This window comes from Thauera sp. WH-2, from assembly GCF_048321015.1.
In the GTDB taxonomy this organism is placed as follows: domain Bacteria; phylum Pseudomonadota; class Gammaproteobacteria; order Burkholderiales; family Rhodocyclaceae; genus Thauera.
In genome coordinates this window covers 166,190-221,535 of sequence record NZ_JBLWFG010000005.1, presented here as the reverse complement: position 1 = coordinate 221,535, position 55,346 = coordinate 166,190, and the positions used below count along the sequence as shown (strand labels likewise).

General features: G+C 66.8%; 54 protein-coding genes, 1 pseudogene and 1 riboswitch (2 of these 56 running past the window's edge). Of the genes and pseudogenes, 33 read left to right on the top strand and 22 right to left on the bottom strand.

Annotation, left to right across the window (positions count from 1 at the left end; all coding sequences use genetic code 11):
• Positions 1–1,519 carry the 5' portion of a cobyric acid synthase gene (locus ACNKW1_RS10725; RefSeq protein ID WP_418364569.1) on the bottom strand. 14 nt of this gene lie to the left of the window's left edge, so 1,519 of the gene's 1,533 nt are visible here — the first part of the coding sequence; it begins with the start codon at positions 1,517–1,519; its stop codon lies off the left edge, out of view.
• Positions 1,520–1,600: 81 nt separating this feature from the next.
• On the opposite strand from ACNKW1_RS10725, the gene cbiB reads away from it, so the two are divergent.
• The 4 genes from cbiB (at position 1,601) to ACNKW1_RS10705 (ending at position 5,720) form a co-directional block, all read left to right on the top strand.
• The gene (gene cbiB / locus ACNKW1_RS10720) at positions 1,601–2,575 is read left to right on the top strand and encodes an adenosylcobinamide-phosphate synthase CbiB (RefSeq protein ID WP_418364568.1); all 975 of its coding nucleotides are present in this window, start codon (positions 1,601–1,603) and stop codon (positions 2,573–2,575) included.
• Entirely contained in the window at positions 2,568–3,557 is a 990-nt protein-coding gene (gene cobD / locus ACNKW1_RS10715; protein ID WP_418364567.1) for a threonine-phosphate decarboxylase CobD, read from the top strand. The genes cbiB and cobD overlap by 8 nt, the downstream gene beginning before the upstream one ends.
• A 2-nt stretch (positions 3,558–3,559) precedes the next feature.
• On the top strand, positions 3,560–4,489 hold the full coding sequence (locus ACNKW1_RS10710; RefSeq protein WP_418364566.1) for a cobalamin-binding protein: 930 nt from the start codon (positions 3,560–3,562) through the stop codon (positions 4,487–4,489).
• Positions 4,490–4,673: 184 nt separating this feature from the next.
• Positions 4,674–5,720 (top strand): MBL fold metallo-hydrolase, encoded by a 1,047-nt coding sequence (locus tag ACNKW1_RS10705; protein WP_418364565.1) that lies wholly within the window; start codon positions 4,674–4,676, stop codon positions 5,718–5,720.
• Between the two features lie 24 nt (positions 5,721–5,744).
• Here the strand turns inward: ACNKW1_RS10705 and ACNKW1_RS10700 are convergent, their stop codons facing one another.
• Positions 5,745–6,893 carry a M48 family metallopeptidase gene (locus ACNKW1_RS10700; RefSeq protein ID WP_418364564.1) on the bottom strand — a complete coding sequence of 383 codons (1,149 nt, stop codon included), beginning with the start codon at positions 6,891–6,893 and terminating at the stop codon, positions 5,745–5,747.
• Between the two features lie 272 nt (positions 6,894–7,165).
• Here ACNKW1_RS10700 and ACNKW1_RS10695 point away from each other — a divergent pair, with 272 nt between their 5' ends.
• Positions 7,166–8,617, top strand: a complete 1,452-nt coding sequence (locus tag ACNKW1_RS10695) for a DEAD/DEAH box helicase (protein WP_418364563.1) — start codon at positions 7,166–7,168, stop codon at positions 8,615–8,617.
• 184 nt (positions 8,618–8,801) lie between these two features.
• Positions 8,802–10,100: an acetyl-CoA hydrolase/transferase family protein gene (locus ACNKW1_RS10690; RefSeq protein ID WP_418364562.1), complete on the top strand. Its 1,299-nt coding sequence runs from the start codon at positions 8,802–8,804 to the stop codon at positions 10,098–10,100.
• Between the two features lie 58 nt (positions 10,101–10,158).
• Here ACNKW1_RS10690 and ACNKW1_RS10685 read toward each other — a convergent pair whose 3' ends face one another.
• The 3 genes from ACNKW1_RS10685 to ACNKW1_RS10675 all read right to left on the bottom strand — a co-directional run bounded on the left by ACNKW1_RS10685 (position 10,159) and on the right by ACNKW1_RS10675 (position 12,410).
• The gene (locus ACNKW1_RS10685) at positions 10,159–10,593 is read right to left on the bottom strand and encodes a cyclic nucleotide-binding/CBS domain-containing protein (RefSeq protein ID WP_418364561.1); all 435 of its coding nucleotides are present in this window, start codon (positions 10,591–10,593) and stop codon (positions 10,159–10,161) included.
• 185 nt (positions 10,594–10,778) lie between these two features.
• A complete protein-coding gene (asd, locus tag ACNKW1_RS10680; RefSeq protein WP_418364560.1) occupies positions 10,779–11,669 on the bottom strand; it encodes an archaetidylserine decarboxylase in 891 nt (296 codons plus the stop codon).
• 135 nt (positions 11,670–11,804) lie between these two features.
• Positions 11,805–12,410, bottom strand: coding sequence for a LysE/ArgO family amino acid transporter (locus ACNKW1_RS10675; RefSeq protein WP_418364559.1), 606 nt, complete (start codon positions 12,408–12,410; stop codon positions 11,805–11,807).
• A gap of 155 nt (positions 12,411–12,565) precedes the next feature.
• On the opposite strand from ACNKW1_RS10675, the gene ACNKW1_RS10670 reads away from it, so the two are divergent.
• Positions 12,566–13,465: a LysR family transcriptional regulator ArgP gene (locus ACNKW1_RS10670; protein ID WP_418364558.1), complete on the top strand. Its 900-nt coding sequence runs from the start codon at positions 12,566–12,568 to the stop codon at positions 13,463–13,465.
• Positions 13,466–13,498: 33 nt separating this feature from the next.
• Here the strand turns inward: ACNKW1_RS10670 and ACNKW1_RS10665 are convergent, their stop codons facing one another.
• The 6 genes from ACNKW1_RS10665 to ACNKW1_RS10640 all read right to left on the bottom strand — a co-directional run bounded on the left by ACNKW1_RS10665 (position 13,499) and on the right by ACNKW1_RS10640 (position 20,097).
• A complete protein-coding gene (locus tag ACNKW1_RS10665) occupies positions 13,499–14,794 on the bottom strand; it encodes a cobyrinate a,c-diamide synthase (protein ID WP_418364557.1) in 1,296 nt (431 codons plus the stop codon).
• Positions 14,795–14,799: 5 nt separating this feature from the next.
• Complete coding sequence (gene cobA, locus ACNKW1_RS10660; RefSeq protein WP_418364556.1) at positions 14,800–15,648, bottom strand: uroporphyrinogen-III C-methyltransferase; 849 nt, start codon at positions 15,646–15,648, stop codon at positions 14,800–14,802.
• 2 nt (positions 15,649–15,650) lie between these two features.
• Positions 15,651–16,259 carry a cob(I)yrinic acid a,c-diamide adenosyltransferase gene (gene cobO / locus ACNKW1_RS10655; protein WP_418364628.1) on the bottom strand — a complete coding sequence of 203 codons (609 nt, stop codon included), beginning with the start codon at positions 16,257–16,259 and terminating at the stop codon, positions 15,651–15,653.
• A 155-nt stretch (positions 16,260–16,414) separates the two neighbouring features.
• Positions 16,415–17,224 carry an ABC transporter ATP-binding protein gene (locus ACNKW1_RS10650; RefSeq protein ID WP_418364555.1) on the bottom strand — a complete coding sequence of 270 codons (810 nt, stop codon included), beginning with the start codon at positions 17,222–17,224 and terminating at the stop codon, positions 16,415–16,417.
• On the bottom strand, positions 17,221–18,207 hold the full coding sequence (locus tag ACNKW1_RS10645; RefSeq protein ID WP_418364554.1) for a FecCD family ABC transporter permease: 987 nt from the start codon (positions 18,205–18,207) through the stop codon (positions 17,221–17,223). Before ACNKW1_RS10645 ends, ACNKW1_RS10650 begins: the two co-directional genes overlap by 4 nt.
• A 51-nt stretch (positions 18,208–18,258) precedes the next feature.
• A complete protein-coding gene (locus ACNKW1_RS10640) occupies positions 18,259–20,097 on the bottom strand; it encodes a TonB-dependent receptor domain-containing protein (protein ID WP_418364553.1) in 1,839 nt (612 codons plus the stop codon).
• A gap of 130 nt (positions 20,098–20,227) precedes the next feature.
• Positions 20,228–20,465, bottom strand: a riboswitch (cobalamin riboswitch).
• A gap of 91 nt (positions 20,466–20,556) precedes the next feature.
• Here ACNKW1_RS10640 and cobU point away from each other — a divergent pair.
• From cobU to ACNKW1_RS10590, 10 genes are all read left to right on the top strand, one after another.
• Complete coding sequence (cobU, locus tag ACNKW1_RS10635; protein WP_418364552.1) at positions 20,557–21,105, top strand: bifunctional adenosylcobinamide kinase/adenosylcobinamide-phosphate guanylyltransferase; 549 nt, start codon at positions 20,557–20,559, stop codon at positions 21,103–21,105.
• A gap of 107 nt (positions 21,106–21,212) precedes the next feature.
• The gene (gene cobT / locus ACNKW1_RS10630) at positions 21,213–22,271 is read left to right on the top strand and encodes a nicotinate-nucleotide--dimethylbenzimidazole phosphoribosyltransferase (protein WP_418364551.1); all 1,059 of its coding nucleotides are present in this window, start codon (positions 21,213–21,215) and stop codon (positions 22,269–22,271) included.
• 36 nt (positions 22,272–22,307) lie between these two features.
• A complete protein-coding gene (locus tag ACNKW1_RS10625; protein WP_418364550.1) occupies positions 22,308–23,087 on the top strand; it encodes an adenosylcobinamide-GDP ribazoletransferase in 780 nt (259 codons plus the stop codon).
• Positions 23,088–23,095: 8 nt separating this feature from the next.
• Positions 23,096–23,713: an alpha-ribazole phosphatase family protein gene (gene cobC, locus ACNKW1_RS10620; protein WP_418364549.1), complete on the top strand. Its 618-nt coding sequence runs from the start codon at positions 23,096–23,098 to the stop codon at positions 23,711–23,713.
• Positions 23,714–23,726: 13 nt separating this feature from the next.
• Positions 23,727–24,629 (top strand): mitochondrial fission ELM1 family protein, encoded by a 903-nt coding sequence (locus ACNKW1_RS10615; RefSeq protein ID WP_418364548.1) that lies wholly within the window; start codon positions 23,727–23,729, stop codon positions 24,627–24,629.
• A gap of 88 nt (positions 24,630–24,717) precedes the next feature.
• A complete protein-coding gene (locus tag ACNKW1_RS10610) occupies positions 24,718–25,869 on the top strand; it encodes a glycosyltransferase family 4 protein (protein ID WP_418364547.1) in 1,152 nt (383 codons plus the stop codon).
• A complete protein-coding gene (locus tag ACNKW1_RS10605; protein WP_418364546.1) occupies positions 25,869–27,083 on the top strand; it encodes an O-antigen ligase family protein in 1,215 nt (404 codons plus the stop codon). The genes ACNKW1_RS10610 and ACNKW1_RS10605 overlap by 1 nt, the downstream gene beginning before the upstream one ends.
• The gene (locus ACNKW1_RS10600) at positions 27,080–27,844 is read left to right on the top strand and encodes a hypothetical protein (protein ID WP_418364545.1); all 765 of its coding nucleotides are present in this window, start codon (positions 27,080–27,082) and stop codon (positions 27,842–27,844) included. Before ACNKW1_RS10605 ends, ACNKW1_RS10600 begins: the two co-directional genes overlap by 4 nt.
• Positions 27,845–27,846: 2 nt before the next feature.
• Positions 27,847–28,671, top strand: a complete 825-nt coding sequence (locus tag ACNKW1_RS10595) for a glycosyltransferase family 25 protein (protein WP_418364544.1) — start codon at positions 27,847–27,849, stop codon at positions 28,669–28,671.
• Between the two features lie 15 nt (positions 28,672–28,686).
• Positions 28,687–29,748 carry a glycosyltransferase family 10 domain-containing protein gene (locus tag ACNKW1_RS10590; RefSeq protein WP_418364543.1) on the top strand — a complete coding sequence of 354 codons (1,062 nt, stop codon included), beginning with the start codon at positions 28,687–28,689 and terminating at the stop codon, positions 29,746–29,748.
• A gap of 14 nt (positions 29,749–29,762) precedes the next feature.
• Here ACNKW1_RS10590 and ACNKW1_RS10585 read toward each other — a convergent pair whose 3' ends face one another.
• On the bottom strand, positions 29,763–30,716 hold the full coding sequence (locus ACNKW1_RS10585) for a glycosyltransferase family 10 domain-containing protein (protein ID WP_418364542.1): 954 nt from the start codon (positions 30,714–30,716) through the stop codon (positions 29,763–29,765).
• A gap of 192 nt (positions 30,717–30,908) precedes the next feature.
• On the opposite strand from ACNKW1_RS10585, the gene gmd reads away from it, so the two are divergent.
• Both gmd and fcl read left to right on the top strand, forming a co-directional pair.
• Complete coding sequence (gmd, locus tag ACNKW1_RS10580; protein WP_418364541.1) at positions 30,909–32,030, top strand: GDP-mannose 4,6-dehydratase; 1,122 nt, start codon at positions 30,909–30,911, stop codon at positions 32,028–32,030.
• A gap of 5 nt (positions 32,031–32,035) precedes the next feature.
• The gene (gene fcl / locus ACNKW1_RS10575) at positions 32,036–33,004 is read left to right on the top strand and encodes a GDP-L-fucose synthase (RefSeq protein WP_418364540.1); all 969 of its coding nucleotides are present in this window, start codon (positions 32,036–32,038) and stop codon (positions 33,002–33,004) included.
• A 66-nt stretch (positions 33,005–33,070) separates the two neighbouring features.
• On the opposite strand, the gene msbA is transcribed toward fcl, so the two are convergent.
• Genes msbA through polA form a run of 3 tightly spaced genes read right to left on the bottom strand, consistent with a single transcriptional unit; the run spans position 33,071 to position 38,572 of the window.
• The gene (gene msbA / locus ACNKW1_RS10570) at positions 33,071–34,966 is read right to left on the bottom strand and encodes a lipid A export permease/ATP-binding protein MsbA (protein WP_418364539.1); all 1,896 of its coding nucleotides are present in this window, start codon (positions 34,964–34,966) and stop codon (positions 33,071–33,073) included.
• Positions 34,967–35,006: 40 nt separating this feature from the next.
• Positions 35,007–35,807, bottom strand: a complete 801-nt coding sequence (locus ACNKW1_RS10565; protein ID WP_418364538.1) for a hypothetical protein — start codon at positions 35,805–35,807, stop codon at positions 35,007–35,009.
• The gene (gene polA, locus ACNKW1_RS10560) at positions 35,807–38,572 is read right to left on the bottom strand and encodes a DNA polymerase I (protein ID WP_418364537.1); all 2,766 of its coding nucleotides are present in this window, start codon (positions 38,570–38,572) and stop codon (positions 35,807–35,809) included. The genes ACNKW1_RS10565 and polA overlap by 1 nt, the downstream gene beginning before the upstream one ends.
• A 23-nt stretch (positions 38,573–38,595) precedes the next feature.
• Between polA and ACNKW1_RS10555 the strand changes: the two genes are divergently transcribed.
• The 11 genes and pseudogenes from ACNKW1_RS10555 to rng all read left to right on the top strand — a co-directional run bounded on the left by ACNKW1_RS10555 (position 38,596) and on the right by rng (position 46,679).
• Complete coding sequence (locus tag ACNKW1_RS10555) at positions 38,596–39,321, top strand: TIGR00730 family Rossman fold protein (protein WP_418364536.1); 726 nt, start codon at positions 38,596–38,598, stop codon at positions 39,319–39,321.
• Between the two features lie 93 nt (positions 39,322–39,414).
• On the top strand, positions 39,415–39,738 hold the full coding sequence (locus ACNKW1_RS10550; RefSeq protein ID WP_418364535.1) for a DUF2782 domain-containing protein: 324 nt from the start codon (positions 39,415–39,417) through the stop codon (positions 39,736–39,738).
• Positions 39,739–39,833: 95 nt separating this feature from the next.
• A pseudogene (locus tag ACNKW1_RS10545) lies at positions 39,834–40,385 on the top strand (DNA-deoxyinosine glycosylase); the annotation flags it as partial.
• Positions 40,386–40,420: 35 nt separating this feature from the next.
• Complete coding sequence (locus ACNKW1_RS10540) at positions 40,421–41,377, top strand: homoserine kinase (protein ID WP_418364534.1); 957 nt, start codon at positions 40,421–40,423, stop codon at positions 41,375–41,377.
• Between the two features lie 27 nt (positions 41,378–41,404).
• Complete coding sequence (locus ACNKW1_RS10535) at positions 41,405–42,217, top strand: BPSS1780 family membrane protein (RefSeq protein ID WP_418364533.1); 813 nt, start codon at positions 41,405–41,407, stop codon at positions 42,215–42,217.
• An 18-nt stretch (positions 42,218–42,235) separates the two neighbouring features.
• The gene (locus ACNKW1_RS10530; protein ID WP_418364532.1) at positions 42,236–43,036 is read left to right on the top strand and encodes a BPSS1780 family membrane protein; all 801 of its coding nucleotides are present in this window, start codon (positions 42,236–42,238) and stop codon (positions 43,034–43,036) included.
• Positions 43,026–43,730: a nicotinate-nucleotide adenylyltransferase gene (gene nadD, locus ACNKW1_RS10525; RefSeq protein ID WP_418364531.1), complete on the top strand. Its 705-nt coding sequence runs from the start codon at positions 43,026–43,028 to the stop codon at positions 43,728–43,730. Before ACNKW1_RS10530 ends, nadD begins: the two co-directional genes overlap by 11 nt.
• Positions 43,731–43,760: 30 nt before the next feature.
• On the top strand, positions 43,761–44,111 hold the full coding sequence (rsfS, locus tag ACNKW1_RS10520; protein WP_418364530.1) for a ribosome silencing factor: 351 nt from the start codon (positions 43,761–43,763) through the stop codon (positions 44,109–44,111).
• A 1-nt stretch (position 44,112) separates the two neighbouring features.
• Entirely contained in the window at positions 44,113–44,583 is a 471-nt protein-coding gene (rlmH, locus tag ACNKW1_RS10515) for a 23S rRNA (pseudouridine(1915)-N(3))-methyltransferase RlmH (RefSeq protein WP_418364529.1), read from the top strand.
• A 10-nt stretch (positions 44,584–44,593) separates the two neighbouring features.
• Entirely contained in the window at positions 44,594–45,211 is a 618-nt protein-coding gene (locus ACNKW1_RS10510; protein WP_418364528.1) for a Maf family protein, read from the top strand.
• 13 nt (positions 45,212–45,224) lie between these two features.
• Complete coding sequence (rng, locus tag ACNKW1_RS10505; protein ID WP_418364527.1) at positions 45,225–46,679, top strand: ribonuclease G; 1,455 nt, start codon at positions 45,225–45,227, stop codon at positions 46,677–46,679.
• A 73-nt stretch (positions 46,680–46,752) separates the two neighbouring features.
• Here rng and ACNKW1_RS10500 read toward each other — a convergent pair whose 3' ends face one another.
• From ACNKW1_RS10500 to ACNKW1_RS10480, 5 genes are all read right to left on the bottom strand, one after another.
• Positions 46,753–47,466 carry an ABC transporter ATP-binding protein gene (locus tag ACNKW1_RS10500; protein ID WP_418364526.1) on the bottom strand — a complete coding sequence of 238 codons (714 nt, stop codon included), beginning with the start codon at positions 47,464–47,466 and terminating at the stop codon, positions 46,753–46,755.
• Between the two features lie 76 nt (positions 47,467–47,542).
• Positions 47,543–48,298 (bottom strand): ABC transporter ATP-binding protein, encoded by a 756-nt coding sequence (locus ACNKW1_RS10495; RefSeq protein WP_418364525.1) that lies wholly within the window; start codon positions 48,296–48,298, stop codon positions 47,543–47,545.
• Positions 48,295–49,248: a branched-chain amino acid ABC transporter permease gene (locus ACNKW1_RS10490; RefSeq protein ID WP_418364524.1), complete on the bottom strand. Its 954-nt coding sequence runs from the start codon at positions 49,246–49,248 to the stop codon at positions 48,295–48,297. The genes ACNKW1_RS10495 and ACNKW1_RS10490 overlap by 4 nt, the downstream gene beginning before the upstream one ends.
• Positions 49,249–49,256: 8 nt before the next feature.
• On the bottom strand, positions 49,257–50,177 hold the full coding sequence (locus ACNKW1_RS10485; RefSeq protein ID WP_418364523.1) for a branched-chain amino acid ABC transporter permease: 921 nt from the start codon (positions 50,175–50,177) through the stop codon (positions 49,257–49,259).
• 21 nt (positions 50,178–50,198) lie between these two features.
• Entirely contained in the window at positions 50,199–51,365 is a 1,167-nt protein-coding gene (locus ACNKW1_RS10480) for an ABC transporter substrate-binding protein (protein ID WP_418364522.1), read from the bottom strand.
• Between the two features lie 307 nt (positions 51,366–51,672).
• Between ACNKW1_RS10480 and ruvA the strand changes: the two genes are divergently transcribed.
• From ruvA to ACNKW1_RS10465, 3 genes are all read left to right on the top strand, one after another.
• On the top strand, positions 51,673–52,272 hold the full coding sequence (gene ruvA, locus ACNKW1_RS10475) for a Holliday junction branch migration protein RuvA (protein ID WP_418364521.1): 600 nt from the start codon (positions 51,673–51,675) through the stop codon (positions 52,270–52,272).
• 64 nt (positions 52,273–52,336) lie between these two features.
• Positions 52,337–53,398, top strand: coding sequence for a Holliday junction branch migration DNA helicase RuvB (gene ruvB, locus ACNKW1_RS10470; protein ID WP_418364520.1), 1,062 nt, complete (start codon positions 52,337–52,339; stop codon positions 53,396–53,398).
• Positions 53,399–53,407: 9 nt separating this feature from the next.
• The gene (locus ACNKW1_RS10465) at positions 53,408–53,758 is read left to right on the top strand and encodes a hypothetical protein (protein WP_418364519.1); all 351 of its coding nucleotides are present in this window, start codon (positions 53,408–53,410) and stop codon (positions 53,756–53,758) included.
• An 82-nt stretch (positions 53,759–53,840) separates the two neighbouring features.
• On the opposite strand, the gene ACNKW1_RS10460 is transcribed toward ACNKW1_RS10465, so the two are convergent.
• Both ACNKW1_RS10460 and ACNKW1_RS10455 read right to left on the bottom strand, forming a co-directional pair.
• Positions 53,841–54,383, bottom strand: coding sequence for a helix-turn-helix domain-containing protein (locus tag ACNKW1_RS10460; protein ID WP_418364518.1), 543 nt, complete (start codon positions 54,381–54,383; stop codon positions 53,841–53,843).
• A gap of 167 nt (positions 54,384–54,550) precedes the next feature.
• On the bottom strand, positions 54,551–55,346 hold the 3' portion of the coding sequence (locus ACNKW1_RS10455) for a tyrosine recombinase XerC (protein ID WP_418364517.1). Its footprint extends 125 nt past the window's final position; only the last 796 of its 921 coding nucleotides appear in the window; the start codon falls outside the window, past its right edge — the gene reads right to left on this strand; its stop codon occupies positions 54,551–54,553.

The window sequence follows — 55,346 nt, the reverse complement described above, 5'->3', positions numbered from 1 at the left end:
ATACTCGGGATAAAGATCCGTCGAACAGGGCATGGAGATCGACGCTCTGCTCGACCGCGTCGGCGAGCCGATCGAGATCGGCCTCGCGGCGCGCGCCGAGGTCGACGAACTGCACCTTCTCCAGGCCCGCCCATTGCAGCAGGGCCGACAGCGCAGCCGGCGCCTCGAACAGCCCGTGCACATAGGTGCCGAGCACCTGTCCGTCGGGCGAGAGCGCACCGTCCGGGCGTTGTCCGCCCGCGTCCTGCAGCACCAGCGCCGGTCGCTCGAGCGCCGGCCCTGCGCTGACGCCCATATGGATCTCGTAGCCCGCGACCGGAGCGGCGCCTCGCGCGACATCCGGCCCGAGGGCCGCCACACCCTCAAGCGCAGCCAGCTGTCCTGAGACATTGCGCAGCTGCTTCTCCGGTGCGAGCTCGGTGCGCATGTCGAGCAGACCCAGCCCGTCCACGCTGCCGGCACTGCCTTCGATCCCGAGCGGGTCGGCGAGTTCGCCGCCGAGCATCTGGAAGCCGCCACAGATGCCGATCAGCCGCCCGCCATACCGCAGATGCCGGCGGATCGCGGCCTCCCAGCCCTGCGCACGCAGCCAGGCGAGGTCGGCCTGCACGCTCTTGGAGCCCGGAAGCACAATCAGGTCCGCAGGCGGGATCGCCTGCCCCGGCCCCACCCAGCGGAAGTCCACCTGCGGATGCAGCCGCAGAGGGTCGAGGTCGGTGTGGTTGGAGATGCGCGGATACGCAGGCGCAATCACGCGCAGCGCATCCTCGCCTGCACGCACGTCGGTCGCGGCGTCGGCGAGTGCGTCCTCCGCATCGAGGAACAGCCCATGCAGATAGGGCATCACGCCGAACACCTTGCGCCCGGTACGGGCCTCAAGCCAGTCGAGTCCGGACTGCAGCAGGCCGATGTCACCGCGGAAACGGTTGATGACGAAGCCCTTCACCCGCGCCTGCTCCGAGGGGGAAAGAAGTTCCAGCGTGCCCACCAGATGCGCGAACACACCGCCGCGATCGATGTCGGCGACCAGCACCACCGGCACGTCCGCGGCTTCGGCGAAGCCCATGTTGGCGATATCACGATCGCGAAGGTTGATTTCGGCCGGACTGCCGGCGCCCTCGACCAGTACCGCATCGTAGGCAGCGCACAGGCGCCCCCAACTCTGCATCACCGCGGCCATCGCGGTCGGCTTGTAGGCGTGATAGTCGCGTGCCGACAGGTTGGCGACGGCGCGGCCATGGAGGATGACCTGGGCGCCGATGTCGGTCGAAGGCTTGAGCAGGACCGGGTTGAAGTCGGTATGCGGCGCCACGCCGGCCGCCAGGGCCTGCAGCGCCTGGGCACGGCCGATCTCGCCACCGTCGACGGTGACGGCAGAGTTGAGCGCCATGTTCTGCGGCTTGAACGGCGCCACCCGCAGCCCGCGCCGGCGCAGGCAACGGGCCAGCCCGGCGACCAGCGTGCTCTTGCCGGCGTCCGAGGTGGTGCCCTGGACCATCAGCGTGATCGGGGAAGACATCGCGTAGAATCCGCTTCCTTGCAAAAGGGCCGGATTATCGCCGATTCGCGTCCTTTCTCGTACCTGCCGGATCGCTACCCGATGGAACTCTCCCTCCCCCTCGTCCTCGCCCTCAAGATGGCTGCCGGCCTGCTTGCCGATCGCGCCTTCGGCGAGGTGCGGCGCCTGCACCCGCTGATCGGCTTCGGGCACTGGGCAAGCCGGGCCGAGCGAGCGTGCCGCAGGCTTGCCTACGGTGCCAACGAGACGGGCACCCGCCTTGCGGGGCTGCTCGCCTGGTCGCTCGCGGTGCTACCCTGGCTGGCGCTCGCGCTGTGGCTGCGCAGCCTGCACCCGCAGGCGCACTGGGCCGTGGATGTAGCCCTGCTCTACTTTGCGCTCGGCGGGCGCAGCCTGGCCGAACATGCACGCGCAGTCGCCACCCCGCTCGCAAACGGTGACCTGCAGGCAGCACGGACGCGCGTGGGCTGGATCGTGAGCCGCGACACGCAGGCGCTGGACGCGCAGGGCGTCGCCAAGGCCGCCACCGAGTCCGTGCTCGAAAACGGCAACGACGCGGTCTTCGGCGCGCTGTTCTGGTTTGTGCTTGCGGGCGGCGCGGGCGCGCTGCTGTTCCGCCTGGCGAACACGCTGGACGCAATGTGGGGCTACCGCACGCCGCGCTTCCTGCACTTCGGCTGGGCTGCGGCCAGGATGGACGACGCGCTCAACCTCCTGCCGGCCCGGCTGACCGCCCTCACCTACGCCGTGCTCGGCCACACGCGCGAGGCGCTGGCCTGCTGGCGCACGCAGGCGCCGCAATGGGACAGCCCCAACGCCGGCCCGGTGATGGCGGCCGGCGCGGGCGCACTGGGCGTGCGCCTGGGCGGTACGGCGACCTACCACGGACATGAGGAGCACCGCCCGGTGCTCGGCACCGGGCGCGAGGCCGGCCCGGCCAGCATCCTCGGCGCGGTGTCGCTGGTCCGGCGCGGGGCCTGGCTGTGGCTCGCCGTGCTGTGCATCGCCGGCCTGTCGCTGGGCCTGCTATCGGCCGCGGGCGCCGGCCATGCTTGAGCACGGCGGACGCCTGCGCCACGCCGCAGCCCGGTATGGCATCCCGCTCGCCGGCTGGCTCGACCTGTCCACCGGCATCCACCCGGTCGGCTACCCGGTGCCGGCGATTCCCGCCTCGGCCTGGCAGCGCCTGCCCGAAGACGACGACGGCCTGGAGGCGGCGGCGGCGGCCTACTACGGCAGCACTGCGCTGCTTCCAGTGGCAGGCTCTCAGCCGGCAATCCAGGCACTGCCCACCGTGCTGGGCGGCGAGCGCGTGAGTCTGCTCGCCCCTGGCTACGCCGAACATGCCCATGCCTGGCGCACGCGAACACCACGCGCGGTGGACGCCACCGCGCTCGACGCCGCCGTTGAACGCAGCGACATCGTCGTGCTGGTGCAGCCCAACAACCCCACCGGCGAGCATTTCCCGCGCGAGCGCCTGCTCGACTGGCATGCACACCTCGCCCGGCGCGGCGGCTGGCTGGTGGTGGACGAGGCCTTCATCGACACCACGCCGGAGCGCAGCCTGGCACCCCTGGCGGGACAGCCGGGGCTGGTCGTGCTGCGCTCGCTGGGCAAGTTCTTCGGCCTTGCGGGCGCTCGCGTGGGCTTCGTGTTCGCGCCCACCGAGATCCGCGACGCACTGGCCGAACAGCTCGGCCCGTGGACGCTCTCGGGCCCGGCACGCTGGGTGGCCCGCCATGCGCTGGCCGACACCGCCTGGCAGGCCAGCGCACGCGCGGCCCTGGGCGCGGCAGGCCAGCGCCTGCACCGCCTGCTCGCCGCACACGGTCTACGCCCGCAAGGTCCGGCCCTGTTCCAGCGGGTCTGTACCCCGCACGCCGCAGCATTGCATGCCGCCTTCGCCCGCCGCGGCATCCTGCTGCGCCAGTTCGACGATCCGCCCGCGCTACGCTTCGGCCTGCCCGCAGACGAGGCCGGGTGGCAGCGTCTGCAGGTCGCGCTCGAAGCCTGCCTCCCTCACCCCATGGATGAATGACCATGCACGACACCCGTTCCGCCCTCACTGTCCTCGCGCTCGCTTCCACATTGCTTTGCGGCACACTGCTGCCGGCATCCACGCATGCGGGGATCGTGCTGACCGACGATGCCGAGCGCGAGATCGCCCTGCCCGCACCGGCGCAACGGATCGTGAGTCTGGCGCCGCACGTTACCGAGGTGTTGTTTGCCGCCGGCGCCGGTGACAAGGTGGTCGGCGTGGTCGCATACAGCGACTACCCGGAGGCGGCAAAATCCCTGCCTCAGGTCGGTGGCTACACCCAGATCGACCTCGAGGCGATCGCTGCACTGCGCCCGGACCTCATCATCGGCTGGCAAAGCGGCAATCGCGAAGGTCACCTCGCCAGGCTGGAGGCGCTCGGCGTTCCGGTATACCTGAACGAACCACGCAGCCTGGAGGACGTCGCCCGCAGCCTGGAGCAGTTCGGCCGCCTGGCCGGCACCGAGACCGCAGCCGAAGCTTCCGCAAGTGCGTTCCGCGCCCGCCACGCCGAGCTCTCGGCGCACTACACCCGCCGCCCGAAGGTACGCACCTTCTACCAGATCTGGGACCGCCCGCTGATGACGGTGAACAACGAGCACCTGATCGCCGACGTGATCCGCCTGTGCGGCGGCGAGAACGTGTTCGGCAGCCTGTCGCAGCTCGCACCCACGATCAGCGTGGAAGCGGTCCTCGCAGCCAATCCGGAAGTGATCGTTGCCAGCGGGATGGGTGAGGCGCGACCGGAGTGGCTCAGCCAATGGTCACGCTGGCCACAGCTCGAAGCCGCCACGCGCGACAACCTTTTCTTCATCCGCCCGGACCACATCCAGCGACACACCCCGCGCATCCTCGACGGCGCAAGCCGCCTGTGCGATCAGCTCGAGCAGGCCCGCGCGCGCAGGCCGGCCGGCAGCGCGCAAGGGAACTGAGCGCTCGAGGTCCGGGCCGCACACGCGCCCGTCCGATCCTTGCTGCGGGCGCACGCACCCGCTCTCCGCGCTTCTCCACGCTCCTCCGCGCTCCTCCGCGCAAGCAGAATCACACCCCCGGCAGCGTGCGCGCATCGGTTTTCGTTAATATTCTCCTCACACCCCACAAGAGGAGGAGACGACCATGCGCACCCCAGACGCCCCACGCCCCGGAGTTCCACTGTCCCGGCGCCAGATGATCAAGCTCGGCCTCGGCGCCGCCGCCCTCGCCGGCATCGGCACCCAGTGGGCGCCGATCACCGCCTTCGCGAAGGAGTTGAACGATTTCATTCGCGGCCCGGCGGTTCCCGACATCCAGCCGACACAGCTTTCCGAGCATGTGTGGATGATCTGGGCGAAGGACGGCTTTCCCACGCCCGAGAACCAGGGGATGATGAGCAACGTCACCTTCGTCGTAACGCACGAGGGGGTGGTGATGATCGACCCGGGGGGCTCGGTACAGATCGGCGAGATGGCCCTGCGCATGATCCGCACCGTGACCGACAAGCCGGTCGTGGCGATCTTCAACACCCACTACCACGGCGACCACTGGCTGGCCAACCACGCCTTCGTAGACGCTTTCGGCGCAGATCTGCCGATCTACGCTCACCCGCGGAGCCGGCGCGAGATCGAGGGCGTGCAGGGCAGCATGTGGCAGAGCATGCTGGAAAGATGGACCAACCAGGCCACCGCCGGCACGCGTATCGTCGCACCCAACCGCGATACCGTTCATGGCGACCACTTCCGCTTCGGCGACGTCACGCTGCGCATCCATCATTACGGCGTCGCGCACACGCCCGGCGACATCTGCGTGCAGGTGGTGGAGGACGCACTCACCCATGTCGGTGACGTCGCCATGGACCGGCGCATCGCCAACATGGACGACGGCTCCTACGTCGGCACCTTCCATTTCTACGACGAGCTGGAGCGCAATGCCCCTTCGCGCATCTGGGTGCCCGGCCACGGGCACGCGAGCGGCGAGGTGCTGGCGTGGAACCGCGAATTATTCGAGGGCATCTACGAGAACTGCCTGCACGCGGTGGAGGACATGGCCGGCATGGAGGAAGCCAGGGAGCGCGTGCTGCAGGATCCGCGCGTTGCGGACAAGGCAGCCGAGACCGCGGGCTTCGAGGGCAACATCGGCAAGTACGTCAGCCTCGCCTACCTCGAGGCCGAACGCGCAGCCTTCTGAGCCGCCGGACAAGCGGAGGGACGTTCAGTCGCGCGGCTCGTCCGCCCCGCCACGACCCGCCACCATGGGGTGGCGCTTGCAGTGCACCAGTTCGTCCCAGGCCCGGTCGAACACGCGGGCCAGGCCAGGAAGTGCTCCGCCGAGGTATTGGTCGGCGGCCGTGCCCGGTCTGGTCGCCGGCCCCTGACCAGCAAACCGGAGCGCCCGCAGGCGGCGACGCAAGCTGGGATGGAACGGGTCGGGGCGGCATTCGCCGTCACCCACGGCCTGCGCACACGCCAGCGCCGCGCATGGATATGCCGTGGCAAATCCGCCCCCCATCTCACGATACGGACGCAGCGCGGACGAGCACCCTGCCACCCGCAAGGCTTGGTGCCGAGGCCAGTAGTCATGACGCAGGAAGTGGGCCTTTCGGCTCAACTCCACCAGCGTCTGCCCCACCAACTCGGCGCCGACCAGGCGTGCCGCGACACTGTCGGCCTCGAGCTCCTCCACACGCGCGAGCCGGAGCATGTGCCGGCAATAACCATCGATACGGGACTCCAGCCAGCGCAGCCTCGCCGGCAGATTCAGCGCGAGCGCATCGAGGATGCGCATCCACCATGCCCTCAGGAAGGCCCCCCAGCCGCACCAGCCCAGACGCTGCGCGGCAATGTGGCCCAGTTCATGCGCAAGCACGGCACCAAACTGCATCGGTGACAGACCATGGACGAGTGGAAGCCCGATCTGCAGTTCGGTTCGCAACCTGCCACCGAGCCCAATGCTCGGTCTCTGCACCACCGCAGCGTTGATGTCTTCGGTGATCCGCAGATGGTGAAGCGGAGGAATGCCGGCGCGTTCGGAGAGCTCATCGATCAGGCGAAAGAGCTCCTCGGCCGACTGGCGCGTAAGCGGTACGCCCTCGGCGCGGGGCGCGAGCCGCAGCATCGCCCCCACCCCCCATGAGGCCAACCAGGCGAGCACCAGCCCCACGGCGATCCAGGCCAGCGTCCGCACCGGGAGTCCATGGTCGATCGCCTGCAGCGCAGCGCCTGCGCTTGCCGCCGCGAGCCATGCCGCAAGACCCACCGCGCCGAGCAGCAGCGCAATCCCGGACAGCGAAACCAGGGCGAGACGGATGGCCAGCCGCTCGCGCAGGCGAAGGACGCTCGGACGGGGCAGGAATGCGCTCATGGCGGCTGCCGGACACGTTGAAGGAGGTCGAATTGTAACCAAAACGCAATATTCATGCGCATGGTATCGAACCCTTGCGACAGAGCGCCGAAAGGCCTCGCATATCGCCGCCCAAGCGCTTATAGTGGCGCCTCGCTGCAGTGCACCAGTCGATGCAGCGTTTCCTGAAACGATCCATGCGGCCCGCGCCTTCCGCGTGCAGCCAGCCGGATCTCTTCCCGCAGCCCGGATTGGTGCCGCTCGAACGCGGCGGGCTCGCGCCGGACCATCGAATGAATCCCGAAGTGACTTTCGCCAGCCTCGCGCTGGCCGAACCCATCCTGCGCGCCATCGGCGAGGCGGGCTACACCCACCCGACGCCCATCCAGGCACAGGCCATTCCCGAGGTGCTGTCCGGCCGCGACCTGCTCGCTGCGGCGCAGACCGGCACCGGCAAGACCGCCGGCTTCACGCTGCCGCTGCTGCACATGCTGGCCGCCACCCACACCCACCCGCATCCGCCCGGTCGCCCGCGCTGCCTGATCCTCACCCCCACACGCGAGCTCGCCGCCCAGGTGGAAGAGTCGGTCAAGACCTACGGCAAGCACCTGCCACTGACCTCGCTGGTCATGTTCGGTGGCGTCAACATCAACCCGCAGATCACGGCACTGAAGAAGCGTGTCGACATCCTCGTCGCCACCCCGGGGCGCCTGCTCGACCACGTCGGCCAGCGCACGCTCGACCTCTCGGGCGTCGAGTTTCTGGTGCTGGACGAAGCCGACCGCATGCTCGACATGGGCTTCATCCGCGACATTCGCAAGGTGCTCGCGCTGCTGCCGAAGAAGCGCCAGAACCTGCTGTTCTCGGCCACGTTCTCGGACGAGATCCGCCAGCTCACCCAAGGCCTGCTGCACGACCCCGCCACCGTCGAGGTGGCGCCGCGCAACACGACGGCAGAGCGCGTCGACCAGGCGGTCTACATGGTCGGCCAAAAGCAGAAGCGCGAGCTGCTCGCGCATCTGATCAAGGAAAAGCAGTGGTTCCAGGCGCTGGTCTTCACCCGCACCAAACACGGCGCCAACAAGCTCGCCGAGTACCTCACCAAGCACGGCATCGAGTCCGCGGCGATCCACGGCAACAAGAGCCAGGCTGCTCGCACCCGCGCGCTCGCGCAGTTCAAGGACGGCTCGCTGCCGGTGCTGGTCGCCACCGACATCGCCGCGCGCGGCCTGGACATCGACCAGTTGCCCCAGGTGGTCAACTTCGAGCTGCCCAACGTGCCCGAGGACTACGTGCACCGCATCGGCCGCACGGGCCGCGCTGGCGCCGCAGGGCATGCAATCTCGCTGGTCGACCGGGAAGAGGCCAATCTGCTCACCGCGATCGAGCGCCTGATCAAGCGCCGCATCGACCGTGCCGTGGCCGATGACTTCGTGCCCAGCGCCGGCGGCGAGGCCGCGCATGACGCCGACCACGCCCGCCCCCCCATGCCGCGCCGCGGTGGAGGTCGCCCCGGCCAAGGCAGAAGTGGAGGCAAAGCGCAGGGCAACGGCAGCAGCCGTGGAAGCACGCCTGCGGGCCGCAGTGCTGTTGCGGCGAAGCCGGATGCCCGTCCGCAACAACAACGGTCCCGCAACGACGCCGATGGCAATCGCAACGCGGCAAACCCGCCGCGCCGCGCCGACACCCGGTCCGCTCAACGCCCTGCGCTGTTCGCCGCAAAGCCGGGCAACGGCAACCGCTGAACCTGCCCGAACGCACTCTGCGCCCAAGCGCTCGCGCTTTCCGAACCGCCGCACCGAAAACTTCGGTCGGCGGTTTTTTGTTGCTGGTCGGCCCACGGGGGCACACCCTACCTCCATACGCACCGGTATGGGCAGGACGTATAATCCATGACCACAGCACAACAACAGATACCGGAGCACGATCATGACCGAAGCGCAGGCCCTCTACGACAACAAGCGCATGACGCCCACCGACGCTGCGAACCTGATCCGCAACGGTGACACCATCGTCGTGCCCACCGGCGTGGGCGAGCCGCCCGCACTGCTGCACGCCCTTTCGGAGCGCCGCCACGAACTGCGCGACGTCGCGGTGAGCCAGATCCTGCCGCTGCGCAGGTTCGCCTACTTCGACCCGGACACGCGCGCGAACGTGCGTCACGACGCCTACTTCTTCGGCGGCGCATCCCGCCCGGGCGGCCAGGCGGGCTGGATAGACTACGTGCCGGCCTATTTCTCCGAGCTGCCAATGTTGCTCGACCGCGGCCTGCTGCCGGCCGAGGTGGTCGTGTCGATGGCCTCGCCGATGGACGAGCACGGCTATTTCAGCCTGTCGCTCGCGCCCGACTACACCATGGCGGCAGTCCGCCGCGCACGCGTAGTGCTGCTCGAGGTGAATCCGAACGTACCCTTCGCCAACGGTGACTGCCTGGTGCACGTCTCCCAGGTCGCGGGCATCGTGGAGAGCGAGGACGCGCTGTTCGAAGTCGGCCTGCCCGAGATCGGCTCGGTGCAGGAAGCGATCGGCAAATACGTCGCTGACCTGATCGACGACGGTGCCACGCTGCAGATCGGCTACGGCGGCATTCCGGACGCGGTGGTGATGCAGCTCAAGCACAAGCACGACCTCGGCATCCACACCGAGATGCTCGGCGACGGCATCCTGTCGCTGATCGAAGCCGGCGCGGTCACCAACCGCAGGAAGACCTTCATGCCGGGCAGGACGGTGGCCACCTTCGCGCTCGGCTCGCACCGCCTGTACCGCACCATGCACCGCAACCCTGGCATCGAGATGCATCCGGTGGATTTCACCAACGACCCCTACGTCGCCGCGCACAACGACAATCTGTGCGCGATCAACGCCACCATGCAGATCGACCTGATCGGCCAGTGTGGCTCGGAGAGCCTGGGCCACCTGCCCTACTCCGGCACTGGCGGCCAGGTGGATTTCGTGCGCGCAGCCAACCGCTCGAAGGGCGGCAAGGCCTTCATCGTGCTGCCGTCCACCGCGAAAGGCGGCACCGTGTCACGCATCGCGCCGGTGCTGTCGCCTGGCACGCACGTCACCACGAGCAAGAACGACATCAACTACGTGGTGACCGAGTACGGCGTGGCGCAATTGCGCGGCAAGACCGCGAAACAGCGCGCCGAAGCGCTGATCGGCATCGCGCATCCGGACTTCCGCGGCGAACTCCGGGAAGCTGCGCGAAAGATGAGTCTGCTGTAAGCCCTCGAGCGGGGAGCACGAATCGAGCACCCCGCCCTGTGGGCGCGGGATTGCCTGCTCAGAGAATGATCGTGATCTCCTCGCGGCGCACCAGCTCGGCGCCGAAGGTCAGCGCGTCGAGCTGCAGCGCGTCGCGTGCGGTCACGATGCCGAGCGGGTGGCGGCTGGCGTCGATGATCGGCACATGGCGCACACCGTTCTCGTACATCAGGTGCAGCGCATGACCGAAAGGCTTGTCCTCGGTCAGCGTCACAGGGTTGTGCGTCATGACTTCGCCCACCGGCGTGATGTCGGCATCGATGCCGGCCGCCAGCACACGAAAGGCGGCGTCACGCTCGGTAAAGATGCCGGTGAGCACCCCATGCTCGGTGACCACGGCCGCGCTGCGCTGCAGCGCATCCATCTGGCGCACCACCTCGCGCACCGGGGTTTCGGCGGGCACGCTGACGAAGGGACGATCGGAAAGAATCTGATGGATCGGACGGCTTGGCATGATCTGTCTCCTGATGCTTGTAGTTGGACTGCACGGAACCCCAAGCTTCAATCGTGCCAGCTTCGAGCCGCCGCACCTGGCTCTCCAGTCGGAAGCCAAGCGGCTGTTCTAGCGCATCTTTATCTCAGCATCGTGACAGCGGGGCACGCGCGCTGCGGCGTGCGCCCACCGCATCACCGTCCCCATCAGGGTGCATCGCCCCTCTCGCCTGCACCATCCCCGGGCATCGCGGCTTTCGCGCGCGCCATCGGCTCGCCCATGCGCACTGACGCACCCGGCGCCCAGTCGGCACCGAAACGCAGCACGTCCTTCGGGAACAGCATCACCACCGTCGAACCCAGCAGGAAGCGGCCCATCTCGGCCCCCATCTCCAGCACCACCGCGCCTTCTGCATAGCTGCGCTTTTCGATCGTCGGCTGGCGCGGCGGATTGACCACCCCATGCCAGACAGTCGCCATGCTGCCGACCACCGTTGCGCCCACCAGCACCATCACGAAGGGACCGAACGCACCCTCGAACACGCACACCACGCGCTCATTGCGTGCGAACAACCCCGGCACGCCGCGTGCGGTCGCCGGATTCACCGAAAACAGCTCGCCCGGCACGTAGATCATCTGCGTGAGCCGGCCGGCGCAGGGCATGTGGATGCGATGGTAGTCGCGCGGAGACAGGTAGATCGTGGCGAAGTCGCCGTTCTCGAAGCGCTCGGCCAGCGCGCGGTCACCGCCGACCAGGGCGGTGGTGGAATAGAAGTGGCCCTTGGCCTGGAAGAGCTGGTCGAACTCGATCGGCCCGAACTGGCTGATCGCGCCGTCCACCGGGCAGACGAAATCCGCATCCGCCAGCGGCCGCACACCCTCGCGCAGCGGCCGGGTGAAGAACGCGTTGAAACTCGGGTAGCTGGCCGGATCCGGATTGGCCGCCTCGGCCATGTTCACGCCGTAGCGCTTCACGAACCAGCGGACCACCGCAGTCGTCGCCGCGCCCCCCTCGAGACCGGCGAACTTGCCGGCAAGCTGGGTGAGCAGGCGTTTGGGCAGCGCATATTGAAGCGCAACGGTGAGACGTTCGGACACGGCAGGATCCTGAATGATGTGCGGGCGATTCACGCGTGGGACGCGATTATACCGGCCACGTTCCTGCACACCGGCAATGAAACACCCTGTCGCGATTGGCCTGGTGATCGCAGCGGCGCCGACGATGCCGCATCCTCACGCCAGCAACAAGGAGGCCGCAATGCCCCACAGCATCAGCGCGACCAACGCATCCAGCACGCGCCAGGCCACCGGCTTGGCGAACAGGGGGGCAAGCAGGCGGGCGCCGTAGCCAAGCAGAACGAACCAGACGATGGACGCCGTGATCGCACCGGCTGCGAAGAGCGGGCGCAGATCCTCGGCCTGCTGGCTGCCGATCGAACCGAGCAGCACCACGGTGTCGAGGTACGCATGCGGGTTGAGCAGGCTGAAGCCGGCAGCTGCGAGCAGGGCCTGCCCGCGCGACATGCGCTTGTGCTCGGCGAAGTCCATCACCCGCCCGCCGCGCAGCGCCGAGACCAGCGAGCGGCCGCCATACCACAGCAGGAAGGCCGCACCGCCATAGCGTGCCACCGCCATCAAGTCGGGGTTGGCGACGAAAAGTCCGCCCAGGCCGGCGATGCCCACGCCGATCAGCAGCATGTCGCACAGGGCCGACACGCTCACCGTCAGCAGCACGTGCTCGCCCCGCAGCCCCTGGCGCAGCACATGGGCGTTCTGCGCGCCGATCGCCATGATCAGGCCGAGAGTGAGGATGAAACCGTTGAGGTAGACGTTGCTCATGAGGCATTCCGTTGTTGTTTTCAGCGCGGCGACAGACACCCGCACAGGCGCAGGCTTGTGCACGAATGTCGCAGGAACGATCGCTGAAACGATAGGCGCAACTCAGCGCTTCATTAAGTAGAATCGATTAATTTCACTTTCAAGCAAAATTCCTAATGATCGACCACCGCCTGCTTGCCTTCGAGGCCGTGCTGCAGGAAGGCAGCTTCGAGCGCGCCGCGCGGCGCCTGGCACTCACCCAGTCCGCGGTGTCGCAGCGGGTGAAACTGCTCGAGGCCGAGTTCGGCCAGGTGCTGCTGGTGCGCAGCAAGCCGGTGCGGCCAACACCTGCGGGACGCCGCCTGCTGCCCTATCTCGCGCAGTTGCGACTGATGGAGGCCGAAGCACGCAGGGCGCTCGCGCCGCGCCAGACCCACGGCCCCCTGCGCCTGGCGGTGGGCGTCAATGCCGATTCGCTGGCAACCTGGTTCATCAGCGCCGTCGCCGAGGTGGTCAAGGACGAGGGCATCGTGCTCGAATGCGTGGTGGATGATCAGGACCACACCCACGCGCTGCTCGCCGACGGCGAGGTGCTGGGCTGCGTCTCCACCCGCGCCGACCCAATGCGCGGCTGCGCCGCCCAGCGGCTGGGCACCATGCCCTACCTGTGCGCGGGCGCGCCCGGGTTCCGCGCACGCTGGTTCCCGCGCGGCCTGACGCGGACGGCACTGTCGAAGGCGCCCGCGATCGTGTTTGGTCGTCATGACGACATGCACGAAGCCTTCCTGCAGCGCCACTTCGGCCTGGACGCCGGACAATATCCGCACCACGTCGTACCCTCCTCCGAGGGTTTCATGGCCTTCGCAGTCGCGGGGCTCGGCTACGGCTTCATCCCCGAGATCCAGGCGCGCGGGCATCTGGCACGCGGCGAACTCGTGGACCTGGCGCCAGAGCGCGAGGACGTGGTGCTTTACTGGCACCACTGGCAGGTGCAGTCGCCGGTGATGGCGAGCCTCGCGAACGCGATCGCCGACGCCGCCGGCACGGCCTTGCGGCCTCCCCCCGCCAACGGCTAGACGCCGCCGGCAACCGCATCGGCGCGTGCGCGATCAGCCGCCGAACAGGCCCGCCGCCACCAACGGATTCGAGGGAAACCAGAAATGCACGTACGAGGCGGTGATCGAGCCGCAACGATAGATCGCCTCGCCCTCCCCACCCTCAGGTCGTTGCGCATGGAGCCAGGGCGCCAGTGGGGTCTCCGTTTTCGAGTAGTGGAAGGTGTGGCCGGTGATCCGGCCCTGCGGCAGATCGACCTGCTGCATGCCCAGCGCGGCAAGCCGCTTCTGCATCACCGCGCGGCCGGGCAGCAGACCGCCAAAGCCATGCGCAGCGCCGGCCTTGTCGACGACGGTCTCGAGCAGGCTCATCAACCCGCCGCACTCCGCAAGCACCGGCCTGCCGGCAGCAACGTGTGCGCGCAGACTCGCCCAGAAGCGCGTATTCGCGGCCAGCCTCTCGCCGTGGAGTTCCGGGTAACCGCCTGGCAGCCACACCGCATCGCAGCGCGCCGGCAGCGTCTCACCAGCCAGCGGCGAGAAGAAGGCGAGTTCCGCACCCAGCGCAAGCAGCGTGTCCACGTTGGCCGGGTAGATGAAGCCATAGGCCGCATCGCGCGCAATTGCGATGTGCTTGCCGCCGAGCAGGGGCGGAACTGCCGGCGCGGAGACCGAAGGAAACTCAACCGCCGGCGGCAGTTCGGCGGCGCCCGTGGCCTGAAGGTGGTCGGCCAGGAGGTCGAGCCGCTCGCCCAGGTCGGTGATCTCGTCGGCCTGCATCAGGCCGAGATGACGCTCCGGCAGCGCCGCGTCCGCGTCGCGCATCACGGCACCGAACCAGCGCATGCCCTCGGGCAGCGACGCACGCAGCATTTCGGCATGGCGCGCGCTGCCAACATGGTTGGCAAGCACACCGGCAAAAGGCAGACCGGGCAGGTAGTGCGCCAGCCCGTAGGCCACGGCGCCGAAGGTCTGCGCCATCGCACGCGCATCGATCACCGCCATCACCGGGATGCCGAAACGGCGCGCGATGTCCGCACCCGAGGGGGCGCCGTCGTAGAGGCCCATCACGCCTTCGACCAGGATCAGGTCGCACTCGCGCGCAGCGGCGTGCAGCCGCCAGGCGATGTCGGTTTCGCCGCACATGCCGAGATCAACGTTGTGTACCGGTGCGCCGCTTGCTACCGCGTGGATCTGCGGATCGAGGAAATCCGGCCCGCACTTGAACACCCGCACCCGCCTGCCCAGCCGGGTGTGCAGGCGGGCGAGCGCGGCGGTGACGGTGGTCTTGCCCTGGCCGGAGGCGGGTGCGGCGACAAAGAGCGCCGGGCACTGGACGGCCCCAGCCACGGCACTCAAGCCTCGCCCTTCCCATGCACCACCGCGCAACCAGCGTGCGGTAACGGCGAGGCCTTGGGCTGGTCTTCCGGTTCGAACCACGCGAGCTTGGGGTAGAGCCCGACGACGCTGCCGACCACTGTCAGCGAGGGCGGTCGCACCCCCTCTTCCAGCACGCGCTGCGGCAGCGTGGCGAGGTCGGCCACCACCACACGCTGGGCGTGGGTGGTACCGCGCTCGATCACGCCCGCGGGCGTGCTCGGCGACAAGCCGTGCGCAATGAACTGCGCACAGATGTCGGCCAGGCGCGAGATACCCATGTAGATCACCACGGTCTGTTGCGGGCGCGCGAGCATCGGCCAGTCCAGATCGAGCTTGCCCTCCTTGAGGAAGCCAGTGGCGAACACCACCGACTGCGCATGCTCGCGATGCGTCAGCGGAATGCCCGCATAGGCGGCGACACCTGCCGCCGCAGTGACACCGGGAATCACTTCGACATGGATGCCGGCATCCACCAGCAGTTCCATCTCCTCACCCCCACGGCCGAAGATGAAAGGGTCGCCGCCCTTCAGGCGCACCACCCGCTTGCCTTGTTTTGCCAGCTTGAGCAGCAGCAGATTGATCTCGTCCTGCGGCAGCGAATGGTCGGCGGCTTTCTTGCCGACATAGATGCGCTCGGCTTCGATCGGCGCAAGGTCGAGAATGGCCGGACTGACGAGGTTGTCGTAGACGATCGCATCCGCGCCCGCGACCAGGCGCGCGCCACGCAAGGTGAACAGCTCCGGGTCCCCCGGACCTGCGCCCACCAGGTAGACACAGCCCGGCAGGGGGCCGGGACGATGAACCGCGAGATCGGGAACTGCCATGCTTACCACTCCATGCCGGGCATTGCCTTCACCCCTGCGGAGAAGGCGTGCTTGACCGGCGCCATGTCGGTGACGGTGTCGGCGGCCTCGACCAACGCGGGCGGCGCCCCGCGGCCGGTGACCACCACGTGCTGCATCGGCGGGCGGGCGCGCAGATCGGCGAGCACCCGCTCGAGGTCTAGATACTGGTACTTCAGCGCGATATTCAGCTCATCCAGCACCACGAGGCCGAAGACCGGATTCTGAAGCATTTCGTGCGCCACCGCCCAGGCTGCTTCAGCCGCAGCGACGTCGCGGGCGCGGTCCTGCGTTTCCCAGGTGAAACCCTCGCCCATCACGTGCCAGCGCACCCCGGGCTGCTTGCGGAAAAAGGCCTCCTCGCCGGTATCCGACCGCCCCTTGATGAACTGCACCACAGCCACCTGCATGCCATGGCCAAGCGCGCGCGCCACCAGGCCAAACGCAGCGCTGGATTTGCCCTTGCCGTTGCCGGTATTGACCAGCAGCACGCCACGCTCCGCCTGCGCGGTGGCGATCTTCTCATCGACGACGTTCTTCTTGCGCACCATGCGGGCGTTGTGGCGGGTGTCGCGGTCGGGGGACTGGGTCATGTGGTTGTTCTCCTGTTCATAGTCGGTGAGCCCGGCAGCAACGACGGACATGCCGCGAGCGGGTCGCGAAGCATCTGGCCGGCTCCGTTGTCGGTATGGTCGATAAACATGGAATATCGGGAATACCGATAGGGGTTCTGGGCCAGCGCCTGCGCTCAATCCGGCAAAAACACCGCCCGCCCCGCTTGCTCGATCCGCCGCAGCGGGTGGCCGAAGGCCTGGCCGAGCAGGTCAGCACGCAGCACGGTGTCGCGATCGCCGGCGATCACGCCACCGCGGCCGTCGAGCAGGATGATGTGGTCGGCGTAGCGTGCGGCGAGGTTGATGTCGTGCAGCACCAGCACACTGCCGCGCCCGGCGCCCTGCTCGCGCACCAGACGCTGGAAGAGTTCGAGTGTGGCGATCTGGTGATGCAGATCGAGGTGATTGAGCGGCTCGTCGAGCAGGAACAGGCGCGGCGCCTGCGTGAGCAGGGTGGCGATCGCCACACGCTGGCGCTCGCCACCGGACAGAGTCTGCACGTCCCGCTGCTCGAAGCCTGTCAGTTCCACCGACTCCAGCGCCCTGCGCGCGATCGCCACATCCTGCGGCCCCTCCCAGCCCCAGCGCCCAAGGTGAGGATGGCGCCCAACGAGTACGGTCTCGAGCACACCCGCGGCAAAAGGGTCGGGTTGCTGCTGGGCGAGCAGGCCGCGAAAACGTGCCGCCTCCAGCGTCGGCCAGGCGGCGTAGGGCAGGCCGCCGATGCGCACCTCGCCCACCGTGGGTTCGCGCAGCCCGGCCAGCGTGTGCAGCAGCGTGGTCTTGCCGGCGCCGTTGGGGCCGAGCAGCACCAGGCATTCACCCGCGGCCAGGCTGAGGCTGAACTCGCAGCATAGCCATCGCTCGCCCACCTTGAGCGCGAGGCGTTCGGCCTCGAGCAGCGGAGCCGCATCCTCCGGCAGGGGGCGACGGGCAGCGTTCATCGTGTGCTGCGCGGGCTGCGCGAGAGCAGGAACAGGAAGACCGGCACGCCGATCAGCGCGGTGAGCACGCCCACCGGCAACTGCTGCGGTGCCATCACGGTGCGCGCAGCGGTGTCGGCCAGGGTCAGCAGGGTGCCCCCCGCGAGCGCCGCAGCGGGGATCAGCACACGCTGGTCGTTGCCCAGCGCGAGCCGCACCAGGTGCGGCACGATCAGGCCGACGAAGCCCACCGAGCCGACCAGCGTCACCGCGGTCGCAGTCAGCAGCGAAGCGAGCACGTACAGCGCGACGCGCAGATGCCCCACCTGTACGCCCAGCGCCCGCGCGGAAAGCTCGCCGCGGGCGAGCACGTTGAGGTCGCGCGCAAACGGCAACACGACCACCAGCGCCAACACCAGCACCACCAGCGCCGGCCACGGCCGCGCTGCTGCGCTCGCATCGCCCATCATCCAGAACAGCATGGACATCACGCGTGTGTCAGGCGCGAGCGCAAGCATCAGCGAGACCGCGGCGCCACAGCCAGCCGCGACGATGACGCCTGTCAGCAACAGCCGCGTCTGCGTCCAGCTGCCGTCACCGTGTGCCAGACCGAAGACGACGAGCATCGCGGTGAGCGCGCCGACGAAGGCGGAGGCGTCCACCCAGAACGCAGCCGCCCCGAGCGTGATCGCCCCCAGCGCACCCACCGCCGCACCGCCCGAAATGCCGAGGATGTAGGGGTCGGCCAGCGGGTTGCGCAGCAAGACCTGCATGAGGGCACCCGCGGTGGCGAGCAGGCCACCGCAGGCGAAGGCAGCAAGGGCGCGGGGGAGGCGGAGCTCGCGGATCACGGTCGCATTCATACCGTCCGCGCCGGTAAGCGCACCCAGTACGTCGGCGGTCCCCACCGGCAGCCCCCCGGCGACCAGCGCCAGGAGCAGCGCAAGCGCCCCCGCCAGCAGCAGGACCACGGCGATCGCCAGCGGCGATCGCGTGCGGCGCATGGCTGGACTCACGCGCGACTCCCCACGTAGCGCGATTGCAGGCATCGGCGATCAGTGCATGGCGTAGCGCAGTGCCACGAAGACGCTCCGGCCCTGTGTTCCGTACCCCTTGGCAAGTTCGTAGTCCTTGTCGAGCAGGTTGTTGGCGCGAACTTCCACACTCCAGTCAGGCGCCACGGCGTAGTGCACGTACGCATCGACCAGGCCATAGCCCCCCATGCGACCGGCAGGGGCATTGGGCACCCGATCATAACGCGGCCCTTTCCCATTCCACTCCACGCCCCAGGTCCATGCGCCTGCAAGCCTTTCCAGCGCAAGCGCACCGCTGATGCGCGCACGACGGCCGAGCTCGTCGCCGGTTTGCCGATCCTCCGCATCGAGCAGGTCGACGCTGGCACGCACGCGATACTCCCCGAGCATGGCACCCAGGCTCGCTTCCACCCCCTCGATGTCTGCCCGGCCGACGTTCGCCGCCACACCGCTGCTCCAATCGATCAGGTTTCGGATGCGATTGTTGAAGTAGGTCAGCCCCAGGCTGAGGTCATTGCGCTCCCAGGCCACACCGATCTCGCGATTGAGCGCCTCCTCCGGCTTGAGCGCCGGATTCCCGCCGAAGCAACCCCACACCGGATAGCACTCTACGGGGTAATAGAGATCATTGAAGGTCGGCGCCTTGAACGCATTGCCGATGCTTGCATGGACGCGCCACTCCGGCGTGATCTCGTAGCCGTAGGCCGCTGTTCCGGTGGTCTTGCTGCCGAACTGGGAATTGCGGTCGTGACGTGCATTGAGTTGCACGCGGTGGCGATCGAACTCGCCGCCCCAGCCGAGCAGGAAGGCGTTCATATGGCGCCGGGTCCTCTCGTAGTGGGTCGTCGTCTGCACGCGCTGCTGCAGGAACTCGTAGGCCGCCATCAAGGAGCCGCCACCGAGCGCAATATCGTGCTGCCAGCTCAATTGACGCTGTGTCGTGTCGAAGCGGGAACGCGCGCCGGCATTCGACTGGTTCTCGAGCGCATCGACGCCATGGCCGAAACGCAGGGTGCTGACCCAATCGGACGAATGCTGCTTGCGCAGATACATGCCATAGGATTCCGCGCGTTTGTCCAGATGGGAATCGAAGGGCTGAGCTGCGTCATACCAGTTGCGCATGTCGGAATACAGCACATTGGCACCAATTTCGTCGTTGCCGCCCAGGTCCAGCGCCAGCGAGGCGCTGAGGTAATCCTCGCGGAAACCGTCGTCGTCGCGGTCGTTCACGGACAGCACCGGCGTGCGCGCATTAAAGCCGTCGCTGCGCTCATGCCCAGCGGTCACGCTATAGCGCAGGACACCCGCACCGCCAGCCAGCGTGGCGCTGGCTTCACGTGCGCCGTCGCTGCCGGCACCCACGCGCGCCGAGGGGTGGAAGCCCTCCTTGCCCTTGCGGGTGAACACCTGGATCACGCCGCCCAGCGCATCCGCACCATAAAGTGCGCTGCCGGGGCCGCGCAGGATCTCGATGCGCTCAACGATCTCGAGCGGGATGGTCTCCAGCACCGGCGAGCCGCTGGTCGCCGAGCCGATGCGGACACCGTCCACAAGCAACAGCGTATGCCCGGCGTTGGCGCCGCGAATATAGACGCTTCCGCTCGATCCAGGGCCGCCATTGCGTGCCATCTGCACCCCCGGCCGCGACGCCAGCAGGCCGAGCAGGCTCGAATGACCGGCACGGGCAATCTCGTCACGTTCGATCACGTCGACGCTCGCGAGCGCGGCATCTGCACTGACCGGCTGACGGGTGGCCGTGACGACCACATGGCCCAACTGGGCATCGGCGGCATGAACGGCCGGCAGGGTGAAACAGCACAGCGCGCCAGCCGAAGCCAGCGCGGAGAAGCGGATATTCATCGTAGGGCTCTCCCTTCGCCACACCGTGCGTCCCCGCACGCCATGGCAACTTCACATGGACGCACCACGAGGCAGGTAGAACCGAAGAGAGCAAGACAAACCGCGCCCGTCGCCGCCACCCCGCGGCACATCCGCCATTCCGCGTTCCGGCCGGTCTCCGGGCTCGTGCGCTGTGCCGGCCTGATGGCCGGACGGGTGAGTCGCCTTCCCGGGAATGTTCCCAGTGGCTGCAGGACACACCTTGCGCGCACTTACCGTTGCGGGGGCAGCACAGGCATTGCGGCCTCGTTTGCGAAGGGCCGCGCACCTGTTTCCCGTTTAACCCTGGGCGAGATACGCCCGCGGGCACCGATAACGCGTTGCCCCTTCCGGGGCAGTGGGGGCGGATGATACCGTACGAGGCGGTATCGTGCACTGCAAAAAGAATCCGCACGACGAGCGGAAAACCAAACCACGACAATGACATGTGAACTCATCCTCGGCGGCGCACGCTCCGGCAAGAGCCGTGAAGCCGAACGGCGCGCCGCCGGATCCGGACTTGCGGTGACGGTGATCGCCACCGCCGAAGCCCTCGACGACGAAATGGCCGCGCGCATCCGCCGCCACCAGGCCGACCGCCCCGCGGGCTGGCGTACGGTGGAGGCGCCCGTGGCGCTGGCCGATGCACTGCGCCGCGAAGCCGCACCCGATCGCTGTCTGGTGGTGGACTGCCTGACGCTGTGGGTCACCAACCTGCTGATCGACGCCGAGCACCTGCCACCCGGAGCCGACGCCGACGAGCTGCCGCGCTTTCGCCGCGAGCGCGAGAGACTGCTCGCCACCTTGCCCGCATTGCCCGGCCGCATTCTCCTCGTCGCCAACGAGGTTGGGCTGGGGCTGGTGCCCGAAACCCAGCTTGGCAGGCTGTTTCGCGACGAGGCCGGACGGCTCAACCAGGCAGTGGCCACCCTATGCAAACGGGTTGTCTTCGTCGCCGCTGGACTGCCGCTGGTGCTGAAGCAGGGCTAAACTGCAAGCCGCACGACATCCAGGACGGACGCGTGTGCTGCACTCCATGCGGCTGCGTAGCCCCCGTCCACGATGAACATCCCGTCCAACCGACCAAGCTTGTCACCATGAAACCCTTCGCCATCGTTCCGCCCGACCCGCTGCTGTCCGCCGCGCTGCAACACAAGATCGACCGCAAGACCAAGCCGCTCGGCGCGCTCGGGCGCCTGGAGCCGCTCGCACACCAGATCGGCCTCATCCAGCAGACGCTCACACCCGAGATCCGCCAGCCGCACATGGTGGTGTTCGCCGGCGATCATGGCGCGGCAAAGGCGGGCGTATCGGCCTTTCCGCAGGACGTCACCTGGCAGATGGTAGAGAACTTTCTCGCCGGCGGCGCCGCCATCAACGTGTTCAGCAAGCAGATGGGCTGGGGGCTCACCGTGGTCGATGCCGGGGTGAATCACGATTTCGGCAAACGCACCGGACTGATCGACGCGAAGATCGCGCCGGGCACCGCGAACTACATCGAACAGCCCGCAATGACGCCCGGCCAGCGCGACGCCGCCCTGCAGCGCGGCCGTGAACTCGCCCATGCGCTGGCGGACAACGGCTGCAACTGTGTCGCCTTCGGCGAGATGGGCATCGGCAACACGGCCTCGGCCTCGCTGATCACCCACTGCCTGGTGGGCGCGGCCCGCGACGGCGATCTGTACAGCGTGACCGGGCGCGGCACCGGGCTGGACGACGCCGGGCTGATCCGCAAGCGCCAGTTGCTGTCGCAGGCGCTCGAACGCGGCGGCCGACACCACGACGGGCTGGAGGTGCTGGCCCAGTACGGCGGCTTCGAGATTGCGATGATGGCCGGTGCAATGCTCGGTGCAGCGGAAAAGCGGATGCTGATCCTGGTTGATGGGTTCATCGTCACCTCCGCCCTGCTGGCTGCACATGCCATCGCCTGCAACGTGCTGTCTTACTGCATATTCGGGCACCGCTCGCAGGAGCCGGGGCACCGCGTGCAGCTCGACTATCTCGACGCCCAACCGCTGATGGAGCTCGACCTGCGCCTCGGCGAAGGCACGGGCGCCGCTCTCGCCCTGCCGCTGGTGCAGGCCGCGGTCAACTTCCTCAACGACATGGCAAGCTTCGAGTCGGCCGGGGTGAGCGACCAGGGCCCGGCGACCTAAGCGCGCAAACGGTTTTCACGCCCCCGGAACGCGGCCATGCGCGAGCAGTTCGCCCGCTTCTTCACCGCGCTGGGCTATTTCACCCGGCTGCCCGTGCCCGCCTGGGTGGAATGGGTGCCGGAGCGGCTCGCGCACGCCGCCGCATGGCTGCCGCTGGTGGGCTGGGTGGTGGGATGCGCCGGCGCCGCGGCGCTGCTCGTACTCACCTCGCTGCTGCCGGTCAGCCTCGCGGTCATTCTTTCGATGGCGCTCACCGTTCGCCTGACCGGTGCCCTGCATGAAGACGGCTTTGCCGACGCCTGTGACGGCCTCGGTGGCGGCTGGGAGAAGGCACAGATCCTCGCGATCATGAAGGACTCGCGCATCGGCAGCTACGGCGCCATCGCCATCGTGCTGATGCTGCTGGCCAAGGCCGCAGCGCTGATCGAGCTCGCTGCCATCTCGCCCACGACAGCCGCCGCCGCGTTGATCGCCGCGCACGCGCTGTCGCGCCTGGCTGCGGTCGGCGTGCTGCACGCCCTGCCCTACGCACGTGAGGACGACAGTGCCAAGGCGCGGACCGTGGCGAAGCGGCTGCCGCGCGGCGAGCTGGCATTCGCAACAGTCTTCGGCCTGCTGCCTCTGGCAGGGCTCGGCCTCGCGCCCGCGGCCGGGTCGCTGATCCTCGCCGCACTGGTCACGCTCTGGCTCGCCCGCCTCTTCCTGCGCCGCCTGGGCGGCCACACTGGCGACCTGCTCGGCGCGGTGCAGCAGGCGGCGGAGCTGGCGTGCTATATCGGGGTGCTCACCGCCATCGGCACCCCCTTGACCACCTGAAACCGCGCATGCAACTTCACCTCATCCGCCACCCCCGCCCCGCTGTCGAGCCCGGCACCTGCTACGGGCAGACCGATCTCGGCCTGGCCGAATGCCCTGCCGAGGTCGCCGCCCGCCTGCGGCCGCTGCTGCCCGACACTTTCACGCTGCACGCCAGCCCGCTCGCGCGTGCGCGCCTGCTCGCGGAGGCACTTGGAAGGCCGCACCTCGACGACCGGCTCAAGGAGATTTGTTTCGGCGAGTGGGAAGGCCGCAGCTTTGCCGACATCGGCAGCGCCATCGACGACTGGGCCGCCGACCCGCTCGGCTTTCGCGCGCCAGGCGGCGAGTCGCCGCGTGAGATGGCGGCACGGGTGCTGCAATGGCTGGACGAGATCAGGCAAGAATCCGGAGATAGGGGACAGACCCCGATTTCGTCTGAAATCGGGGTCTGTCCCCTATCTCCGGGCACGGCGCCCGAACACCTCGTCGTCATAGCCCACGGCGGCCCGCTGCGCGTCATCGCGGGCCACCTCCTCGGCCTGCCGCCCGAGCGCTGGCTGGGACTGGACTTCGGCTGCGGACAGGTGACACGGATCGACATGGAAAGCTGGGGCGTGGTGCTGAAGTGGTTCAACCGAGGATGAAGGTGAAGCCCCGATGACTTCCCTCTGGCTCATCACCGACAACAAGCCCGGCCATCGCAGCCAACTGCAGGGGCTGGCGCAGGCGCTTGCTGCGCGCGCGGCGGTCGAGGCGCACTGGATCGACGCCCCGGCCGGGCACAGCGCGCTGTGGCAGTGGCTGGGCGGCCACTTCCCGGCGGGCGCGGGACTGCCCGACCCGGATTTCATCCTCGTCGCCGGCCATCGCACCCACCTCGCCGGCCTTGCCGCACGACGCGCGCACGGCGGCAAGCTCATCGCGCTGATGCGGCCCAGCCTGCCACTGGGCTGGTTCGACCTGTGCGTGATCCCGCAGCACGATCATCCGCCCGAGCGTGCCAACATCATCGCCACCCGCGGCGTGCTCAACACCGCCCGCCCCAGCCGCGAGCGCGAAGTCGACAAGGGTTTGTTCCTGATCGGCGGGCCGTCCAAGCACCACGGCTGGAACAGTGCCGACCTGCTCGCGCAAATCGACGCCATCCTCGCCGCCACACCAGGGATGCGCTGGACGCTGACCACCTCACGCCGCACGCCGGCCGACACCGAGTCGGCGCTGCTCGCCCTGCGCGAACGCGGCGTGGACGTACGCCCGGTGCGCGACACGCCGTCCGGCTGGGCGATGGAACAGGTTGCGCGCAGTGCGCAAGCCTGGGTCACGGAGGACAGCGTCTCGATGGTGTACGAGAGCCTCACCGCCGGCGCAGCTACCGGGCTGCTCTCGGTGCCGCGGCAGGGCGAAACGCGGATCACCGCAGGGGTGGCGCAACTGCAGCGCGAGGGCTTCGTCACCCCGTTTGCGGATTGGGAGCGGAAGGCTCTGTTACTCGTTCCGCAGACTCGCCTGTGCGAAGCCGATCGTGTGGCCGGGCTCATGCTGTCGCGCTGGCCGGGGTAGCCGCCACGCTCAACCTGCATCCAGCGCGCAGGTACAATCGCGCCATGCCCGACGCCAACGAACACGCCGCACATATGCGGCCTTCGCGATGAAACCCCTGAAGGTCCTTCAACTCCTCCCCGCCCTCGACAGCGGCGGCGTCGAGCGCGGCACGCTGGAGATTGCGCGCGCATTGGTTTCGGCCGGGCATGAATCGGTGGTGCTGTCGAAAGGCGGGCGGCTGGTCGAGCAGCTGCAGCGCGAAGGCTCGCGCCACATCGCGCGCGACCTCGGGCGCAAGTCGCCGACCACCTTCCTGCAGTACCGCGCGCTGCGCAGACTTTTCGAGCAGGAGCGCTTCGACATCGTCCACGCCCGCTCGCGCATGCCCGCCTGGGTGGCGTGGCTTGCGTGGCGCGGCATGCCGGCGCAGACCCGTCCGCGCTTCGTCACCACGGTGCACGGCATGCACTCGGTGAGCCGCTACAGCGCGATCATGTGCGCGGGCGAGCGCGTGATCGCAGTCAGCGACACGGTGCGCGACTACATCCGTACGAACTATCCGCCGTCGCGCTGGCCGCACCTGGCCGACGAGCGCATCACGGTGATCCCGCGCGGCATCGACCCGGCGGAGTTTCCGCGCGACTACCGGCCGTCGGAAGAGTGGCTGGAACGATTCCGCGCCGAGTTTCCGCAGATCGGACAGCGCAAGGTGCTGACGCTGCCGGGGCGACTCACTCGCCTGAAGGGGCACCATGACTTCATCACGATCCTCGGCAAGCTGGTCGCGGAAGGGCTGGACGTGGTCGGGCTGATCGTCGGCGGAGAGGACCCGAAGCGGCCCGGCTACGCGAAGGAGATCCGCGAACGCGTGCAGGCGGAGGGGCTGGACCAACGCATCGTGTTCACCGGACATCGCAGCGACATGCGCGAGATCTATGCGGTCTCGGACTGCGTGCTGAGCTTGTCGAGCACACCAGAGTCGTTCGGGCGCACGGTGCTGGAGCCGCTGGCGATGGGGCGGCCGGTGGTGGCGTATGCGCATGGCGGGGTGGCGGAGATTCTGCGGGAGTTGTTCCCGCAGGGGGCCGTGGCGAAGGGGGATGTTGAGGCCGCCTCTCGTAGCGTCCGGAGCATCCTCGCTGGGAAAGCCGAAGCAGTTCGTGCCAATCACCGCTTCCTTCTCGCTGAAATGCAGTCGGCAACCCTGTCGCTATACTCCGGTTCTTTCAAGAAACATCAATCCTCCACAATCCGCTGATGACCGGCCGCTCACAAAAACAAGAACAACACCTTGCTCCTGCCAGCGTTGCCACGATGGCCCTGCTGACGATCTTCGTCTTCAGCACGCCCGCCAAGTGGGCAACGTTGCACATCTCCAGTGTTCTCATACTGCTCACTCTCTTGCTCGCAAGGCGAGATTTCTGGGTTTCGCTCCCCGTGCGCGCCTATGTCGGCTTGACCCTACTCTGGTTGCTGCCTGTCACAGGCGCGACCGCCCTACAGCACTTGCAGCACCTCGAAACCGCAACAAGCTGGAGCGAGCAAGCCATCTTTATCCTCAGGGTGCTCGGTGTAAGCCTTGGCGTCCTGTTTCTTCTTCAAAAGCAGTGGATTACCCTCCGTCAGCTCACCTTTGTCATCGTCGGCTCCCTGCTCGTACACGGTCTCATCGGCATCGGGCAATGGATACTTCATCCGGATTTCAGCCTCACAGCGTGGCGATCGATCAGAATCCAGGGAATCGTCGGCAACCCGAACCCGTACGGACTCTTCATGGCCTTGGGTCTCGTGCTCAGCGCCGCCTTGCTCCGAGATCGCGGCACCTCGCAAATGCAGCGGCTGGCGCTCTGGATTGCAGCCTCGATCTTCGCGCTCGGCATACTGAGCAGCGGGTCACGCGGTGCGATCATCACAGCTGCGACGGGCATCGCAGTGCTTTTCCCTCCAAACACAACACGACGTATCGGCCTCTACAGCGCCATCCTCGGCTCGCTGGCCTTCGCCTATTTCGTCAGCAATTGGCAGGACGCAAACGCTCACAGCGACGACACCCGTGCCGCTGCGCTAAAATTCAGCCTCCAATCGATCGCACAGCGTCCCCTCGCCGGCTGGGGCTTCCAATCATTCATGCGTATTCCGGGCCATAGCGGAATCAACGCCGCACACAATATGCTGGCCGACCTCGCGCTCAGCAGCGGGGTAATCGCGCTTGGCACGTTCCTGCTCTCGATCACGTGGGTCGGCTACCGGCTTCTGCGCATGAATACACCACTCACGCAGACCTTGCTTGCCTTGCTCGCCTGTGCGTTCGTCGCCGGCACCCTGGAATATTCCATACTCAGCTCAAACCACTTCCGTGGCCCCTGGATGCTGCTCGTCGCACTTGCGTGCCAAGCCCTTGGCGCCGCAAGAAACTGCAACGAACAAGACACCACTGCCGTCAGCCACCGCAAAGGAGTCGTCGCCTCGTGACTTCAAACGAAACCCCGGTCAATGTCCTCTGCCTCAAATGGGGTACCCGCTACGGCCCACACTACGTCAATACGCTTTTCCGTTCGGTGTCGAGAAACCTCGAGCGCCCGTTCCTTTTCCATTGCTGCACTGACGATCCCACCGGCCTCGACCCCGCCATCCGCATCATCCCTTTCCCTGACAATCCGGGCGTCAAGCGCGGCTGGCCAGATATTCTCGTCAAGCTCATGGTCCTCAAGGACGGGTTCGGCGGCCTGCAAGGCCCGACACTGTTCATGGATGTGGACCTAATCATTCTCGGCAAGCTCGATTGCTTCTTCGACTACAAGCCAGGCGAGTACTGCATCATCCACAACTGGGTCAGCCGCCGCAAAGCGCTGCTTGGTCGTCGTCCTGCCGTAGGCAATTCCTCCATATTCCGCTTCGACGCCGGCAAATCGAACGAAATCTACGAGACCTTCCTGCGCGAAATGGCACAAGCTGAAGACCGTAGGATCTTCAACACCGAACAGGCCTTTCTCACCCACGCGATGAAAAAGGTCAACTGGTGGCCCGAAGAGTGGGTGCAGAGCTACAAGTGGAACTGCCGCCCCATCTTCCCGCTTAACTTTTTTATTACCCCAAAGGTCGCGCCGGACTGCCGTATCCTCGTCTTTCACGGCCGTCCAGACCCTGACGAGGCCATCAAAGGCTATTCGGACGGAAAACCGCACCACTACACTCGCCCAGCGCCCTGGCTCGCACAGTATTGGAGCGAATGAGCATGCGCACTCACTCGCCGCTTGCCGACGGCGTTCTGGTCATCAACTTGGATGAGCGATCCGACCGCTGGCAGAGCTTCATGATGAATGCGGCGGACCGACTCGCACCACTCGTCCCAATACGACTTTCAGCCGTAAAGGGCGTTTCCCTCGAAGGCTTCGGCCGCAAGCCCTATTTTCATGGTCGAAAAAGAGACAGGACTTGGGCAGGTCGTGCGGGCTGTGCACTATCCCACCGCGCCGCGATTGAGAAGGCCGCGAGCAGCGGCTGGAAACGAGTGCTTATCCTCGAAGACGACATCCAAATCGAGCCTGATTTCGACTCGCTCATCGACTCGCTCGAGCGGGCGCTAGATACGACGCCCTGGGACCTCTGCTACCTCGGCTACACGGACCCCATCGGGCCGTTTCGTGCGAGCACGCAACTCTCTGGGCAATATCGGCTTTTACAAATCTACGGCTGCAATGCCGCGCACGCGTACCTCGTCAATCAAAGTGCCTACTCGTTCCTGCTAAGCCAACTCCCCACAGAGCAGAATGTCTGGAGATGGCTAACCCGCAACCGAGCGATCGACCGCTGGTATGCGAGAACGCTTTCAAAAACGATGACCATCCTTGCCTTGAGCACTTCGATCATCAATCAGAAGAACGACATTTCCGACATTACAGGGCGCAGCTACGAGAAACAGCACGCTAACGCCATCCCGCACTACTCACGTAGAACTCTGCCTTACTCCGTCTCGAAAACACTGCGCCAAACTCTGTTCTGGCTACAGGGCCTCTACGATGCGGGTCGGGGCTGGATCAAACGAACGCGCGGATTTTGATCGACATACCCAAGCATGAACACACCTCTCCAACCGGAAGTCCGGATCAAGCTCCTCAGCAAGTGCAAGCCCGGCCATGACGGTGAGGACTGGTTACGGCTGTTTCCGAAGCGTGAACCCGTGTGGGGCAACTGTCGATTTCTCTTTGATCGCCATGAGCGTAACTACGATTGGCTCGTTGTGTATGACGAGTTGCCGTCGGTCGGCGGTGAGCGCCACTCACTTTGGGAGGAGGAGTTGGCATGCTCGCAGGCGCACACCCTGCTGATTACTGTGGAGCCCTCAACCATCAAGGCCTACGGCTCCCCATATCTGCAGCAGTTCCGCTGGGTGCTCAGCGCGCAGGAGCCATGGGCGCTCAGGCACCACCCGGGTCAGCTATACGAGCAGCCCGCCCTGACCTGGTTCTACTCGACTCGCTCGCCACGGGGCGACCACGACCACATCGTGGCGCATCCGCCGCTCGACAAGACGCGTCTGATTTCGACCGTGTGCTCATCGAAGCGACAAAAGCACACCCTGCACCACCTGCGCTTCGCGTTCACAATGGCACTGAAGGAGCGCCTGCCAGAGCTCGATATCTATGGTCACGGCATGCAGCCGCTCAACGAGAAGGCGGATGCACTCGATGCCTATCGTTACCATCTGGCCATCGAGAATTACTCCGGCAAGCACCATTGGACAGAAAAGCTCGCCGACGCCTTTCTCGGTGCCTGCCTGCCGTTCTATTTCGGTTGCCCGAACGTAGCCGATTACTTCCCGGAAGACAGCTATATCCCGATCGACATTCGGGACTACGAAGGCGCTTTCGCCACGATCGAGCGCGCGATTGCAGACAATTTATACGAACAGCGCCTGCCCGCCATCCTTGAAAGCCGCCGACTGATCCTGGAAAAGTACGGCCCCATCGCCACCATCTGTCGGATCGTGAATGAAAAGAATACGGCAGCCGCGACTGCTGAGCGCGGCGCTCTGATCCAAAGTCGAAACCGCCTGAAGCGCAACCCAGCACTGGGAGCCCGCTACCTGCTGGAAAAGCTCTACGTTCGCGGGCGGCACAAACTCATGGGGCAATGAGCGACGAGGGTCACTCAACCCGCCAGAGCCTGACGCAAGCGATAGATCAATCCACGCGGGAATGGTCTGAACGCTTTATGGATGCGGATCACCACCTCCGACTTCGGTTCCGGTCGGTAGAGCGCCTCGGCCCAGTGCGCAGCCCATGCCAGGGGGTTGTAGACATCCAGTACGCGATGACGCGACTCGGCCACCGCAGCAATTTCCGTCTCGCTCTCCGGTCGATCCAGCAAATGCTCGATGCGATCTCCCGCAGCCCTGAAATCTGCGCCATCGATAGCACTGAAGGCCTCGGGCGCAAAGAATGCAGCGAGGTTCGGGCAGCCCAGATAGACGGGAAATGCCCAGCCCAGGTAGGCGTCAGCCAGCTTCTCGGTCCAATAGTTCTCGGCACGCGTGTTCTCGAGCACCAGTTGGTAGCGATACGGCAGGATCGCATCCATCTTGTCGTCGATCGGCTGAAAGCCGCGACCAAAGTGCACGAGGCGGTCCCCCAGGCGCTGCTTCAGGTAATCGAGCAAGGCAAGGCGGTGACGTTGACCCGGAGTAAAGTTGGCATTCGAGCACACCACCGCGATACGGTTTTCCTTTTTCGGCCGAGCGAGTGCCTTGAGGTAGTCATACCCGAACCTATAACTGCGCGAACGCATGTCGAGTCCGACATGCCAATTCAGCCCCGGTGCACCAAGGATCAGGCCTGGATGGCACGACATCGCATGCGTGTCGAGCACATGGCCGAACTGCCGATAAAACCCCGGCGCATACAACTTCTTTTCCAGCGGCTCACCCGCGATGAACAAGGTGTTCTGCGCCGCACAAACGAAACGATCGTAGGGCCGTGCGTTCGCCAGCACGACCGCAAAATCTGCCTCACCACCGAGCGGCGGATTCAGCGCTAAGCGGCACCGGCCCCAGCGCATCGCCCCGCCCGGGCTCAACAAGGCCATGCCATCAGGGGCCATGTCCATGTTCAGTCGGACTAGAAGTTCGCGGTCGCTCACAAGGGTTGAAGAGGTCGACATTAAGGCCCGGCGTAGTCGTTTTGTGCGCTCATGTGCCCGTGGGATAATGCGGCGTTTCCTCAGGCACGGTCAGCCCAGATTGTAGCCCAGCCGACATCGGCGCCACCGCACCCAGCCCCTCCAACCCGGCATGTACCCATGACCCCAAAAGCCCTCATCACCGGCATCACCGGCCAGGACGGCTCCTACCTTGCCGAATTCCTGCTCGCCAAAGGCTACGAAGTCCACGGCATCAAGCGCCGCGCCTCGAGCTTCAACACCCAGCGCATCGACCACCTCTACCAGGACCCGCACACGCTCAACCCGCGCATGGTCCTGCACTATGGCGACCTCACCGACTCGTCCAACCTCACCCGCATCCTGCAGCAGGTGCAGCCCGACGAGGTCTACAACCTCGGCGCGCAGTCGCACGTGGCGGTGAGCTTCGAGTCGCCTGAATACACCGCCGACGTCGACGCCATGGGCACACTGCGCCTGCTCGAAGCCATCCGCCTGCTCGGCCTGGACAAGAAGACGCGCTTCTACCAGGCCTCCACCTCCGAGCTCTACGGCCTGGTGCAGGAGATCCCGCAGAAGGAGACCACCCCCTTCTACCCGCGCAGCCCCTATGCGGTGGCCAAGCTCTACGCCTACTGGATCACGGTGAACTACCGCGAGGCCTACGGCATGTACGCCTGCAACGGCATCCTGTTCAACCACGAGAGCCCGCGCCGCGGCGAGACCTTCGTCACGCGCAAGATCACGCGCGGTCTCGCCAACATCGCACAGGGTCTGGAAAGCTGCCTTTACATGGGCAACATGGACGCACTGCGCGACTGGGGCCACGCCAAGGACTACGTGCGCATGCAGTGGATGATGCTGCAGCAGGACCAGCCTGAGGATTTTGTGATCGCCACCGGCGTGCAGTACTCGGTACGCGAGTTCATCCGCTGGTCGGCGGCGGAGTTGGGCGTCACGCTGCGCTTCGAGGGCAAGGGCGTGGAAGAGCACGCTATCGTCGAGCACATCGAGGGGGGAAACGCCCCCGCGCTGAAGGCGGGCGACATCATCGTACGCGTCGATCCGCGCTACTTCCGCCCCGCCGAGGTCGAGACCCTGCTCGGCGATCCGAGCAAGGCCAAGGACAAGCTCGGCTGGACGCCGGAGATCACCGTGCAGGAGATGTGCGCCGAGATGGTCGCGGAAGACCTCAAGGTGGCGCAGCGGCATGCATTCCTGAAAGCGCACGGGCACGACGTGCCGGTCGCCACCGAGAACTGAACCCAATGAACCTCACCGACACCATCTTCGTCGCCGGCCACCGCGGCATGGTCGGCTCGGCCATCGTGCGCCGGCTGCAGGCGCTGGGCTGCAGCAACATCGTCACCTCCGATCGCGCCGCGCTCGATCTCACCGACCAGCATGCCGTCAACGTCTTCTTCGCCACCCATCGCATCGACCAGGTCTATCTGGCGGCAGCCAAGGTCGGCGGCATCCATGCCAACAACACCTATCCGGCCGAGTTCATCCACCAGAACCTGATGATCGAGGCCAACCTCATCCACGCTGCCCACACCCATGGCGTGCACAAGCTGATGTTTCTCGGCTCGTCCTGCATCTACCCCAAGCTCGCCGAGCAGCCGATGAAGGAAGAAGCGCTGCTCACCGGCCTGCTCGAACCCACCAACGAGCCCTACGCCATCGCCAAGATCGCCGGCATCAAGCTGTGCGAGAGCTACAACCGCCAGTACGCTCGTGACTACCGCAGCGCCATGCCCACCAACCTCTACGGTCCGGGCGACAACTTCCATCCCGAGAACAGCCACGTCATCCCCGCGCTGATGCGGCGCATCCACGAGGCCAAGCTGGCGCATGCGCCCGAGGTGGTGATCTGGGGCAGCGGCACACCGATGCGCGAGTTCCTGCATGTGGACGACCTCGCCGAGGCAGTGGTGCATCTCCAAAACCTCCCGCACGAACGCTACGCCCGCGAGACCGAGCCGATGCGCTCGCACATCAACGTCGGCACTGGCACCGATGTGACCATTCGCGCGCTGGCCGAGGCGCTGGTCCAGGTCATTGGCTATGAGGGCAGGCTCGTCTTCGACACGACCAAGCCGGACGGCACGCCGCGCAAGCTGATGGATGTGAGCCGGCTGCTACGGTTGGGCTGGCAAGCCCGCGTCTCCTTGGTGGAGGGGCTTCGCGAGACGTATGCGTGGTTCCTGGCGAACAAAGATGCCGCCAGAATCTGAACGGCCAAGCCAACGAAGCCCTTGGCCGCGAAAAGGCGGCTCGCTCCCAACCCGCACGTCGCATCATTACTGAACAATCGGATGCGGCGGTTCACCGGTTCGCGAAGCCTCATCCAATACTCCCGCACCCCCGATCGCCTGCAGTCGCGCATACGTCCCGCCCTTCGCCACAAGCTCGGCATGCGTTCCGCGCTCCACGATCCGTCCAGAATCCATAACCAGAATCTGATCCGCCTTCTCGATCGTCGATAGCCGGTGGGCGATGACGATGGTCGTGCGCCCGGCCATCAGCCGCTCGATTGCTGCCTGGATAAGCCTTTCCGACTCGGTATCCAGCGCAGACGTCGCCTCGTCCAGAATCAGGATCGGCGCATTTTTCAGCAGCGCACGCGCAATCGCCAGGCGCTGACGCTGGCCGCCGGAGAGGAGTACGCCGTTTTCGCCGATCTCGGTGTCGAAGCCTTGCGGCAAACGGTCGATGAACTCGCGTGCGTTGGCAGCTTCGGCTGCAGCGACGATCTCTTCGCGGCTGGCGCCGGCAAGCTCGCCGTAGGCGATGTTCTCGGCCACCGAGCCATTGAAAAGCGTGACCTGCTGCGTGACCAGCGCGATATGGCGGCGCAGGTTGGCGAGCGTGTAGTCTTCCACCGCTACCCCATCGACCAGCAGCCGGCCTTCATCGTGCTGATAGAAGCGCGGGATGAGGTTGGCAAGCGTGGACTTGCCGCTGCCCGACTTGCCGACCAGGGCGATCATCTGACCCGGCGCCGCCGTGAAGTCGACGCCCTCCAGAGCCCTGCCCTCGGCGCCGGGATAGGTAAAGCCCAGGCCCTGCGCTTCGACGCGTCCGGTGATGTGGGTGCGCTCGACGCTGCCGGCGTCCGGCTCGGGCGCCTCGTCGAGTTGCTCGAAGATGCTGTCGGCCGCAGCCACGCCGCGCTGGATCTTGGAACTGACCTCACCCAACAGGCGGATAGCACGCGGCAACAGGCCGGCTGCGGTCATGAAGGCGACCACGTCACCCGCGGTAGCGTCGCCTCGCACCTTGAGCACCATGAACAGCAGCAGGCCCATCGCGCTATAGATGATGAGATTCATCAGCGCCGAGAAGACCTCCTCGGTGCGTACCATCTTGAGCTGGCGCTTGGTGTTGTCTAGGCTGGCATGCCCGAAGCGGGCGCGCTCGTAGTCCGCGCCACCGAAGCTGCGCACCACACGATAGCCCTGAATGGTTTCGGAGGCCACATGGGTGACCTCACCCATGGCGGTCTGGATGTTCTTTGACAGGCGGCGGAATTTGCGGCTGGCGTTGGACACCAGCCAGCCGATCACAGGCAGCACCACGAGCAAGGTGAGAGTGAGTTGCCAGTTCATCCAAAGCAGGTAGCTCAACAGCGCAATGACGGTGAGCCCCTCGCGGAACAGGGTCTTCACCGCATCGGTGGCGGCGCCGGTGACCATGGTGACGTTGTAGGTGAGCTTGGAGACCAGGTGGCCGGAGTTCTGCGCGTCGTAGAAACGGTTGGGCAGCACCAGGAAGCTCTCGAAGAGCTGAGTGCGCAGGTCATGCACCAGTCCAAGCGACACCTTGGAGATGGCGTAGTTGCCGAGGAACGTGCCCACTCCCTGCCATAGCGCGATCAGCATCACCATGACCGGGATCGCGAACACGATGTCGAGCGCATCCAGCCACGCGATGCCGGTCGCGACCGGTTCGTCGGGCGTGGCCAGCCCGTCGACGAAGAACTTGAACACCGCCGCAAGGCCCGCCTTGGCAGCGCCCGCAATGGCAAAACCCAGAATGCTGAGCAGAAAGAAGCCCAGGTATGGCTTTGTGTAGCCGAGCAGGCGGGTATACACCTTGAGGCTGCTGGTCTGGGCCGCAGCGTCGACCGGCAGGGGTGGCCGCTCACGGGTTTCGGGCGCGGGCGTCGGCTCGGTGTTCGGGGGGGCTGTGTTCATGGCGCTGAATGATATGCCAAGCAAGGGAAGTGCTCGCAGCTCACTCCGGCAAACCGTGCAGAAGCCAGGCAACCGTACGCAGGCGCTGCCCATCCCGCCCGAAGCGGCGCCCGCGCGGCAGATGGCGCAGCCAAGCCAGGCGGCCCGCCGTACGCAACACCTGCGCACGGATCTCGGCATCCAGCCCGGCGAGGGTGTCGCACACCCGGAGGCCCGCAGGATCGAGCAGGTCCCGCTGGTCCAGGATCAGCGCGGTCGAATGCAGGTAGCACAACCAGTCACGCGCCTGGCACTGTGCAAGGTCCAGTGCGCGACCGGGGTCGTCCTCGAAGTCGATGAAGGCAATGCGGCCGTCGGCAGCGCGCACCATGTTGCGGGCGAAGCCTTGGCTCAGATAGCCGCCGCGGCGATGCAGATCGGCAAGCGCCGCAAGGCCCTCGTCGAACAGGGCGAGGCAGGCGGGCACATTCTTGGCAGTGGCCATTTCCTGCTGCAGGCTGAGGCCCGGCTCGCCTGTGCTGCCCAGATCCTTGAGCATCAGGCCGGCGTCGCTCCAGGCCAGCACCTCAGGCACGAACGCGCCCTGCGCAGCCAGGACCTGCAGGCGGCGCACCTCGGTATTGATGGCATCGGCACCGCCAAAATTGGGCACCGGGCTGAGCACTCCAAGACCGAGCGCACGTGACAGGAAGCCCATCGCCAAGTAGCGCCAGCGCGGGTTACGCGGCCCCGCCTTCTTAACCCACACGCGCTGCCCCCCGAAATCATGGGCACCGACATTGTGGGTCTGGCGCGCCAGCGCCTCTGCCAGGAAGCGTTCGGCAGTGGTCTGCACCACCATCAGTGCGCTTCATCCCAGTTGTCGCCCGCACCGACTTCGACCAGCAACGGCACCTTCAGCTCGGCAACGCCGCCCATCAGCCTAGGCAGCGCTTCACGGATGGTGTCGAGTTCGACCGCCGGCACCTCCAGCACCAGCTCGTCATGCACCTGCAGCACCAGCTTCGACTTCAGACCCGACGCCGCAAGCCAGTCGCTCGCCGCGATCATCGCCTTCTTGATCAGGTCGGCTGCGGTGCCCTGCATCGGCGCGTTGATCGCCGCGCGCTCGGCGGCCTGGCGGCGGCCAGCCTGGCTGGCGCGGATGTCGGGCAGGTACAGCCGGCGGCCGAACACGGTCTCGACATAGCCTTGCTCGCGCGCCTCGGCGCGGGTGCGCTCCATGTACTCTGCAACGCCGGGGTAGCGGGCAAAGTAGCGATCGATCCAGGCCTGCGCGGCGGCACGCTCGATGCCCAGGTTCTTTGCCAGGCCGTGCGCGCTCATGCCGTAGATGAGGCCGAAGTTGATCACCTTTGCGTAGCGGCGCTGCTCGCTGCTGACCTCCGCCGGCGGCATGCCGAAGACCTCGCCGGCGGTGGCGCGATGCACGTCCTCGCCTTTCGCGAAAGCCTCGAGCAGGCGGGCATCGTCCGACAGGTGGGCCATGATGCGCAGCTCGATCTGCGAGTAGTCGGCCGACACGATGAGGTGGTCGCGCGGCGCGATGAAGGCGGCGCGGATGCGGCGGCCTTCCGGCGTGCGGATCGGGATGTTCTGCAGGTTGGGCTCGGAGCTCGACAGACGGCCGGTGACGGCAGTGGCCTGCGAGAAGCTGGTATGCACGCGGCCCGTCCTGGGGTTGACCATGCGCGGCAGCTTGTCGGCGTAGGTGCTCTTCAGCTTGGCCAGGCTACGGTGCTCGAGCAGCAGCTTGGGCAGCGGGTAGTCTTCGGCGAGCTTCTCCAGCACCTCCTCGTCGGTGGAGGGCTGGCCGGTGGCGGTCTTCTTGACCACCGGCAGGCCGAGCTTGCCGAACAGGATCTCGCCGAGCTGCTTGGGCGAGCCGAGGTTGAAGGGCTGGCCGGCGAGCGCGTGGGCCTCGCCTTCGAGCGCGTGCAGGCGGCGCCCGAGTTCCTCGGAATGCTGGCTGAGCAGGAAAGGGTCGATCAGCACGCCGGTGCGCTCCATCTGCTGCAGCACGGACAGCACCGGTAGCTCGATTTCGCGATACAGCGCGGCGAGCTGCGGCGTGGCCTCGAGCTGCGGCCACAGGCGCTGGTGCAGGCGCAGGGTGACGTCGGCGTCCTCGGCCGCGTACTCGGTAGCGCGGTCCATGGCGACCTCGTCGAAGCCGATCTGCTTGGCCCCCTTGCCGCACACCTCGGTGTAAGGGAGGGTTATCAGCCCGAGGTGGCGCTTGGCGAGCGAATCCATGTCGTGCGGCTTGTCGCTTTCGAGCACGTAGGACTGGAGCAGCGTGTCGTGCGCGATGCCGCGCAGCGTAATGCCATGGTTGGCGAGCACGTGGGCGTCGTACTTCAGGTTCTGGCCAACCTTGGCGTGCTGGTCCGACTCCAGCCAGGGACGGAGCTTCGCCAGCACCTCTTCCAAAGGCAGTTGCGCCGGCGCGTCACCCCCCCGGTGCGCCAGCGGCAGATAAGCCGCCTCGCCCGGTTCAACCGCAAACGACATCCCCACCAGCTTCGCCGCCATCGGATCGAGGCTGGTGGTTTCCGTGTCGAAGGCGGTGAGTTCGGCCGCGAAGATCTTCGCCAGCCAGGCGTCGAAGCTCGGCCAGTCGAGGATGGCAACGTAGCCCGCACGGTGCGCGCCGGGCGGGTCATCGGAAATAGCGGAAATCGGGTTCTGTCCCCTATTTCCTTGGTCATCGAACCGGCGAGCCTCGGTTGCTGCCTTCGACGCAGCGACACTCTCCGCGCCGCCATCCAGATCCTTCAGCCAAGACTTGAACTCGAAGCGCTCGTACAGTGCGCGCAGCGCTGCCTTGTCGTCCTCGCGCGCCGGTAGCTCGTCGAGCGCCACCGGCAGTTCGACATCGGTCGCCACCGTCACCAGCCTGCGCCCGAGCGGCAGGAAGTCCAGGTGCTTGCGCAGGTTCTCGCCCACCTTGCCGCCGACCTTTTCGGCGTTGGCGACGAGATTGTCCAGGGTGCCGTATTCGGTCAGCCACTTTACCGCGGTCTTGGGGCCACACTTTTCCACCCCCGGCACGTTGTCCACCGTGTCGCCGACCAGCGCCAGGTAGTCGACGATACGCTCGGGCGGCACGCCGAACTTCGCCTCGACGCCGGCCGCGTCCAGCACCTCCTCGCTCATGGTATTGACCCAGCGCACCCCGGGACGCACGAGCTGGGTGAGATCCTTGTCGCCGGTGGAAATCACGACCTCCCAGCCACGCTCGAGCGCCTGGCGGGTCAGGGTGCCGATGACATCGTCGGCCTCCACGCCCTCCACCGACAGCAACGGCCAGCCCTCGGCCTGCACCGCTTCGTGCAGCGGTGCGATCTGCACACGCAGATCGTCGGGCATCGGCGGCCGATGCGACTTGTACTCGGGATACCAGTCGTCGCGGAAGGTCTTGCCCTTGGCATCGAACACGCAGGCGCGAAATTCTGCCTTGTAGTCGCTTTCCAGCCGCCTTAGCATCGACAGCACCCCCCGGATCGCGCCCGTCGGCTCGCCTTGCGAATTGCGCAGGTCGGGCAAGGCATGGAAGGCGCGATAGAGATAGCTCGAGCCATCTACGAGCAGCAGCGTGGGCATTCTGGATCCTAGAGAACGACAACATGACCGCGAAAGAAAAACTCCCCCGCAGCGTTCCCGACAGCAGCGCGCCGCGATACAACGCGCGCGAATCCTGGCGGATCTTCGGAATTATGGCAGAGTTCGTCGAGGCGACCGAACGGCTGTCCTCCATCCGGCCGGCCGTTTCGATCTTCGGCAGCGCACGCACGCCGCCCGACCACATGTACTACATTCTCACCGAGCAGATCGCCCGTCAGCTCTCCGACGCCGGCTTCGCGGTGATCTCTGGCGGCGGGCCGGGCATCATGGAGGCGGCAAACAAGGGCGCCTTCTTCGGCAAGAGCCCCTCGGTGGGCCTGAACATCCAGTTGCCACTGGAGCAGAACGCCAACCCCTACCAGGACATCTCGCAAACTTTCCAGCACTTCTTCGCACGCAAGTTCATGTTCGTGAAGTTCGCGACCGCCTATGTGGTGATGCCGGGCGGTTTCGGCACCCTGGACGAGTTGCTCGAGGCGATGACGCTGATCCAGACCCGCAAGAGCCGCCGCATCCCGATCATCCTGGTGCACCGCCCCTTCTGGCAGGGCCTGATCGACTGGTTCCGCGACCGCTTGGTAAGCGAGGGCATGATCAAGGTCGAGGATCTCGACCTGGTGCAGATCATCGACGAGCCGGGGGAGGTCGTCGAAGCGATCTTCAAGCACTACGAACGCCGCGGCTTCCAGCCCCTGCCCGCCGAGCGGGAGATGATGCTCAACCTGTAAATGTAAAGGGGCTCACAGACCCCAGCCTGCAGCCGGCCCGCGGGCGAAGCGCGCGCATTGCAGCTAGAATTCCACCATCTTCAGGAGATCATCATGCGTCGCACCCTGTTCGCCCTCTTGCTGGCCGCCAGTGCCCCGGTTTTCGCCCAGCAGCCTGCCGGCCTCGAGCCCATTCCCGAGCCGCCGCCGATGCCCGCCGAGGATGCGCTGGCCGACGAGCCGGAGGTCACCATCGTCAAGCGCGGCGACGACACGGTCACCGAATACCGCATCCGCGGCAAGCTCTATATGGTCAAGGTCACGCCGCCGCATGGCGTGCCGTACTATCTGGTCGACAAGGAAGGCAACGGCCAGATGGTGCGCGACGACCGCGGCCCCGAGCTGGCCGTGCCGATGTGGGTGATCAAGTCCTGGTGAGCACGCCGTTCGCGAGCCGCTGCGTTCGGAATGGCAGCGAGCCGCCACCTCTTGCTGGCGCCGCACCCGGCTCTGCCACGCCTCGGCTCTGCCACAGCTTTCCGCCGGTCTGCTCGGCCGATGCCCGGGTGCTCGTGCTCGGCAGCATGCCGGGAGCCGCCTCGATCGCCGCGGCCCAGTACTACGCTCACCCACGCAATGCCTTCTGGCAGATCATGGGCGCACTGTTCGGCGCAAGCCCGGCCCTTCCCTACGAACAACGCCTGCAGCGCCTGGCCGTCGCGGGCGTGGCGCTATGGGACGTGATCGCATGCGGTGAGCGTGAGGGCAGCCTGGACAGCGCAATCCGCCCGGACAGCATCGAAGCCAACGACTTCGCCCGTCTGTTCAGCGATTGTCCGCGCATCCGCCATGTGTTCTTCAACGGTGCCGCTGCCGAAACCATCTTTCGCCGCCATGTGTCTCCGCGGATGGCCCTGCCTGAGCTGCGCTTCACCCGCCTGCCCTCGACCAGCCCTGCGCATGCAGCCCGCAGCTTCGATGCCAAGCTCGCCGCATGGCAGGCAGTGAAGAGCGCGACGTGTGACGGCGCAGGCCCCCGCCCGTCCTGCGCCCGGGTGCCCGCGGCGATCGCCGCCAGTGCCTGACCCAAACCTCGCCGAACGTCCCTTCCGGAGCCCGCATGTCCGTCTTCACCCCCGTCCCCGAATCCGTGCTCGCCTGCTGGCTCCAGGACTATGCCGTCGGCCGCCTGGAGGAACTCAGGGGCATCTCGGCCGGCGTGCAGAACAGCAACTTCTTTGTCACCACCACGCTCGGCCGCTACGTGCTGACGCTGTTCGAAGGCATCCCGCGCGCCGAGCTGCCCTACTACCTGCACCTGATGGCCCACCTCGCGCGCCATGGCTTGCCGGTTCCGGCGCCGATCGCCAACCGTCACAACGAATACCTCGGCACCCTGCAGGAACGGCCCGCCGCGCTCGTGGTGCGCCTGTCGGGCAGCTCCGAGATGAATCCGGGCCTGCCCCATTGCGAGCGCGTCGGCGCCATGCTCGCCGGCCTGCACCTGGCCGGCCAGTCCTACGGCCGCCGCCAGGAGAACCCGCGCGGAGCCACCTGGCGCACAGCCACCGCAAGCGTCGTGCGCCCCTTCCTGCCCGCCGACGAGCAGGCGCTGCTTGACGCCGAACTCGCCATTCAGGCCAGGACAGACCTCGCCACCCTGCCCGCAGGCGCGATCCACGCCGACCTCTTCCGCGACAACGTGCTGTGGGACACCGACGCCGATGGCAACGTACGCATCGGCGGCGTCATCGACTTCTACTTCGCCGGTTACGACGCACTGCTGTTCGACGTGGCCGTGACCGTCAACGACTGGTGCTCCGCCGCGGACGGCAGCCTGGACGAAGCCCGCACTGCAGCACTGCTCGCCGCCTACCATGCCGAGCGCCCGTTCTGCGACGCCGAACGCACCGCCTGGCCAGCGATGCTGCGCGCCGCCGCGCTGCGCTTCTGGCTGTCGCGCGCAGCGGATTTCCACCTGCCGCGCGCAGGAGAAATGGTTCTGGTGAAGAATCCGAACGAGTATCGCGACATCCTGCGCCTGCGCAGTGCGGGCGTGCCCGACCTTCCGCGCTGAACCGCCACCTGCCCCGATCGACACCCAATGGACCAGGATCCGCAAGCGCCCCGCCGCCCCCACCCGCCACCGCCGCCCGCTCCGGGCGACGTCGCGCCCGGCCACGCCCTGAACTGGCTTACCGAAGGCTGGCGCCTCTTCATGCTCGCTCCCGGCGCCTGGGCCATCCAGGCGCTGATCTTCTTCGTCATCGTCGCCGCACTCGGCATGCTGCCCTTCGTCGGTTGGGCCGCTGCGCCGATCGCGCTGCCGGTGCTGGTCGGCGGCATGCTTTCAGGCGCGCAGCGCCTCGATCGCGGCGAAACCCTGAGCATCGACGCACTCTTCGACGGCATCCGCAAGCAGGCCAGTAGCCTGCTGCTGTTAGGGGTGTTCCACCTTCTCGGCATGCTGCTCGCCGCAATCACCGCCGCGGCCATCGGTGGCAGCGCGGCGCTCACCGGCATCGCGGTCGGGGCGCTTGCAGGGATGGGTATGGCCGCCGGGGGCATGATGCTGGGCGTCGTCGTGTTCACCGTGCTCTGGGCGCTGCTGATGATGGCGCTGTGGTTCGCTCCGGCGCTGGTGATGCTGCACGAGGTGGCGCCGCTCGACGCCATGAAGCTCTCGGCCCGCGCCTGCATGCACAATCTGCTCGCCTTCATCGTGCTCGCCGTGCTGCTCTATGTCAGCGTGTGGGTGGCGATGATTCCCGCCGGGCTGGGCATGCTGGTCCTGATCCCGGTGATCACGGGCGCACTCTACGCCGCCTGGAAGGAAACCTTCTCGCCACTGCTCGCACTGCCGCCCCCGGGCGGGGCGACACCGAGTGAGCCTTCCCCTCCCCCGATATCCGAATAGCGACTACAAGACTCCGACATGCAAGCACGACAACTCCCGATGCAGCGCGGCTGGGCTTGGTTGCGCGAGGGCGTGGCGATCTGGCGGCGCAACCCTGCGCTGGTCACCTTCGCTACCTTCGGCTACCTGCTCTCCATCGTCCTCCTCAGCATCGTCCCCATCCTCGGACAACTGGTCGCCTCGCTGCTGATGCCGGCCCTGTCCGTAGGCGTGCTCAACGCCTGCCGCGCAGTCGATGCGGGGCGCAAGGCCGGGCCGGACGTGCTCTTTTCCGGCTTCAAGAGCAACCTCCCATCGCTGGTCGCGGTCGGCGGCCTGTATCTGGCTGGCACCATTCTGGTGCTCCTCCTCGTGTCGCTCGTCGATGACGGTAGCCTGTTCGCCCTCATGCGCGGCGAGGACATCGAGGAACAGATGCGTGGCGACTCCACGCTCGGCTTCACCCTGCTCGTGGCTCTGGTGCTGAGCACGCCGGTGATGATGGCCTACTGGTTCGCCCCGGTGCTGGCCTCGTGGTGGCAGGTGCCAGCGGCGAAGGCCCTGTTCTTCAGCTTCTACGCCTGCCTGCGCAACTGGCGCCCGTTCCTGGCCTACGCCATCGGTCTGGCGATCTTCGGTGCCATCCTTCCGGGCATCGTCATCGGGGTGCTCGGCCTGGTCTCGCCGACGCTGGGCAGCGTACTCTCGCTGCCGATCCCACTCATCATCCTGCCGGTGATCTTCTGCACCTTCTACACCGCCACCCGCGACGTGTTCGGCCTGCCGGAAGGCGAGCGCCGCCGCATCGACACCCGCCCCGAAGACGCCGATGCAGGCTGAGCAAGCCCTCTCCGGCGACACTGCAGCAGGCCTGCCCCTGGGCCTGCTCGGCGGCACCTTCGATCCGATCCACTTCGGCCATCTGCGTCTGGCCGAGGAAGCGCGCGAGGCGCTCGGCCTGGGCGAGCTGCGCTTGATGCCCGCAGGCCGACCGCCGCACCGCGGCGAACCCGGCAGCACGCCTGAAGACCGCCTTGCCATGGCCCGCTTGGCCGCTGCCGGCAATCCCGCGCTGCGGGTCGACGACACCGAAGTGCGCGCGCAGCAGAAGAGCTACACCGTGCTCACGCTCGAGCAACTGCGCGCCGAAAGCGGCCCCCTGCGCCCGCTGGTGCTGATCCTGGGTGCCGATGCATTCGAGGGGCTGCCGGGCTGGCACCGCTGGAAAGAGCTGTTCGCGCTCGCCCATATCGCGGTCGCCAACCGGCCGGGCTACGCCCCCCACGGCCGGCGCTGGCCCGCCACACTCTCGGCAGAACTCGCCGCTGCCTGCCGCGACCGCCACAGCACCGACATCGCGGACCTGCGCACCACACCCGCCGGGCGCGTGATCGCCTTCGACATGACGCCCCTGGCAATCTCCGCCTCGCTGATCCGCGACCTGGTGCGGGATGGCCACAGCGCCCGCTATTTGCTGCCCGATTCCGTTCTCGACTATATTGCCGCGCACCGTCTTTACCGCAAGGGAAGATAGGCCCTATTTTCCCGCCTCACCAGGAAGCACATGGACACCCCCACCCTCGAGAAGATCGTCATCAACGCGCTGGAAGACATCAAGGCGCGCGACATCGAAGTCATCGACACTTCGACGCACACCCCCCTCTTCGACCGCATCGTCATCGCCAGCGCAGAATCCGGCCGCCAGACTCGCGCGCTGGCGCAAAACGTGCATGACAAGGTCAAGGAGGCCGGCGGCGAGATCATCGGCACGGAAGGACAGGAAACCGGCGAGTGGGTGCTGGTCGACCTCGGCAACATCGTCGTACACGTGATGCAGCCCGCAGTGCGTGCACACTACAAGCTGGAAGAGCTCTGGAACACGCCCTCCGCGGGCCGTCGCGCCACCGCCCGCTGAAATGAAGCTTTTCGTCGTCGCCGTCGGCCATCGCATGCCCGCCTGGGTGCAGGCCGGCTTCGACGAATTCGCGCGCCGCATGCCGCGCGAGTTGCCTCTGCAACTGGTCGAGGTCAAGGCCGAGCCGCGCACCAGCGGCAAGACGGTGGAAGCGATGATGGCTGCCGAAGCCACCCGCATCGAAGCCGCGCTGCCGCCGCGTTGCCGCCGCGTCATCCTCGACGAGCGTGGCGCCGAGCTCACCACCCTGGCGCTCGCGCGCAGGCTCGAAGCCTGGCAAGGCGAAGGCCAGGACATCGCGCTCATCGTCGGCGGGCCGGACGGGCTCGCGCCCGAGTTCAAATCCGGCGCACACGAGGCGATCCGCCTCTCCAGCCTGACCCTGCCCCATGCCCTGGTGCGCCCGCTGCTGGCCGAGGCGCTGTACCGCGCGTGGACGGTGCTGCGCAATCACCCCTATCACCGCGAATAGCCAAGCATCCATGCCGCTCACGCCACGCATCTACCTGGCCTCAAAGAGTCCCCGCCGTCGCGAACTGTTGCGCCAGATCGGCGTGAACTTCGACGTCCTCACTTTCCGCTCCGGCGAGCGCGGAGAGGATGCGGATGTCGATGAAACCCCGTTCCAGGACGAGGCGGTCGACCGCTACGTTGAGCGCCTAGCGCTCGCCAAGGCCGAGGCGGGCACACGCCGCGTGATCTGGCGCAAGCTGATGCTCCGCCCCGTCCTGGCGGCAGATACCACGATCGAGCTCGACGGCGCCATCATCGGCAAGCCCGCCGACGCGGCCGAGGCGCAGGACATCCTCAAGCGCCTGTCCGGGCGCAGCCACCGCGTGCTCACCGCCGTGGCGATGAGCGACGGGGAGCGTACACGCAGCCGCCTATCGGTCAGCGAAGTGCGCTTCCGCACCCTCCCCGAGCAGGAGATTCGCCGCTACGTCGCCAGCGGCGAGCCCATGGACAAGGCAGGCGCCTACGGCATTCAGGGTCACGCCGCCCTGTTCGTCGAGGAGATTCGCGGCAGCTACTCCGGAATCATGGGATTGCCACTGTTCGACACCGGCATCCTGCTCGAAACCTTCGGCTACACCCTGTGAGCGCAGACAGCACATGAGCATCGAATTCCTCATCAACTTCACGCCGCAGGAAACCCGCGTCGCCCTCGTCGAACAGGGCGTGGTGCAGGAACTGCACGTCGAACGCACCGCCAGCCGCGGTATCGTCGGCAACATCTACCTCGGCAAGGTGGTGCGCGTGCTGCCCGGCATGCAGTCCGCCTTCATCGACATCGGCCTGGAGCGCACCGCCTTCCTGCATGTGGCCGATATCTGGAGCGACCGCCAGAACGGCGAATCGGCGCGGCCGATCGAGAAGATCCTCACCGAAGGCCAGAGCCTGATGGTGCAGGTGCTCAAGGATCCGATCGGCACCAAGGGCGCACGCCTGTCCACGCAGATCAGTCTGGCTGGCCGCCTGCTCGTCTATCTGCCGCAGGAAAAGCACATCGGCATCTCCCAGCGCATCGAGGACGAGGCGGGGCGCGAAGCCCTGCGCGGGCGACTTACGGCGCTGGTACCCGAGGACGAGCCCGGTGGCTTCATCGTGCGCACCATGGCCGAGTCCGCATCAGACCCGGAACTCGCCGCCGACATCGCCTACCTGCGCAAGCTGTGGCGCGAGGTTTCCACTTCCACCGTGGGACTGTTTCCGCCCAAACTGCTGCACGAGGATCTTGGCCTCGGGCAACGCACCCTGCGCGACCTGGTCAACGACGAAACCGACCGCATCCGCGTCGACTCGCGGGAGAACTTCCAGAAGCTCACCGCCTTCGCCGCCGAATACACGCCCAAGGTGCTGCCCCTGCTCGAGCACTACAGCGGCGAGCGCCCGCTGTTCGAGCTCTACAACGTCGAAGAGGAAATCCAGAAGGCGCTGGCGCGACGCGTGGACCTGAAATCGGGGGGCTACCTGATCATCGACCAGACCGAAGCGATGACCACGGTCGACGTCAACACCGGCGGCTTCGTCGGTGCGCGCAACTTCGACGACACCATCTTCAAGACCAACCTCGAAGCCAGCCAGGCCATCGCCCGCCAGCTGCGCCTGCGCAACCTCGGCGGCATCATCATCATCGACTTCATCGACATGGAAAACGTCGAGCACCGCGAGATGGTGCTGGAGGAGTTCCGCAAGGCGCTGTCACGCGATCACACGAAGATGACGATCAACGGCTTCACTGCGCTCGGTCTGGTGGAGATGACGCGCAAGCGGACCCGCGAGTCGCTCGCCCACCTGCTGTGCGAACCCTGCCCGACCTGCAGCGGCCGCGGCGAGGTGAAGACCGCGCGCACGGTGTGCTACGAGATCCTGCGCGAGCTGCTGCGCGAGGCGCGCCAGTTCAATGCGCGTGAATTCCGCGTGCTCGCCGCGCCCAACGTCATCGACCTCTTCCTCGACGAGGAAAGCCAGTCGCTTGCAATGCTGTCCGATTTCATCGGCAAGAAGATCTCCCTGCACGCCGAGGCCAGCTACACGCAGGAGCAGTACGACATCGTGCTGCTGTGAGCAGCAGACGAGCCGAAAACAGATCGGCCCCTTCTGATGCTCCGTGGGCGCAGGCTTGCACGCAAATGGGCGCCTACACCCCGAGATAACGCGTCCACAGCTCGCGCCGGGCATACAGCTCGGTCGAGCCACCCTGCCATGCGATGCACCCGCGCTCCAGGATGAAGTTGCGGTCGGACAGCGGCAGCAGCTTCTCGACGTACTTATCCACCACCAGCGTGGTCTGCCCCTGCGCCTTGAGCAGCGCCAGGCAGCGCCAGATCTCCTCGCGAATCACCGGCGCCAGGCCTTCAGTCGCTTCATCCAGGATCAGCAGGCGCGGGTTGGTCGACAGCGCGCGCGCGATGGCCAGCATCTGTTGCTCTCCACCCGAAAGCTGATTGCCCATGTGTCCAGCGCGCTCAGCCAGGCGAGGGAAGAGCGCATACAGGCGCGACAGCGTCCACGGCTCAGTCGCGCCGTTGCGGCGATCGGCGAAGGCGAGCAGGTGCTCACGCACGCTGAGATTGGGGAAGCACTGTCGGCCCTCCGGCACGATCGCCACGCCGAGGCGGGCGATATGGTCGGCGCGCGCGGCGTGGATCGGACGGCCGTCGAACAGGATCTCACCACGCTGCGGGCGCAGGCCGCCGACGATGGTCTTGATCGTCGTGCTCTTCCCCATGCCGTTGCGTCCGAGCAGCGCAATGACCTCGCCGGGCTGGATGTCGAAGTCGAGCCCGAACAGCACCTGGCTGACCCCATAGCCCGCCTCGAGGCCGCGGCACCTCAACAACGGCGAGCTCATCGTGCGCCTCCGTGGTCGCGCGCGCACAGGGATCGCACTTGTAGGCATCGGCTTGCCCGCTCCCACCGGGAACGCGTCATCCGCATGCCGGCACCTCCGTGCCCAGATAGACCGACTGCACCTCGGGATGCCCCTTCACGTGCGCCGCATCCCCCGTCGTCAGAACGCGGCCATAGACCAGCACCGAGATGCGGTCGGCAAGCTGAAACACGGCATCCATGTCGTGCTCGATGAGCAGGATTGCGGTGTCGGAACGCAGGCCATGAATCATCGCCACCATCTGCTGCGAGTCTTCCGGCCCCATCCCGGCCATGGGCTCGTCCAGCAGCAGCAGCCTGGGCCGCGCAGCAAGCGCAAGCGCCACGTCCAGCCGCTTCTGCAGCCCGTGCGGCAGGGTGCCGGCGTTGCGGTCGAGCACCTCCGCAAGGCCGGTACGCACGGCCAGCGCCTCGGCCCGCACAGCCAGCGAGCGCTCAAGCTCGCGCCGGCGCAGGAAGCGGAAGCTCGACCCGGCCTGCGCCTGGACCGCGAGCAGCAGATTGTCGCGCACGCTGTCGTTACGGAACACGCTGGTGATCTGGAAGCAGCGCGCCAGGCCATGGCGCACACGCTGGTGCGGCGACAGGGTGCTCAGATCGACACCATCGAGCACGACACGTCCGGCATCGGCCGGCAGCAGGCCCGAGATCAGGTTGACCAGAGTGGACTTGCCCGCACCGTTCGGGCCGATGAGGGCATGGATCTCGCCCGCCTCCACGGCAAGCTCGACGTGGTCGGTGGCAAGCAGCCCGCCGAAGCGCTTGACCAGGCCTTGCGCATGGAAAAGGCTCATGTGCGCGCCCCGCGGCGCTCGAGCAGTGCCGCCAGCCCCTGCGGGGCGTGGAACACGACCAGCAGCAGGAGCAGGCCGAGTGGCCAGTGCCAGTAGTCGGTGTACAACTTCAGCACCTCCTCCAGCGTCAGCCACAGCGCCACGCCTAGCGGCGCGCCCCAGCGCCGCCCGGCACCACCCAGCATCACCATCACCAGCAGCAGTGCGGACTGCGTCCAGTGCATCATGCCGGGGCTGACGAAGGCGTTATGGCTGGCCAGCAACCCGCCCGCCAGCCCTGCAACCGCGCCGGCCGCAACGAAACCCGCGAGCTTGAGCCAGAACACCGGATAGCCGAGCGCCACCATGCGCGTCTCGTTGTCGCGGATGCCGCGCAGCGCATGGCCGTAGCGCGAATGCGCGACCCGGCTGAAGAGTGCAAACACCCCCGCTGCGATCGCCAGTACCACCCAGTAAAAGATCTGCGCATGCGCGGCGTCCAGCCAGGCCCCCATCGCCAGCGGCGTATAGATGCCATAGCCGTCGTCCCCGCCCCAGGTACGCAGCGACACCGCCAGGTAGTACAGCATCTGCGCGAAGGCGAGCGTGATCATGATGAAATACACCCCGCGCGTGCGCAGGGACACCGCGCCGATCGCCGCCGCGGCCAGGCCGGCGACCAGCGCCGCACTCGCCCACGCCAGCCAGGCCGACGAGAACCCCGCCTCGACCAGCGCCACCACGGTGTAGGCGCCGACGCCGACGAAGCCCGCGTGCCCGAGCGCCGCCATGCCGCCGTAGCCGAGGATGAAGTTGAGACTGGTCGCCGCGATCGCCACGATCAGCGCGCGGCGCACGAAGCCGACGTAGTACTCGAGACCGAGCGCAGGCGCAACGAGCGGAAACAGCGCCAGCAGGATCAGGACAGCCCAGGGCAGACGACGCGCCAGTCCGGGGAAACGTTCGTGCATGCCCACCCTCACCCGCGCGCGGGGAACAGCCCCGCGGGTTTGAGCGTCAGCACCGCCGCCATCAGCACGTACATGGCGATGCCCGCGAGCGCCGGGCCAAGGTCTGCCGCCACCGAAGGCGGCAGCACCGCCCGCAGTGCCGGCGGCAGGAAGGCGCGTCCGGCGGTATCCACCAGCCCGACCAGCAGCGCAGCCACGAAGGCACCGCGCACCGAACCGATACCGCCGATCACGATCACCACCAGCGCCGGGATCAGGATCGCCTCGCCCATGCCGACCTGCACCGAACTGATCGGCGCCATCAGCGCTCCGGCCAGCGCCGCCAGCCCGGCGCCGAGCGCAAACACGAAGGAGAACACCGCGCCCACGCGCACGCCCATGAACTCCGCCATCTGCCGATTCGACGCGCCGGCGCGCACCAGCATGCCAATGCGGGTGTTGTTCACCAGCAGATACAGCCCGAGCGCCACTGCCAGCCCGGCGCCGATCAGCAGCAGACGATAGGACGGATAGGGCAGACCCTCGAACAGCTGCACCGGCCCGGCGAGCGCCGCGGGCGTGGAGGCCAGCAGCGGCGCCACGCCCCAGATCGCCTTCACCGCGTCGTCGGCAATCAGGATGATGCCGAAGGTGGCGAGCACCTGTACCAGATGGTCGCGCCGGTACAGGCGGCGGATGACGAGGAGTTCGAGCACCCCCGCCACCGCCACCGTCAAACCGACCGCGACCAGCACCGCGAGCGCGAACGAGCCGCTCGTTTCATGGACACGCGCGGCCACGTACGCGCCGGCCATGTAGAGCGAGCCGTGGGCGAGGTTCATGGTGTCCATGATGCCGAACACGAGCGTGAGCCCGGCGGCGATCAGGAACAGCATGAGCCCGTAGCCCAGGCCGTTGAGCAGCTGCTCGAAGACGAAGATGGCATCCATCGGGGGAGGATAGCGTCCAGCTTACATCTTGCACTCGCTGACGTAGGCGTCCTGGTGCTGCTCGAGCACGGTGCCGACCAGCTTGTTGGTCAGGCGGCCCTCAGCGTCCTTGCCTACCTCGCGCAGATAGTAGTTCTGCACCGGGAAGTTGTTGGCGCCGTACTGAAACGCACCCCGTACCGAGGCAAAGCTCGGGTTCTTCAGCGCCTTCAGCACCGCCTCGCGGTCCTCGAGCTTGCCGCCGACATCGCGCACCGCGGCGTCCATCGCCATCAGCGTGTCGTACGCCATCGCTGCGTACACCGAGGGGTAGCGGCCTTCGTACTTGTTGCGGAAGGCTGCGACGAACTCGGCATTGGCCGGCACATCGAGGTCGTGCGTCCAGTGCGCGGTATTGAGCACACCGAGCATCGGCTCGCCCACGGCCTGGATCACATCTTCGTCGGCGGAGAAGCCGGGCGCGATGAGCGGAATGTCCTTGAGGCCACCACCGACGAACTGCTTGACGAAGTTGATGCCCATCGCGCCCGGCAGGAAGAAGAACACCGCATCCGGCGCAGCCGCCCGGATCTGCGCGATCTCGGCGGCGTAGTCGATCTGTCCCAGCCGGGTGTAGATCTCGTCCTTCACCGCGCCCTTGTACAGGCGCTTGAAACCGTTCAGGTGGTCCTTGCCGGCCGGGTAGTTGGGCGCGATCAGCACCACGTTCTGGTAACCCTTTTCGTTGGCGACCTTGCCCGCTGCCTCGTCGTAGGTGTCGTTCTGGTACTGGGCGAAGAAGTACGGGCTGCACTTGGCACCGGCGTAGGCGCTCGGGCCGGGGTTGGCCGACAGGTAGGGCACCTTGGCGGCAAACAGCGCGGGCCCGACCGCGAGCGCGGCATTGGAGCCGATCGGGCCAGTGAAGAAGTCGATCTTGTCGCGCTGCAGGTAGCGCGCGACGAGCTGGTTGGCCTGCTCCGGGTTGCCGCCGAAATCGGTGCGGATGAACTCCGCCGGCCGCCCGCCGAGCTGTCCGCCGAGCTTCTCGATCGCAAGCTCGAAGCCGTCGCGCGCCTCGGCGCCGAGCGCCGAGAACGGCCCGGAGATGTCGAGCGCGATGCCGACCTTGATGTCGTCAGCGTGTGCGGTGGCGACCATCGCACCCAAAAGGGTAAGTGCGGCGGCGAGTTTCTTCATCGGCTGCATGGGAGTCTCCTCGTTGATTATGGCCGGCAGGCATCGGCGGCACTCCACGGGCTGGCGTGCCGGCCGGCAAATTCGGGCGCTGGCCCGCGAAACCGCTGGATTCTAGCCTGATAAGCGAATGGCTGTGGATGCGCACGCCCCTGCAAGCGCAGCGGTCCCGCTCCACAGCCACCGGGCGTGGACCGCCCCGGAGGACCCGCCTCGCCGCCCAGGCGCTGTATGAAATACCACCTTTGCTGCTGCGGCAGGGCCCGGCCCTGATAGACTTGCGCATCGCGCCATCAAGGCGTTCTTCCCGAAGCCCCCCATGATCGGACGCATCACCGGCACCCTGCTGGAAAAGAACCCGCCGCAGATCCTCGTCGACGTGCACGGCGTCGGCTACGAGATCGACGTGCCGATGAGCACCTTCTACAACCTGCCCGCCACCGGCGGCGCAGTGAGCCTGCACACCCATCACGTGGTGCGCGAGGACGGCCATTTCCTGTTCGGCTTCGCCACCGAAGAGGAGCGCGCTGCGTTCCGCCAGCTGCTCAAGGTTTCCGGCGTGGGCGCGCGCATGGCGCTGGCGGTGCTCTCCGGGCTCTCGGTCAACGACCTCGCGCAGGCGGTGGCCTTGCAGGAGGCCGGGCGCTTGGTGAAAATCCCTGGCATCGGTAAGAAGACCGCCGAGCGCCTGCTGCTGGAGTTGCGCGACAAGCTCGGCAAGGCGCTGCCCAGCATGGCTGGCGCGCGCCTCACCGCAGCGCCGGGCGCCGCACCCGACGCGCGGAGCGACATCCTCAACGCTCTGCTCGCGCTCGGCTACAACGAGCGCGAGGCACTGTCGGCGATGAAGGCGCTGGCCGAGGGCGTCGGCGTCTCCGACGGCATTCGACAGGCGCTGAAGGCGCTCTCGAAGCCATGATGCACAGGCTCCCTGCGTCCCGCGCTGCGGGGCGCCGCCCGGCGATTCCGGCAAGGACACACCCATGATCGAAACCGACAAGCTCAAGGCCGCCACCCCCGCCGAGCGCCTGATCTCCGCCGCCCCCGCCGACCGCCAGGAAGACGCGATCGAGCGCGCGCTGCGGCCCAAGCGACTGGCCGAATACGTCGGCCAGGCCAAGATCCGCGAACAGCTGGAGATCTTCATCCAGGCCGCACGCAATCGCAGCGAGGCGCTCGACCACGTGCTGCTGTTCGGTCCGCCCGGGCTGGGCAAGACAACGCTGGCACACATCGTGGCCGCCGAAATGGGGGTCAACCTGCGCCAGACCTCGGGCCCGGTGCTCGAACGCGCGGGCGACCTCGCCGCGCTGCTCACCAACCTCGAGCCGCACGACGTGCTGTTCATCGACGAGATCCACCGCCTGTCGCCGGTGGTCGAGGAAATCCTCTACCCGGCGCTGGAAGACTTCCAGATCGACATCATGATCGGCGAGGGCCCGGCCGCCCGCTCGGTCAAGCTCGACCTGCCGCCCTTCACCCTGGTCGGCGCCACCACCCGCGCCGGCATGCTGACCAACCCGCTGCGCGACCGCTTCGGCATCGTGTCGCGGCTGGAGTTCTACACGCCGGAGGAGCTCGGCTTCATCGTCGGGCGCTCGGCGCGCCTGCTCAACGTCGAGATCGACGACAAGGGCGCACTCGAGATTGCCCGCCGCGCGCGCGGCACGCCGCGCATCGCCAACCGACTGCTGCGCCGCGTGCGCGACTATGCCGAAGTCAAAGCCGGCGGCCACATTACCGCGGCGGTGGCGGACGCGGCGCTGCGCATGCTGGACGTGGACACCCTCGGCCTCGACCTGATGGACCGCAAGCTGCTGTCGGCAATGCTGGAGAAATTCGGCGGCGGTCCGGTCGGCCTGGACAACATTGCCGCGGCGATCGGTGAATCCACCGACACCATCGAGGACGTCATCGAGCCCTACCTGATCCAGCAGGGCTACCTGCAGCGCACCCCACGCGGGCGCATGGCCACGCACGCCATCTGGCAGCACTTCGGACTCGCGCCGCCGCGCGCGGGCGGCGACCTGTTCGACGCGCGCTGAGAGCGACCGGTGCGTTCGCTGCAGGTGGTGGCACTGACGCTGTGCCTGCTGGGGGGGCTGTATCTGCTCACCCAGGCACCGGCATTCTTCCTGCCCTCGCGCTGGGATCCCTCCATGGGTCACGACTTCGACCCAAGCGCTGCGCGGCTGCTGGGCGCCGGCATGCTGGCGCTCGCGCTGGCAGGCATGCGCTACATGAAGGAGATGTACTACAGCGCGGCACGGCATCTGCCCGGTGCCGCAGGGCAGCGCCAGTATTTCGCGCTGATCGTGCTCGCCATCGTCCTGATCGCGAGCGCCTTCCAGACAGCCGAACCCGGCCCGAACCCGGACTATCGTCCGCCCTCGCATACGCGCTGATGGCGTGGCCGACCACCCAGGCCTTCACTGCCGCGGGCTAGCGCGGCAGCAACCGCTCAACGGATGACGTGAGCCTGAGACCTCAGGCTGCCGGCCCTTCGATCAAGGCACGCAGGCGGTCCGCGGTCTCAAGCAGTTCGCACAGCGCGCTTGAACTGAGCAGGGCGCCGAACTGCGCCAGCGCCGACTCGGTGATGTACAGGTGGCCGTTCCCGTTGCGGACGATCCAGCCCATCTCGATCAGGCGGGCGATCTTTCGTCGCACGGTCTCTCGCGGCAACCCCGTCGCTGCAGCGATGGAGTAGGCATTACAGGGGTTCATATTGCGCATGAACGCCTCGGCGAGCACATCCTCGCTATCGGCCTCGTCGTGCCCATTGCCATTGTGCCCGCGCCGGGCAAGGCCATGCTGCAGCGCACCGACATTGTGGAGCGCGATCTCGCCGAGCAGGATGGCCAACAGGATGTCGCGATCGAACTCCTCGAACCACCGACGCACGCTGCGAATCTCGTGCTGAGCCAGAATGAGCGCTGCCGAACGCAGCACGCGGCGCGCGTCGCTGCCTGACGGGCCATTGTCCTGCGGTGCATTGTGCAGAGGAGCGGGGAGAACTGGAGGAGGCATGGTTTCCACATTGCTGCCTTGCCCTGCTTTACCACTTTTGCAGGCTTGAGGCGGTATTGGAATAGTTATGGAGTCTTTAGCGACTACTTGGACACCATGAGCATATCCGATCGGAGAATATGCTTACTTTCCAGGCTACCCAATATGGGGATTGTCAAGGGCGTAAGCTATTTCTTTGCGCGCGGATGGGTTGCGTCATAGACCTTCGCCAGGTGCTGAAAATCAAGGTGAGTGTAGATCTGCGTACTGCGAATGCTCGCATGACCGAGCAACTCCTGCACCGCGCGCAGGTCGCCGCTCGACTGCAGCAGATGGCTCGCGAAGCTGTGCCGCAGCATGTGTGGATGGACGTGCACGCTGAGCCCCAGCGCCCTTGCCCGCTGGCCGAGCCGGTTGGCGATGCCGCTGATGCTCAGACGGCCGCCGCTGCGGGTGACGAAGAGCGCGGGCTCTCCCGCAGGCGCAAGTTGTCCCCGCACTGCGAGCCAGGCGCGCAGAGCGCACACGGCCCGGCTCCCCACGGGCACGCTGCGGTTGCGGTTGCGCTTTCCGCGCACCGTGACCATGGCCTCGGCAAGATCCAGTCCGCCCTCGATGTCGAGGCCGGCGAGTTCGGAGACACGTAGACCGGATGAATAAAAAAGCTCGAACATCGCGATATCTCGCGTTTCGAGCAGATTTTCTGCCGCCGGCTCAAGCAATGCCGCCGCCTGGTCGGGCGACAGCACACGCGGCAGCGTGGAGGGCGTCTTGGGCGGCCGGACACCCAGCACCGGATTGGCGCGCAGGCCGCGGTGACGAATCAGCCAGCGGTACAAACCCCGCCAGGTCGAAAGGTGGCGGGCGATACTGCGCCCCTGCAGCCCCTCGCCATGCAGACGGGCGACGAAGCGGCGCACGTCCTGGCTTTCCAGCTCCGCAACCGGGCGCCCGTCGGCCATGCGCAACAGCGCCTGCAGGCCC

Bases quoted from the DNA above. Each gene is read 5' to 3' on its own strand.
- rlmH (WP_418364529.1), top strand. From the start codon at position 44,113: ATGAAGCTTTTCGTCGTCGCCGTCGGCCATCGCATGCCCGCCTGGGTG.
- ACNKW1_RS10685 (WP_418364561.1), bottom strand. From the start codon at position 10,593: ATGCCAAGCCGTCCGATCCATCAGATTCTTTCCGATCGTCCCTTCGTC.
- cobC (WP_418364549.1), top strand. From the start codon at position 23,096: ATGCAACTTCACCTCATCCGCCACCCCCGCCCCGCTGTCGAGCCCGGC.
- ACNKW1_RS10675 (WP_418364559.1), bottom strand. From the start codon at position 12,410: ATGAGCAACGTCTACCTCAACGGTTTCATCCTCACTCTCGGCCTGATC.
- rsfS (WP_418364530.1), top strand. From the start codon at position 43,761: ATGGACACCCCCACCCTCGAGAAGATCGTCATCAACGCGCTGGAAGAC.
- ACNKW1_RS10605 (WP_418364546.1), top strand. From the start codon at position 25,869: ATGACCGGCCGCTCACAAAAACAAGAACAACACCTTGCTCCTGCCAGC.
- cobA (WP_418364556.1), bottom strand. From the start codon at position 15,648: ATGGCAGTTCCCGATCTCGCGGTTCATCGTCCCGGCCCCCTGCCGGGC.
- ACNKW1_RS10555 (WP_418364536.1), top strand. From the start codon at position 38,596: ATGACCGCGAAAGAAAAACTCCCCCGCAGCGTTCCCGACAGCAGCGCG.
- polA (WP_418364537.1), bottom strand. From the start codon at position 38,572: ATGCCCACGCTGCTGCTCGTAGATGGCTCGAGCTATCTCTATCGCGCC.
- ruvB (WP_418364520.1), top strand. From the start codon at position 52,337: ATGATCGAAACCGACAAGCTCAAGGCCGCCACCCCCGCCGAGCGCCTG.
- ACNKW1_RS10650 (WP_418364555.1), bottom strand. From the start codon at position 17,224: ATGAACGCTGCCCGTCGCCCCCTGCCGGAGGATGCGGCTCCGCTGCTC.
- ACNKW1_RS10585 (WP_418364542.1), bottom strand. From the start codon at position 30,716: ATGGACATGGCCCCTGATGGCATGGCCTTGTTGAGCCCGGGCGGGGCG.
- ACNKW1_RS10535 (WP_418364533.1), top strand. From the start codon at position 41,405: ATGGACCAGGATCCGCAAGCGCCCCGCCGCCCCCACCCGCCACCGCCG.
- ACNKW1_RS10610 (WP_418364547.1), top strand. From the start codon at position 24,718: ATGAAACCCCTGAAGGTCCTTCAACTCCTCCCCGCCCTCGACAGCGGC.
- ACNKW1_RS10625 (WP_418364550.1), top strand. From the start codon at position 22,308: ATGCGCGAGCAGTTCGCCCGCTTCTTCACCGCGCTGGGCTATTTCACC.
- ACNKW1_RS10705 (WP_418364565.1), top strand. From the start codon at position 4,674: ATGCGCACCCCAGACGCCCCACGCCCCGGAGTTCCACTGTCCCGGCGC.
- cobT (WP_418364551.1), top strand. From the start codon at position 21,213: ATGAAACCCTTCGCCATCGTTCCGCCCGACCCGCTGCTGTCCGCCGCG.
- ACNKW1_RS10480 (WP_418364522.1), bottom strand. From the start codon at position 51,365: ATGCAGCCGATGAAGAAACTCGCCGCCGCACTTACCCTTTTGGGTGCG.
- ACNKW1_RS10595 (WP_418364544.1), top strand. From the start codon at position 27,847: ATGCGCACTCACTCGCCGCTTGCCGACGGCGTTCTGGTCATCAACTTG.
- ACNKW1_RS10645 (WP_418364554.1), bottom strand. From the start codon at position 18,207: ATGCGCCGCACGCGATCGCCGCTGGCGATCGCCGTGGTCCTGCTGCTG.
- ACNKW1_RS10550 (WP_418364535.1), top strand. From the start codon at position 39,415: ATGCGTCGCACCCTGTTCGCCCTCTTGCTGGCCGCCAGTGCCCCGGTT.
- ACNKW1_RS10490 (WP_418364524.1), bottom strand. From the start codon at position 49,248: ATGCACGAACGTTTCCCCGGACTGGCGCGTCGTCTGCCCTGGGCTGTC.
- ACNKW1_RS10485 (WP_418364523.1), bottom strand. From the start codon at position 50,177: ATGGATGCCATCTTCGTCTTCGAGCAGCTGCTCAACGGCCTGGGCTAC.
- ACNKW1_RS10710 (WP_418364566.1), top strand. From the start codon at position 3,560: ATGCACGACACCCGTTCCGCCCTCACTGTCCTCGCGCTCGCTTCCACA.
- cbiB (WP_418364568.1), top strand. From the start codon at position 1,601: ATGGAACTCTCCCTCCCCCTCGTCCTCGCCCTCAAGATGGCTGCCGGC.
- ACNKW1_RS10615 (WP_418364548.1), top strand. From the start codon at position 23,727: ATGACTTCCCTCTGGCTCATCACCGACAACAAGCCCGGCCATCGCAGC.
- fcl (WP_418364540.1), top strand. From the start codon at position 32,036: ATGAACCTCACCGACACCATCTTCGTCGCCGGCCACCGCGGCATGGTC.
- ACNKW1_RS10590 (WP_418364543.1), top strand. From the start codon at position 28,687: ATGAACACACCTCTCCAACCGGAAGTCCGGATCAAGCTCCTCAGCAAG.
- ruvA (WP_418364521.1), top strand. From the start codon at position 51,673: ATGATCGGACGCATCACCGGCACCCTGCTGGAAAAGAACCCGCCGCAG.
- ACNKW1_RS10530 (WP_418364532.1), top strand. From the start codon at position 42,236: ATGCAAGCACGACAACTCCCGATGCAGCGCGGCTGGGCTTGGTTGCGC.
- ACNKW1_RS10510 (WP_418364528.1), top strand. From the start codon at position 44,594: ATGCCGCTCACGCCACGCATCTACCTGGCCTCAAAGAGTCCCCGCCGT.
- gmd (WP_418364541.1), top strand. From the start codon at position 30,909: ATGACCCCAAAAGCCCTCATCACCGGCATCACCGGCCAGGACGGCTCC.
- ACNKW1_RS10670 (WP_418364558.1), top strand. From the start codon at position 12,566: ATGATCGACCACCGCCTGCTTGCCTTCGAGGCCGTGCTGCAGGAAGGC.
- ACNKW1_RS10700 (WP_418364564.1), bottom strand. From the start codon at position 6,893: ATGAGCGCATTCCTGCCCCGTCCGAGCGTCCTTCGCCTGCGCGAGCGG.
- ACNKW1_RS10695 (WP_418364563.1), top strand. From the start codon at position 7,166: ATGAATCCCGAAGTGACTTTCGCCAGCCTCGCGCTGGCCGAACCCATC.
- cobU (WP_418364552.1), top strand. From the start codon at position 20,557: ATGACATGTGAACTCATCCTCGGCGGCGCACGCTCCGGCAAGAGCCGT.
- cobD (WP_418364567.1), top strand. From the start codon at position 2,568: ATGCTTGAGCACGGCGGACGCCTGCGCCACGCCGCAGCCCGGTATGGC.
- ACNKW1_RS10500 (WP_418364526.1), bottom strand. From the start codon at position 47,466: ATGAGCTCGCCGTTGTTGAGGTGCCGCGGCCTCGAGGCGGGCTATGGG.
- ACNKW1_RS10540 (WP_418364534.1), top strand. From the start codon at position 40,421: ATGTCCGTCTTCACCCCCGTCCCCGAATCCGTGCTCGCCTGCTGGCTC.
- msbA (WP_418364539.1), bottom strand. From the start codon at position 34,966: ATGAACACAGCCCCCCCGAACACCGAGCCGACGCCCGCGCCCGAAACC.
- nadD (WP_418364531.1), top strand. From the start codon at position 43,026: ATGCAGGCTGAGCAAGCCCTCTCCGGCGACACTGCAGCAGGCCTGCCC.
- rng (WP_418364527.1), top strand. From the start codon at position 45,225: ATGAGCATCGAATTCCTCATCAACTTCACGCCGCAGGAAACCCGCGTC.
- cobO (WP_418364628.1), bottom strand. From the start codon at position 16,259: ATGACCCAGTCCCCCGACCGCGACACCCGCCACAACGCCCGCATGGTG.
- ACNKW1_RS10495 (WP_418364525.1), bottom strand. From the start codon at position 48,298: ATGAGCCTTTTCCATGCGCAAGGCCTGGTCAAGCGCTTCGGCGGGCTG.
- ACNKW1_RS10690 (WP_418364562.1), top strand. From the start codon at position 8,802: ATGACCGAAGCGCAGGCCCTCTACGACAACAAGCGCATGACGCCCACC.
- ACNKW1_RS10460 (WP_418364518.1), bottom strand. From the start codon at position 54,383: ATGCCTCCTCCAGTTCTCCCCGCTCCTCTGCACAATGCACCGCAGGAC.
- ACNKW1_RS10640 (WP_418364553.1), bottom strand. From the start codon at position 20,097: ATGAATATCCGCTTCTCCGCGCTGGCTTCGGCTGGCGCGCTGTGCTGT.
- ACNKW1_RS10565 (WP_418364538.1), bottom strand. From the start codon at position 35,807: ATGGTGGTGCAGACCACTGCCGAACGCTTCCTGGCAGAGGCGCTGGCG.